The sequence below is a fragment of the Streptomyces violens genome, assembly GCF_000717745.1.
Classification (GTDB): Bacteria; Actinomycetota; Actinomycetes; order Streptomycetales; family Streptomycetaceae; genus Streptomyces; species Streptomyces violens.
Genome location: NZ_JOBH01000002.1, coordinates 627,789 through 684,748, shown reverse-complemented (window position 1 = coordinate 684,748; position 56,960 = coordinate 627,789). Strand labels below are relative to the sequence as shown.

Below are 56,960 nucleotides of genomic sequence, written 5' to 3'. Positions count from 1 at the left end.
TGGTGACGACGCCGACCTTCTGCCCGGAGAGCAGCGGGTATCCGTCGGCGGCGAGCCGGTCGAAGCCGGTCTGTACCCGGCGGCCGGCGGATGGCGGGGGAGCCGCCGACGCCGTGCCCGGGGCACCGGCGATCGCGCCGGTCATCGCGCCGGTGACCGTCAACAGGGTCCGTCTGGACAGGGCCATGCGCACACCTCCGTGAGCGGGGTTCGTGTGCTGTGACGCTAACGCGCGCGAGGCCCCGCGGGAACGCACCGCACAGGGTGCGTCGGGCCCTTCCCTTCGCACATACCGACTGGTTAGTCTGCCGTTCGGTCGTGATGCCGGTCGAGCCGAGGGAGACACACGTGGAAGCCGTGCGGGACAAGACCGTGGTGGTCACCGGGGCGGGCGGCGGCATCGGCGCCGCGCTCGCGGCCCGCTTCACCGCAGAGGGCGCGCGGGTCGTCGTCAACGACCTGGACAAGGAGAAGGCCGAGCGCACCGCCGCCGAGCTGGGCGCGATCGCGGTCCCCGGTGACGCCTCGGCGATCGTCCCGGCCGCCCGGGAGGCACTCGGCGGCCGCATCGACATCTTCTGCGCCAACGCGGGCGTGGGCACCGGCGGCGGCCCCGAGGCCCCCGACAGCGACTGGGACTTCGCCTGGGACGTCAACGTCATGGCCCACGTACGGGCCGCGCGCGAGCTGATACCGGAGTGGCTGGAGCGCGGCAGCGGCCGCTTCGTCGCCACCGTCTCCGCCGCCGGCCTGCTCACCATGATCGGCTCCGCGCCGTACAGCGTGACCAAGCACGCCGCGTACTCCTTCGCCGAATGGCTCTCCGTCACCTACCGGCACCGCGGCATCGACGTGCACGCCATCTGCCCCCAGGGCGTACGGACCGACATGCTCAGCAACACCGGGTCCGCCGGCGACCTCGTCCTCACCTCCGGAGCCATCGAGCCCGCCGCGGTCGCCGACGCGCTCTTCGACGCCATCACCGAGAACCGCTTCCTGGTCCTGCCGCACCCGGAGGTCGCCGGTTACTACGCGGCCCGCGCCGCCGACCCCGACCGCTGGCTCGGCGGCATGAACCACCTCCAGCGCAAGCTCGACGCCGCCACGGACGCCGGCGCCTGAGCGACGCGGGACGACCACCCGTACGGCGCGGCGGGGACGACCGCGCCGTACGGCACCGGAACCGAGCACCGACACCACCGGGACGAAGAAGAGAGAAGGGCCGCACGCCGATGACGTCGTACCAGGACATGCCGTGGCTGTCGCAGCTGAACGAGGCACAGCGCGCCCCCGTGCACCCGCACCCCTCCACCCTGCACGCCTTCAAGGAAGCGGTCCGCCGGGTCCCCGACCGGGCCGTGCTGGCCTACTTCGACGGCCGGCTGTCCTACGCCGAGACCGACGCGCTCTCCGACGGCCTGGCCGCCTACCTGTGCGACCGCGGCTTCCGGCACGGGGACCGCGCCGCGATCATGCTCCAGAACACCCCGCACTTCGTGATCGCCCTCTTCGGCGTCTGGAAGGCGGGCGGCGTCGTCGTCCCCGTCAACCCCATGTACAAGTCCGGCGAGATGACCCACGTCCTCACCGACGCCGAGGTCACCGCCGTGATCTGCGCCGACCACACCTGGGACGGCTTCCTGCGCGAGACCGCGGCCGCCGCCCCCTCCGTACGCATCGCCCTGACCGCCTGCGAACGGGACCTGCAGACCAGAGACGACGCCCGCGTCCTGCGCGGCGAGCGCCTCGGCCCGCGCGAGGGCGCCGACGACCTGCTGGCCACCGCCCGCGCGCACGAGGGGCGCGGCCCCGCCGCCGACGTCCCCGAACTCACCGCCGACGACATCGCCCTGATCAGCTACACCTCGGGCACCAGCGGCACACCCAAGGGCGCCACCAACACCCACGGCAACATCTCCTACAACGCCGAACGCCAGCGCACCGGCCTCGGACTCCCCGACGGCGCCACCTACTTCGCGCTCGCACCGCTCTTCCACATCACCGGCATGGTCTGCGAGCTGGCCTCCTGCGTCACCGGCGGCGGCACCCTGGCGCTCGCGTACCGCTTCGAGGCCGGCGTCGTCCTGGACGCCTTCCTGGAGCACCGCCCGGCCTTCACCGTCGGCCCCTCCACCGCCTTCATGGCGCTGATGGCCCACCCGGACGTCACCCGCGACCACTTCTCCTCCTTCGCCACCCTCTCCTCCGGCGGCGCGCCGCTGCCGCCCGCCCTGGTCGAGAAGTTCCGCGCGGAATTCGGCCCGTACATCCGCAACGGGTACGGCCTCACCGAGTGCACGGCCCCCTGCGCCAGCGTGCCGCCGCAGCTGGAGGCGCCCGTCGACAAGGCGTCCGGCACCCTCGCGGTCGGCGTACCGGGCCCCGACACGGTCGTCCGGATCATCGACGACCAGGGCCGGGACGTGCCCTTCGGCGAACAGGGCGAGATAGCCGTCCGCGGGCCCCAGGTCGTCCCCGGCTACTGGCGCCGCCCCGACGCCACCGCCGAGGCGATCCCCGACGGCGAGCTGCGCACCGGCGACATCGGCTTCATGGACGCCGACGGCTGGCTGTACGTCGTCGACCGCAAGAAGGACATGATCAACGCGTCCGGCTTCAAGGTCTGGCCGCGCGAGGTCGAGGACGTGCTGTACAGCCATCCAGCCGTCCGCGAGGCGGCCGTCGTCGGCGTCCCGGACTCCTACCGCGGTGAATCGGTCAAGGCCTATGTCAGCTTCCGCCCCGGCCAGTCCCCGGACCCCGCCGAGCTGGCCGCCTACTGCAAGGAGCGGCTGGCCGCGTACAAATATCCCCGGGAGGTGGAGGTCCTGCCCGAACTGCCGAAGACGACGAGTGGCAAGATCCTCCGACGGGAGCTGCGCAACCGCGGCTAGCCTCCGGTGAACGAGCACGTCAGTACGGAGAAGGACAGGTGAGGGCGATGGCCGGCACGACGGACGGGAGCACGAAGCCCGTGGCACAGCGGCTGCTGGCCACCGCCACCCGGCTCTTCGCCGAGCAGGGGTACGACCGGACCTCGGTCCAGGAGATCGTCGAGGCGGCGGGCGTCACCAAGGGTGCGCTGTACCACTACTTCGGTTCCAAGGACGATCTGCTGCACGAGGTCTACGGGCGGGTGCTCCGCCTCCAGCAGGAGCGGCTGGACCGGTTCGCGGGCGCCGACGCGCCGGTGGAGCAGCGGCTGCGGGACGCCGCCGCGGACGTCGTGGTGACGACGATCGAGAACCTCGACGACACGAAGATCTTCTTCCGCTCCATGCACCAGCTCTCCCCGGAGAAGGACAAGCAGGTACGCGCCGAGCGCCGCCGCTACCACGAGCGCTTCCGCGCCCTGATCGAAGAGGGCCAGCGCGCCGGCGTCTTCACCACCGAGGTCCCCGCCGACCTGATCGTCGACTACCACTTCGGCTCGGTCCACCACCTGGGTACGTGGTACCGCGAGGGCGGCCCGCTGACGCCGCGCGAGGTCGCGGACCATCTGGCGGATCTGCTGCTGCGGGCGCTGCGGCCGTAGGTGCGGCCGATTCGTATGACTGCGGCGCCGGCCCCGATTGCGCAGACCCCCAGCCCCCCACCTCGGGGGTTACCCAGGGTGAGGGGCTGTGAAAGCTCGGGTCGCTCAGCTCGTTTGGGTCACAGGTACTTCTTGATCTCCCGCCGTGCCAGCGACCGCTGGTGGACCTCGTCCGGGCCGTCCGCCAGGCGGAGCGTCCGCGCGCCGGCCCACAGTTCGGCGAGGGGGAAGTCCTGGCTGACGCCGCCCGCGCCGTGCAGCTGGACCGCCTGGTCGATGATGTCCACGACCGTGCGCGGGGTCGCGATCTTGATGGACTGGATCTCCGTGTGCGCGCCCTTGTTGCCGACCGTGTCCATCAGCCACGCGGTCTTCAGGACGAGCAGCCGCAGCTGCTCGACGGCGACCCGCGCGTCCGCGATCCACTCCTGGACGACGCCCTGCTGCGCCAGCGGCTTGCCGAAGGCGGTACGTGCCACCGCCCGCTTGCACATCAGCTCGATCGCCCGCTCGGCCATGCCGATCAGCCGCATGCAGTGGTGGATCCGGCCGGGGCCGAGGCGGGCCTGGGCGATGCCGAAGCCGCCGCCCTCCTCGCCGATGAGGTTCGAGACCGGGACGCGTACGTTCTCGAAGAGCACCTCGGCGTGGCCGCCGTGGGAGTGGTCCTCGTACCCGTAGACCTGCATCGCGCGCTTGACCGTCAGGCCAGGGGTGTCGCGCGGCACGAGGACCATCGACTGCTGGCGGCGGATGTCCTCGCCGTCCGGGTCGGTCTTGCCCATCACGATGAAGATCTGGCACAGCGGGTTCATCGCGCCGGAGATGTACCACTTGCGGCCGTTGATGACGTAGTCGTCGCCGTCCCGCTCGATGCGCGTCTCGATGTTGGTGGCGTCGGACGAGGCGACCTCGGGCTCGGTCATCGCGAACGCGGAGCGGATCTCGCCGGCCAGCAGCGGCTGCAGCCACTGCTTCTGCTGCTGCTCGTTGCCGAACTGGGCGAGTACTTCCATGTTGCCGGTGTCCGGCGCCGCACAGTTCAGCGCGGTCGACGCGAGCTGCGGGCTGCGGCCGGTGATCTCGGCGAGGGGCGCGTACTGGAGGTTGGTGAGCCCGGCACCGTGCTCGGCGTCGGGCAGGAACAGGTTCCACAGCCCCCGCTTGCGGGCCTCCGCCTTCAGCTCCTCCACGATCGCCGGGGTGTCCCAGGGCGAGGCGAGCGCGGCCCGCTGCTCGCGCGCGACCGGCTCGGCGGGGTAGACGTGCTCGTCCATGAACGCGAGCAGTTTCTCGCGCAGCTCCTGCGTGCGGGCGTCGAATGCGAAGTCCATGAGCGTGCTCAGCCTTCCTTCACGGGGGACAGGGTGGAAAGGGTGCGGCGGCCGTTCTCGATGAAGCGCGGCACGACCTCGCCGATCCGGTCGAAGCCGGCGCCGACGGTCTGCCCGAGCGTGTAGCGGTAGTGGATGCCTTCGAGGATCACCGCGAGCTTGAAGTACGCGAACGCGGTGTACCAGGCGACCTGCGAGACGTCGCGTCCGGACCCGGCCGCGTACCGCTCGATCAGTTCGCCCGGTTCGGGGTGTCCGGGGGCGCTGCGCGTCGTGGTGACGGGCGAGTCGGGGGACTCCTCCTGCTCGCTGTACATGGCCAGCAGGCCCAGGTCGGTGAGCGGGTCGCCGAGCGTGGACATCTCCCAGTCCAGTACCGCGGCGATCCGGTCGTCCGCGCCGACCAGGACGTTGTCCAGGCGGTAGTCGCCGTGCACGACCGCGGGCGCGGGGGAGTCGGGCAGCTTCCTGCCCAGCGCCTCGTGGAGTTCGTCGATGCCGGGCAGGTCGCGGTTCCGGGACGCGGCGAGCTGCTTGCCCCAGCGGCGCAGCTGCCGCTCCAGGAAGCCGTCGGGCCGCCCGAAGTCACCCAGGCCCACCGAGTCCGGGTCGACGGCGTGCAGGTCGACGAGGGTGTCGACGAGGCGGAGCACGATGTCGCGGGTGCGCTCGGGGCCGAGCGGCCGCAGCTGCTCGGCCGTACGGTACGGAGTGCCGTCCACCAGCTCCATCACGTAGAACGGCGCCCCGATGACCTCCTCGTCCTGGCAGAGCGCGAGCGTTTCCGGCACCGGTACCCGGGTATCGTGCAGCGCGCTGATGACACGGTGCTCGCGGGCCATGTCGTGTGCGGTGGCCAGGACATGGCCGAGCGGCGGGCGGCGGACGACCCAGCGCCCCGTGCCGTCGGTGACGCGGTAGGTGAGGTTGGACCGGCCGCCCTGGACCAGCTCGGCGCTCAGCGGGCCCGCCACCAGTCCCGGGCACTCCCGGTCCAGATGGGCGCGGAGCCGCCCCAGGTCGAGGCCGGGCGGGTTGTCCTTGCTCATCGTGCGCCTCCGTGTGCTGACCGGTGGAGTGGGACCGTCCACGATCATGCCGACTAGTCGGTATGGCGTCCAGAGGGCGGAGTGAACCGGTTGGCGAGGAGGCGTGTTCCGCGCGTCACACAAGGGGGGCCGACCAGGCGGAAAAGGGGGTGCGGTGACGGACCGTGACGGGAGATCCTCTGGCACATGACCGAACTGCGCGCGCTCGCCCCGGACGGCGTCCCGATCTCCGCTCTCGACGACGGGGGCGACGGACCCACCGTGCTCGTCGTCCACCCGGGTGGCCGGGGCCCCTCCTCCTGGGACGAGGTCGCCCGCCTCCTCACCGACCACTTCCGGGTCGTCCGCATCCGGCGCCGGATCTACGAGCCCGGCGTGCGTATCGGCCGTACGCACTCGATGGCGGTCGAGGCGGCCGACGTGCTGGCGGTCGCCGGGCTGCTGCGGGAGGACGGGCCCGTACTGCTCGTCGGCCACTCCTCGGGCGCCGTCGCGGCGTTGGAGACCGCGCTGGCCGATCCGGCCCCGTTCGCGGGCGTGTTCGTGTACGACCCGCCGATACCCACCCGGTCGTTCCTCGTGGGCGAGGCGGGTCCGCGCGCCCGCGCCGCGCTGGACGCCGGCGATCCGACCGACGCGATACGCATCCACTCCCGTGCGATCACGGGCCTGCCCGACGACGCGATCGAGCAGATGCTGACGGACCCCCGCGTGCAGACGCTCATCGCCACGCACGCGGAGGCGCAGATCGTCGAGGACGAGATCATCGACGCGCTCGGCCTCGGGGTGGACCGCTACCGCGCCCTCCCCCTGCCGGTGACCCTCGTCCAGGGCGAGCTCAGCTTCCCGCATCTGCACGAGCGGGTGGCCGACCTGGCGGCCGTCCTGCCGGACTCCCGCGTGGTGACGCTCGCGGGCCAGGGCCACGGCGCGAACTCCGCCGCGCCGGAGGCACTGGCCGCGGCGATCCGCGAGACGGCGAAGGGGGCCTTCGGCTTCTGAGGGGCGCCTGGAGGGTTCGCCGCGGCCGCCCGGGACCGTGCTTACAGCACGATCGCCGCGCCCAGCCCCACCAGAATCAGCGTGCAGGCCGTCGTCAGCAGAGCCGTGCGGGCGGTCATCGTGCGCGGCGGGCCCGCCGACGGGGGTGCGGCCAGGGTGCGCATACGGGTGTGGGCCGCGGTGAGGAAGGCCAGACCGGCGAGGACCAGGAGGGCGACGAGGACGACCTCCGTACCGGTGGGCTCGAGGGTGAGCAGCACCTGGCGCCAGGCCAGTACGACGGCCACCGCGCAGGACAGCGTCGTGCGCCGCCACGCCATCCGGGTCCGCTCGGGCTGCAGCCCCGGGTCCCGGACGGGGGTCGACCCCTCTTCCGTACCGGCCATCGTCAGCCTCCCGTAGCGGCGATCGTCAGCCCCGTACCGGCCGGCATCAGCGGCTCCAGCCCAGCAGGACCACCACCGCGATGGCCACCGCCAGGAGGCCGACGCCCGCGCCCAGCAGGGACGGGAAGCGGGTGGCCGGCAGGTCCTCGCCGTGGCGCATCGCGCGCTCGCAGCGCACCCAGTGGCTGACCGAGCGCAGGGCGCACAGCGCGCCGCCCGCGAGCAGCGCCACGGTGAAGACCGTGCGCACTGTCTGGTGCAGCGACGGCAGGAACTGGTCGACCGCGAAGCCGCCGCCGATCAGCGCGAACGCCGTGCGCAGCCAGGCCAGGAACGTGCGTTCGTTGGCGAGCGAGAAGCGGTAGTCGGGGGTGGATCCCTCGTTGCGGATCCGCGCGGGCGCGAACCACAGGCGCAGGTCGGCGGCGAGCGCCCGCAGCCGGTCCGTGAAGATCATGTTTCGCACCTTATCCGGCGGCCGGCCGCCCGGCCGCCTCCCAGTCCCGCAGCCGCCGGAACGCCTCCAGGCCGTCCGGCACCCACTCCCACTCCGGCAGCCGGGCCGCCAGCTCCTCCTCCGTCAGGAACGCGTGCCAGGCGACCTCCTCCGCCTGCGGATCGACCGGCAGCGTGCAGCGCACCTCGTACACCGCCGACCACCAGGTGTGCTCCGGCGACTCGTACAGGAACCTGAACAGCGGTACGGGGCGGGGGAGTCCGCTGACGCCCAGCTCCTCCTCGGCCTCGCGCAGCGCCGCGTCGTCGTAGGACTCGCCCGCGCCGACCACCCCGCCCACGAACAGGTCGTAGTGCGCGGGGAAGATCAGCTTCTGCGCCGTGCGGCGGTGCACGAAGATCCGGTCCTGCTCGTCGCGGACCAGGATGAAGGTGGAGCGGTGCCGCAGCCGACGGGCGTACGCCTCGCCGCGCGGGGCCTGCCCCACGACCCGGTCGTGCTCGTCGACGATGTCGAGGATCTCGTCCGCGTTGCGCGGCTGCGGAGAAGCCGGCTGCTCCGGCTGCTGATCGGTCATGGGGTCATGCAATCAGACGCCCCGTCCCGCCCTCACGTACAGGTCACTGCCCCATGACGTACTTGACCGTCGGCCCCGTGGTCCAGCCGCCGTCCACCGCCAGTTCCGCGCCGGTCACGTAGGACGCGGCGTCGGAGAGCAGGTACACCACCGCGCTCGCGATCTCGTGCGGCTCGCCGACCCGGCCCATCGGGGTGTTGGGGTAGTTGCCCTCGCCCTTCTGGATGCCGACGCCGGCCGTCATCGGGGTGTAGGTCATGCCCGGGTGTACGGAGTTGACGCGGATGCGGTCCGTACCCAGCTCCACGGCGGCCACCTTGGAGAGGCCGCGCACGCCCCACTTCGATGCGCCGTAGCCGCCGGTCATGGCCAGGCCCATCAGGCCGGCCGCCGAGGAGATGTTGACGATGGAGCCCGCGCCGCGCTCCCGCATCAGGGGGATGACGGTCTTCATGCCGATGAAGACGCCGGTGAGGTTGACGTCGAGCACCTTGCGGAAGGAGTCGACCGAGAGGGTCTCCAGCGACTGGCCGGTGGCTATGCCCGCGTTGTTGACCAGCCCGTCGAGGCCGCCGAACTCCGCGACCGCGAAGTCCGCCACGCGCTGCCAGTCCTCCTCGGACGTCACGTCGTGGGTGCGGAAGCGGGCCCGGTCGCCCAGCGCCGCCGCGGTCGCCTCGCCGTCCTCCGTCAGGACGTCGGTGAGCACGACGTTCGCGCCGGCGTCGACGGCCTGCTTCGCCGCCTCGGCGCCCAGCCCGCGCGCGCCGCCGGTGATGAGAACGGTCCTGCCGGTCAGATCGGTCATCGTGCGCTCCTGTGTCGGGGAGCGGGGCGTCCCCGCTCCGGTGCGGGGGCGCGCAGCAGCGCCACCGTGGTCGTGACGAGGTCGGCGAGAAAGACGGCCTCCGTGGTGAGCGGGCGCGTGCCGTCGAGGTACTGCCGGGCCCGGTCGGAGAGCGCCGCGCCGATCAGTGTCAGCGCGAGGTCCGTGCGCTCCAGCCGGATCGCCTCGGGCAGCCCGTCGGCCGTCAGGGAAGTTTCGATCCGTTCGATGAGCTGCCAGTAGGCGGTGCCCGCGAGCGTCGGGTGCGGCGTCCGGGTACGGATGCCGCTCTCGTGGCTGAGCTGTGCGGAGATCCGCAGGCAGCGCAGTCCCCGTATGTCGGTCAGCTGCGTCGCCTCGGCCGTGACGAGCGCCTCGATCAGCTCCTCGAGGGACGGCTCGGGCAGCGCTTCGAGGAGGGGCACGAGCGCCGCTTCCGTTCGGGCCAGCCGGCCGGCCATCACCGCGTCCAGCAGGCCCGCGCGGGACCCGAAGTGGTACTGCACCGCCGACGGGTTGCCCTGGCCGGCCAGCCGCACGATGTCGCGAGTCTGGGCGCCGTCGACGCCCTGCGCCGCGAAGATCTCCTCCGCGGCGCGGATCAGCTTCTCCCGGGTCTCCGACCCCGACGTCCTCGCCATGGCGCCATATTAATGCTGGCCATTATTAAAAGCCATGCTGCTTCGTGGCTGATGCGTCACCGGTCTTTCGTGATCTTCCGAACGGGCCGTGCTGGTGGGGGCGTTGGTGGCATCTCTGGGTGCCGGACGGGGGTTGACGGGAACCACAGGTGCCGCTTTGCTGTCTGTGATCACCCCGTGTCGATCCGTTCATCGAACCTGCACATACCTGCCCCTGTGGGGGGCGCCGGAGGGAAGCCGGAGGGAAGAGCGCCGTGGAGAGACCCCTGGTATGACTCCACCGCCCCCACCCCCACCTCTGGGGCGCGCCCGCCGCAAGGCCCCCGCCGGAGTCCGTCCCGCGCTCGACGACGCCGAGCTCGCCGCGAGCCTCGACGCGCTCGCACAGGGCCGCTGGACCGCTGTCCGGGCCCTGCTCGCCGCGACCGGCGCCGACTGGGACCGCCGCGGCCACCGCCTGCTCGTCCTCGGCGCCGCCAGGACGGGCGCCGTCTGGGCCCGCGAGTGGCAGCTCGCCGAGCCCGACAGCGCCGACGCCGCCGCCTTCGTCGCGGCCGCCGCGGTCCACCGTGCCCTGCGCGGCAAGGAGTCCGCCGAGGCCGCCCGCGATCGCTGCCTGGCCGCCGCCGGGATGGCGCCCGCCGACCCCACCCCCTGGCTCGCGCAGCTCCTCCTGGCGCGCGCCACCGGCACCCCCGATGAACGCGAGCACGCCTTCGACCAGGTTCGCGCCCGGCATCCGGGCCACCACCACGCCCACCACCTGATGGCCGCCTGTCTCGCCGAACACCAGCCGGGCGACGCCGACGACCCGCTGCACCAGGTGTACGACTTCGCCGCCTGGGCCGCCGAGCAGGCCCCCGCCGACTCCCCGCTGGCCGTCCTGCCCGTCGTCGCCCACACCGAGCGCTACCGCGTGCTGGCCGCCGCGGGGCTGGAGCCCGCCGACCCCGCGGCGTCCGGGCACTGGGCCACCCGCCGCGCCCGCCAGGCCATGAAGGCCGCCTTCGACTGGTGGCTGGAGTGGGCGGGCGCCCACGAGGGTGCCCACGCGGGCCGTACCGGGGGCGCCACCGGCCACCCGCGCGGCATGGTCGACCTGAACTTCCTCGCCCACGCCAAGTACTGCGAAGGGCGGCTGGCCGAGGCCGCCGCCCTCTTCCACCGCATCGGCCCGCACGTCACCGCCGAGCCCTGGGGTTACCCCGACCGTGACCCGGCGCGCGCCTTCCGGGCCGCCCGCGACCTGGCCCTGCGCGCCACCTGATCCCGCCCGTCCCCGAAAGGACCGTTCCGCCATGCCCACCGGCAGTACGCACGAGATCAGCACCTTCAAGGGGCAGGATCGCGCCCTGCGCGCCGGCCGCATCGGCACCCCCGGCCTCCTGCTGTCCGTACTGGCCGCCAGCGCCCCGCTGATGGCCGTGGCCGGCGTCATGGTGACCACGTACCAGGTCATGGGCATCGTCGGACAGCCGCTGCTGTTCGTCATCCTCGGCGTGGTGATGGCGCTGTTCAGCGTGGGATACGCCGAGATGAGCCGGCACGTGCACAACGCCGGTGCCTTCTATGCGTACATCGCCAGGGGCCTGGGCGGTACCGCGGGCACCGCCGCGTCCTTCGTGGCGCTCGCCGCCTACAGCGCCCTCCAGGTCGGCATCTACGGCATCTTCGGCTTCGAATTCGCCGCCCTGCTCGGCGCGTTCTTCGGCGTCACCGTCGTGTGGTGGGTCCCCGCGGTCCTGGCCGTCCTGCTCGTCGGCGCCCTCGGCGCACTGAAGATCGACCTCAACGCGAAGGTGCTGGGCGTCCTGCTTCTCATAGAGGTCGCCCTCATTGTGGTCTTCGACCTCGCCTTCGCCGCCCAGCCCGGACCGCAGGGCCTCTCGCTGCACGCCTTCGACCCCACGACCCTCGGGGGCGCAGGCCTCGGTACGGCCCTGTGCTTCGCCGTCGCCGGCTTCCTCGGCTTCGAACAGGCCCCGGTGTACGCGGAGGAGACCAGCCGCCCTGGCACCGTCGTGGCCCGCGTGATGTTCCTCGCCGTCGGCTTCTCCGCGGTCTTCTTCGCCCTCAGCTCCTGGCTGATCGGCGTGGCCACCGGCCCGGACCACGTCGTCGCCACCGCGGGCAAGGAGGGCCCCGGCCTGATCTTCGCGCTCGCCGAGCCCCGCCTCGGCGGCCTCTTCACCGACGTCCTGCACGTCTTCTTCGTGACCGGCATCTTCGCCTCGATGCTCAGCTTCCACAACGTCGTGGCCCGCTACGCCTTCGCCATGGGCCGCGAGGGCCTGCTGCCCGCCGCCCTCGGCCGCACCTCGAAGGCCAGCGGCGCGCCGGCCCTCGGGTCGTTCCTGCAGACCGTCGTCTCGCTGCTCGTCGTCGTGGCGTTCGCCGTCACCGACCGCGCGCCCACGGGCGACCCCACCACCCCGGTACTGAGGCTCTTCACCTGGGGCGGCAACCTCGGCGCCCTCGGGGTCATCGCCCTGATGGCCACCGCATGCGCCGCGGTCATCGCCTTCTTCGTACGCCGCGGCGCCGGCCGCGCCCAGGCCGGGCGGCTCACCGCCGCCGCCGTCGCCGGGCTCGCCCTGCTGGTCGTCCTGGTCTACGCGGTCAAGGACTTCGGCGTCCTGGTCGGCGCCGGAACGGGCTCCGCGCTGAGCTGGCTGCTGCCGGCCCTCATCGGCCTCGCGGCGGTCGTGGGACTCGTGTACGGACGCGTACTGCGCGCCACCCGCCCCGCGGTGCACGCCCGGATCGGGCTGGGCAACGAGGCGTTCCAACTGGAGAAGGCGGCCGCCGACGGGGCGCCGGGCACGGAGCCGGGGCGCGGCCTCGTCAGCCCTCCAGGGACGCGCTGACGCGGCGGGAGACCTTAATGGCGTACAGGTCCAGGATGCCGGGCGGCTCGGCGAGGCCGGGGCCGCCCGCCCGTATCCACGCGGCGATGTCCGCCAGCGCCTCGTCGTCGTTGACCAGGCCCAGCCATACGGGGCGGCCGCCCGCCGCGCGCCCCTCGGGGGACGGCTGGACCACGACCACGTTCGCCTGGTCGCAGACGTCCAGGCACTCCGAAGCGCGCACCGGGGCAGCGCCGTCCAGGGCCGCGCGCAGCCGCGGGATCTGGCCCGCGTGGTCGACGCCGGGAATCTTGCCCGCGTCACCGCAGCAGCAGCCGCGGCACACCGTGACACGGCAGGAGGCGGCCTGGGCGGCGGGGCGGCGGGAACGCTTGTTGATCACCCGTCCATCGTACGGGGCGCCGGTGCCGCTCCGTAGGGCCCACGGGTGTGGCCCTCAACTCGCGGTGACAACAGGGCCTTTGGGGTAGGACCGCTGGCATGACTGACACTGATACGCACACCGGCTCCGGCGCTGCCCCCTCTGGTGCGGCGACGCAGATACCCGGCCCCAAGGGGCTGCCGCTCCTCGGGTCGATGTTCGAACTGCAGCAGGACTCCCTGGGGGCGTTCCTGCGGGCCCGCCGCGACCACGGTGACGTGGTGCGGGTGTCGGCGGGGCCGCCCGGCCTGCGGACGGTCCTGCACGGCGTCTTCTCCGCCGAGGGCGCGCAGCAGGTGCTCGCCACGGAGTCGGCGAACTTCCGCAAGGACAACCCGTTCTACGAAGAGGTCCGGGCCGCCTTCGGCAACGGCCTGCTGACCAGCCAGGACGCCGACTATCTGCGGCAGCGGCGGCTGGTGCAGCCGCTCTTCACCAAGCGCAGGGTGGACGGGTACGCCGACGCGATCGCCCAGGAGGGCGGCGCGGTCGTTGAACGATGGGGCGAGCAGCCGACCGTCGACCTCGTCGGCGAGATGAGCCGGCTCGCGCTGCGCACGGTCGCGCGCATCCTCTTCGGGGCCGACGTGGAGGCCGCCGTAGAGGTCATCCACCGCTCCTTCCCCGTGATCAACTCCTACGCCCTGAGCCGTGCGTACGCCCCGGTGAACGTGCCGCGCGAGTGGCCGACTCCCGGTAACCGCCGCGCGATGGCCGCGATCGCGGAGGTGTACGCGGTCTGCGACCGGATCATCGCCGAGCGCCGCGCGGCCCCCGAGGGCCCGGTCGGCGACGACCTGCTCACCCTTCTCGCGCAGGCCGGCAGCGAGGAGGACGGCAGCCTGGACGCGACCGAGATCCGCGACCAGGTACTGGTCTTCCTCCTCGCGGGGCACGAGACCACCGCGACGTCCATGGCCTTCACACTGCACCTGCTGTCGCGCCACCCGGAGGAGCAGGCGCGCGCCCGGCAGGAGGCCGACGAGGTACTGGGCGACAGCGCGCCCACCGCCGCTGACCTGGAGCGGCTGCCGTATCTGACGCGGGTGCTCAAGGAGGGCATGCGGCTCTACCCGGCCGCTCCGGTGATCGGCCGCCGGGCCGTCGCGGACACGGAGATCGGCGGCTACCGCATCCGGGCGGGCTCGGACGTCGTGGTCGCCCCCTGGGTGACGCACCGCAACCCGGACCTGTGGGAGGACCCGGAGCGCTTCGACCCCGAGCGGTTCACGCCGGAGCGGGAGGCCGCGCGGCACCGGTACGCGTGGTTCCCGTTCGGCGGCGGTCCGCGGGCCTGCATCGGCCAGCACTTCTCGATGCTGGAGTCGGTACTGGCGCTGGCGACGCTGCTGCGGGGATACGAGCTGGAGGCGGCGGACGACGCCGAGGTACCGGTCGCCGCGGGCATCACCCTGCAGGCCAAGGGCCCGGCGCGGGTCCGGCTGCGGCCGCGCCGAAAGCCTCTCGCGTAAACGCAACGAAAATAGTGTTTGCGTTTTCGCCGCGGTCGGCGTAGCGTCTTTCCCGGCCCCATTGCCGTCGATTGGAGAAGGCCGTTGCTCGTCTGAGGTCCTGAGACACCGCGCTGGTCCAGCGCATCGTGACCCGACCTCGGCGTGCCATCGTGCCCACGACGGCCGTCCGGCCGCCCGCGTACACCTCCGTGTGCGCGAGATGTGTACGGCAGTTCCGTACGCATCCTCGGCGGCCGGCACCTTCACGGTCCCCCGCACCAGCGGTGTCTCCCTGTGCTGCTCCAACAGCCCACCCCCTTGCCTTCAGGAGACCCGTATGTCTACGTCCTCACACTCCGGCCCCGCCGCCTCCGTCGTCTGCACCGGCCTGACCTTCGCCTGGCCCGACGGCACGACCGTCCTGGGCGACTTCCAGCTCACCATCGGCCCCGGCCGCACGGGCCTCATCGGCCTCAACGGCGCAGGAAAATCAACCCTGTTGAAGCTCATCGCCGGCGAGCTGACGCCGGCCGCAGGCAGCATCAAGGCCACCGGCGACATCGGCTACCTCCCGCAGAACCTCACGCTGGACACCACTCTCCCGGTCGACGAAGTACTGGGCATCGCCCGCACCCGTGCGGCGCTGCACGCCATCGAGGGCGGCGACGCGAGCGAGGCCCACTTCACCGCCGTCGGCGACGACTGGGACGTCGAGGAGCGCGCCCGCGCCACCCTCGACCAGCTCGGCCTGCACGGCATCGAGCTGGACCGCACCCTGGGCGAGGTGTCCGGCGGCGAGTCCGTCCTCCTGCGGCTGGCCGCACTGCTGCTGCGCCGCCCGGACGTGCTCCTCCTGGACGAGCCGACGAACAACCTCGACCGCCGGGCCCGCGCCCGGCTGCACGAAGCGGTCGAGCGCTGGTCCGGCGTGCTGGTCGTGGTCAGCCACGACCGGGAGCTGCTGGAGCTGGTCGACCAGATCGCCGACTTCCGGGCCGGCGAGGTCCACTGGTACGGCGGCAACTTCAGCGCGTACGAAGCGGCCCTCGCCGTCGAGCAGGAGGCGGCCGAGCGCATGGTGCGGGTCGCCGAGGCGGACGTCCAGCGCCAGCGCCGCGAGCTGACCGACGCCCACGTCAAACTGGCCCGCCGGGTGCGTTACGGCAACAAGATGTCCGCCAACAAGCGCGAGCCGAAGATCATCATGAACGAGCGCAAGCGCCAGGCCCAGGTCTCGGCAGGCAAGCATCGGATCATGCACACCGAGAAGCTCAAGGAGGCAAAGGAACGGCTCAGCGAAGCGGCCGAGGCGGTCCGCGACGACGACGCGATCCGCATCGACCTGCCGTACACCGCCGTGCCGCCGGGCCGCGGCGTGCTCACGCTCCAGGGCCTGACGACCCGCTGCGGCACCCGCGTCGACCTGGAGCTGCGCGGCCCCGAGCGGCTCGCCCTCACGGGACCCAACGGCTCCGGCAAGACGACACTGCTCCGTACGGTCACCGGGGAGCTCGCCCCGGCGGCGGGCGAGGCGACGGTCCACGTACCGCACCGCTTCCTGCCCCAGCGCCTGGACGTGCTCGACGACCGGCTGACCGTCGCGGAGAACGTCGCCCGCTTCGCCCCGCAGGCCACCCCCAACCACGTACGGGCCCAGCTGGCCCGCTTCCTCTTCAAGGGCGCCCGCGCCGACCAGCCGGCCGCCACCCTCTCCGGCGGGGAACGCTTCCGGGCGACCCTCGCCGCCCTCATGCTCGCCGAGCCGGCGCCGCAGCTCCTGCTCCTCGACGAGCCCACCAACAACCTCGACCTGGCGTCCGTGCGCCAGCTGGTCACCGCCCTCGACGCATACGAAGGAGCCCTGATCGTGGTGAGCCACGACGAACGATTCCTGGCAGAGGCGGGCATCACCCGCACGCTGGACCTGGGCAGCCCGCCCCAGGACCCGGCCATACCCGCGGAGTAGCGGCTTCAGAAGTGGTGGAGCAGCTCCGTGAACGCGGAGAGCCGCAGCACCCTCTCGTCCGCCGGGTCCAGCTCGCTGTGCTCCAGCACCCACGTGTTGTCGTTCGGGATGAACACCGCGTTCATCCCGGCGGCACGCGCGGGGAGGATGTCCGACTTGGGGGAGTTGCCGACCATCCAGGCCGACTCCGGCGTCAGCGCGTACTCCCGCGCCAGATTCCGGTAGGTGCCGACGTCCTTCTCCGCGACGATGTGCACCCCGCGGAAGTGATGCGCCAGCGCGGAGTTGTCCACCTTCCGCCGCTGCTCCTCCGCGTCGCCCTTGGTCAGCAGCAGCAACTCGTGCCGCCCCGCCAGCTCGGCGAGGGTGGCGGCGACCCCGGGGATCAGCTCCACGGTGCTGCCGTTGAAGGACGCCGCCCAGGCCGCGATCCGCGCCAGCTCCGCCGCGGTGGCGTCCCGGCCGTGCAGCTGGGCAAGGCACTCGCTCAGGCTGCGCAGGAACACCTTGCTGCCGTAGCCGTGCACCTCGGCGTTGGCCGCCTCGACGGCGTCCAGTGCCGCACGCACACCGTCCCGCCCGAGCCGCAGCCCGACCTCGGGGTCTGTCATCCAGTCCAGGAATTCGTCGATGATCCGCTCGAAGATGACGTTGTTCTCCCAGAGCGTGTCATCCGCGTCAAAGATCAGTACCTTCTCCGTGCCGCCCAACGCCGTTCCTCCCGCGCACAAGCCGTCCGTCATCCGTCCGACCGCGCGCAGTAGTGAGCGCACCCGGCCCGGCGCACGGGGATTTCGGCGGGGCGGTGCACGCCGCCGCATACGGCGGAGGGCCGGCCGAGTATCGACTCGACCGGCCCTCACCGCACTGTGGTGTCCGAGGGGGGACTTGAACCCCCACGCCCGATAAAGGGCACTAGCACCTCAAGCTAGCGCGTCTGCCATTCCGCCACCCGGACAAGGTGTCTGTCGGGCGGGCCGCCTGGGCCGTTCCGACGTGGAAAACCATAGCAAACATTTGGGGGTGGTCGATCACGCGCTCGGCCGGGGCGCTCTGGAGCCCGTGCCGGCGCGGGCCTGTGACCAGCGTGTGTCGGGGGTATTGCGGCCTTGGGTGCGGGCCGGGGGAGAGGGAGGATGGCAGCAGACCCCGCCGCGGTGACCGCGCGTACAGGTGCGAGCCGCGGCCGTGAAGCATGAGGAGGCAGCGTGAGCGAGTCGAAGCCCGCACCGGACACGACGAGGCCGGTACCGGCCGTCACCGGCGAGGACGAGGTCGTCGATCTGTGCCGCGACCTGATCCGGATGGACACGAGCAACTACGGCGATCACTCGGGCCCGGGGGAGCGCGTGGCCGCCGAGTACGTCGCGGAGAAGCTCGCCGAGGTCGGGCTGGAGCCGCAGATCTTCGAGTCGCACAAGGGGCGCGCCTCCACCGTGGCCCGTATCCAGGGCGAGGACCCCTCGCGCCCCGCGCTGCTGATCCACGGGCACACGGACGTCGTGCCGGCCAATGCCGCGGACTGGACGCACCACCCGTTCTCGGGAGAGATCGTGGACGGGTGCGTGTGGGGCCGCGGCGCCGTCGACATGAAGGACATGGACGCGATGACGCTGGCGGTCGTCCGCGACCGGCTGCGTACGGGCCGTAAGCCCCCGCGGGACATCGTGCTGGCGTTCCTCGCGGACGAGGAGGCCGGCGGTGTGTACGGAGCGGGCCACCTCGTCCGGGAGCACCCGGAGCTGTTCGAGGGCGTCACGGAGGCGATCAGCGAGGTCGGCGGCTTCTCGTTCACCGTCAACGAGAACCTGCGGCTCTACCTCGTCGAGACGGCCCAGAAAGGCATGGACTGGATGAAGCTGACCGTGGACGGCACGGCCGGCCACGGTTCGATGATCCACAAGGACAACGCGATCACCGAGCTGTCCGAGGCGGTCGCGCGGCTGGGGCGGTACGAGTTCCCGGTGCGGGTGACCAAGACGCTGCGGCACTTCCTCGACGAGCTCTCGGACGCGCTGGGCACCGAGCTCGACCCGGAGAACATGGACGAGACGCTCGCCAAGCTCGGCGGCATCGCCAAGCTCATCGGCGCCTCGCTGCGGAACACCGCCAATCCGACGCAGCTGGGGGCGGGGTACAAGGTCAACGTCATCCCCGGGCAGGCCACCGCGCACGTCGACGGGCGCTTCCTGCCGGGGTACGAGGAGGAGTTCCACGCCGACCTGGACCGGATTCTCGGGCCGCGGGTCAGGCGCGAGCCCATCCACGCGGACAAGGCGCTGGAGACCACCTTCGACGGCGCCCTCGTGGACGCCATGCAGACCGCGCTGCGGGCCGAGGACCCGATCGCGAAGGCCGTGCCGTACATGCTCTCCGCGGGTACGGACGCGAAGCACTTCGACAACCTCGGCATCCGCGGCTTCGGGTTCGCGCCGCTGAAGCTGCCGCCGGAGCTGGACTTCGCGGGGATGTTCCACGGCGTGGACGAGCGGGTGCCGGTGGATGCCCTCAAGTTCGGTACGCGGGTGCTCGACCGGTTCATCGAGCTGAGCTGAGGCCGCGCGGCGACCAGGGGCGAGGCCGCCGCGGCGACCGGAGCCGAGGTCGCGTGGGGCGGCGCCGTCGCCCCCCGCGCGTCAACCCGGGTCAGCCTTTCGTGAGCACTTAACTGAAAAGAGTGAATGAAACCATAGGCTCGTAGCTTCAATACATCTTCCTCGTTACATGGAGTGCGGCCCGAAGTTTGCGGCCGCATTGCCTACAAGGAGGAAAAATGATCAAGAAGGTCGTCGCTGCTGCGGCTGCTGCTGGTGGTCTGATGCTCGCGGGTGCGGGTCTGGCCGTCGCCGACTCGGGTGCGCAGGGTGCTGCCCTCAATTCGCCCGGTGTCCTTTCCGGCAACACCGTTCAGGTGCCGGTCCACGTTCCGGTGAACGCCTGCGGCAACACGATCTCCGTGATCGGGCTGCTGAACCCCGCCTTCGGCAACACCTGCGTCAACGACTGACGTTGAGCATCACCCCGATGAGGGCGTGATCCCGCTCGGCCCCGCAGCGCGTGCCATGCGCTCCGGGGCCGACGGGCTTTCGACGGACGGGCACCCACGACCGTCCGTCCCGGCGGACAAGAACCCACGCTTCGTCCGCCCTTCGAAAAGCAAAAAGGGGAAGGGACGACCTATGCGTAAGGTCGCGAGAAAAAGCCTGATCACCGTGGTGGCCGCGAGTGGTGCGCTCGCCGTTTCCGGCGGTTACGCACACGCGGATTCGGGCACGAGCGGCGCGGCCGCTCATTCACCGGGGGTGCTGTCGGGGAATACGGTCCAGGTCCCGGTCCACGTCCCGGTCAATGCGTGCGGGAACACCGTCAATGTCGTCGGCCTGCTCAATCCGGCCGCGGGGAACAGCTGTGGGAACGGCTCCGGCGGCGGAGCGCACGGCTCCGGCCCGAGCGCCGAGGCGAAGGGCGGTACCCACGACTCCCCGGGCGTCGGCTCGGGGAACAGCGTGCAGGTGTCCGTGGACATCCCGATCAACGCCTGCGGTAACAGCGCGAACGTCGTGGGCGCCCTCAACCCCGCCACGGGTGCCGAATGCGGCGACGACGCGTCCTCGACGCCGCCGTCCCGCCCCGGCGAGCCCAAGCCCCCGGGCGGTCCGGAGTCGCCGGGCGGTCCGGAGTCGCCGGGCCCGTCCCAGCCGCCGGGCGACGACACGCCCCCGTCGCACGAGCCGGGCGATTCGGGCGGACCGGGATCGACGCAGCCTGGCGGCGACGAGGGCCCGGACCTGCACCCGCAGACCCCGCCGCGCTCGCACGAGGAGATCGTCACCACGCCCGCGGCCGACGCCCCGCCCGCCGCGGACGAACAGCTGGCGCAGACGGGCACGGGCCCGGTGGGGGTGCTCCTGCCGGCCGGCGCTGCCCTGCTCGGCGCGGGCGTCCTCGTGTACCGCAAGGCCCGTACGGCGGGAGGGGCGCGGGGTTAGCCGGGGTAGCCGCGAGGGGTGCCGCCGACGGGTGCCGCCGAGGAGCGATTATCGGCCGCCGCGCGTGCGGAATCGGCCGTTCTCGGTGGGACGGCAGGCGGATCATTCCCGGACCGGGTAATTCCGCGAAGCGGCACAAAACCGGAGGAAAGCCTGCGCTTTACGGTGCTGCCCCGCCCTCGGTGTTCCGGGGCGGGGCGGCATTCACGCCCCGTCCGACCCGGCGGTCGGGGCGTCACCGGACCCCGTACGGGCCCGTGTCACCAGGTCGCGCGAATCTGGCGGATGATCCGGCGGCGCAGCCGCACCTTGCGGCTGCCGTCGGGATTCAGGCGGAGGCGGTCCAACTCCCAGTGTCCGTACTCGGCGTGGTCTGTCAGCAAGCGTGTGGCGGCCTTGCGGGAGACCCCCCGCGGCACATACACATCGCAGAATTCATATTCCGGCATCGCATCTATTGTGCGGGACCGGCCCGGGTACGGATAGCGTCTGCACTATGTCTGATGCTGCGCAGCCCTCCGCTGCCGAGGTACGTGCCGCCGCCGAGGCGGTCAAAGCCGCGCTGGACCGTCACCTCGACGCGGTGGAACGCCGCTCGGGTGAGGACGATGCCGCCGTTTACGCCGCGTTCGACGAGCTGGCCGCGGCGGCCGAGGCGTACGACGAGCTGCTCTACGAAACCTACGACGAGGTCACGCCGTTCGAGATCCCCGGCAGCGACGGGCTGCCCGCGTACGCGGGGCCCGAGGAGCCGAGCGCGCTCAGCGTGCTGATCCGCCGGGACTACACCGTCGTGGAGCCGCAGCGGCTGCTGTCGCAGGCGCAGCGCATCGCCGATCTCGACCCCGGCTCGGCCACGGAACCGGGCGCCGCGCAGAGCCCGTCCAGGCCCGGCGGGAACGCGGCGGCCGCCGTGGTCGGCAGCAGCGTGCACGCGGCGCTCGGCGTGCTCTTCGGGGAGTACGAGCCGGACGAAATCGCCTCCCGGCACAAGGAGTTCGGCCTGGAGGAAGGCGACTCCACGCTGTGGGTGGCGGCCGCGGAGGAACCGCCGGAGCCGGGCGAATGGCTCGCCGCCCCCTTCGAGCAGGCCGACCCGCAGCACGTCGTCTGCCGCTTCGACGTCAGCTCCGTCTTCGACGAAGAGCTGGACTTCGAGGACGAGTCCGATGAGGACGTCGAGGACGTGGCGGACGACGAGGACGTTGAGGACGACGAAGACGTGGTCGTGGTCGTGGCCTCGGACGAGGACGAGGACGTGGACGCGGAGGGGGACGAGGGCGCGAACGGGACCCGGCGGGGCAACGGGAGCGGCCGGGGCGGGGCCGCGGCCGATCCCGAGCTGGAGGTCATGGACCGGGAGCGCTGAGGGCCGGGGGCCGGGCCGCCCCGGGCCGGGGCTCGGGGCGGCAGCCCTGCGCGCCCCGGAGCCCCGCCGCGGCGGCCGGGCTCCGGGGCGGCGGGCTCAGGAGGCGTCCGCCTGCCACTGGGCCTGCTGCAGATTGAGGAGGGTGCGCAGGCGGGTCGTGCGGTCCTTGGCCGGGATTTCGGCGACCGCGCGGAGGAGCGCCTGGTCGGCGCCCTGGACCACGGACAGATGGCGCTCGCCGCGGCCGAAGGCGGTGTAGACCCAGGAGCGGGTCAGCCCCGGGGCCGCGTCGCCCGGCACCACGACCACGGCCGCCGGCCAGCGCATTCCCGCGGCCTGGTGGGCGGTGAGCGCCCAGCCGTGCCGCAGCGCCCCGCCCGCCACCTCGTCACGGGGCACGACGACGGGGGCGCCGCCGCAGTCCAGATGCAGCCCGTCCGCGTCCGCGCCGGTGACCTGGCCCGGCACCGTACGGCCGGGAGCCGGGCTGTATGCCACCCGGTCGCCGGGGTCGAAGCCGCCGAACTTGCCCGGGCCGGGATTCAGCCGCTCCTTGAGCACGGCGTTGAGCGCGCGGGTGCCCGCGGCGCCGCCGTGCCCCACGGTGATGACCTGCGTTTCCGCCGTCGGTACGCCGATCGCGCGCGGTACCGAATCGGCGACCAGCTGGACCGTACGGTGCACCGCCTCGCCGGCGTCCCGCACCGGAACCATCACGACCTCCTTCTCCGGCGCCTCGACCTCCGACAGCTCGCCGATGCCGATGCCGGAGACCAGCTCGCCGATGGGGCCGAAGTCGGGGGTACGGGAGGCGACCTGCGGGCAGCAGCGGGCGGCGAGCAGGTCGGCGAAGAGCCGGCCGGGGCCGGCGGACCACAGCACACCGGGGTCGCCGCTGAGGACGAGGCGGGTGCCGTCGGCCAGCGACTCGATGAGCAGCGCGGCGGTCTCCAGGTCCAGCTGCGGCGCGTCGAGCACGACGAGCAGGTCGAGGGCGAGCGAGCCGTCCGCGTCCCGGCCGGGGCCTTCGCGGCCGGCCAGCAGGCCGCCGAGCGTGACGGCGGCGGGCTGCCCGGCGGCTGCCGCGGGGGCGGGCGCTGCCGGTACGCCGGAGGCGTCGTACTGCGCGGTGGCCTCGGCGACGAGGTCGGCGAGCCGGCGGCGGCCGTCCGCGGTGTGGGTGGCGCCGACGGCCCGCAGGCCGAGTGCGCGGGTCGCGGCGATCAGCGCGGCGGGCTCGGCGCGGGCGGCCTCGCCGCCGGTGTGCGCGACCAGGCCGCTGTGCGCGGCGGCCCTGATGAGCTCGCCTGCGGAGGACGAGGGCGCGGCCGCGGCGACGGCCTCCCAGCGTGCGGCCGAGACCCGCGGCGGGCGCGGGGCGATGTCGGCTGTGCCGGGAGCGGGGGCGTCCGTGGGGGCGGTGTCCGGGGCGGTGGCGTCCGTGTCGGTACCGGCTTCCGCTGCCAGGTCCACGTCCACCTCGGCGTCCACCTCCTCGGTCCCCTCCGGGCCCGCCTCCGTGGGCGCTTCGGCGTCGGCGGACGCGGACGTGGACGCATTCGCTTCCGCTTCCGCGTCCGTCTCCGGGACCGGCTCGAAGGTGTTGAGCAGGCGGGAGAGGCCGTCCGCGACGCTCTCCTCGGCCATCGCGAAGCGGTCGAGGCCGAACAGGAGCCGGACGGGCCGCTCCTCGTCGTCCTCGGCGTCCGCCGGGCGCGGCGGTGCCGATGGATCGTCCAGGGCGTCCTGGAACACCAGCACCTCGCCCTCGGCGATCGCCGTCTGCAGGGCCTCGTCCGGGTCGGGAACGGCCCGCGCTGCCAGCGCGGCGCGCAGGGCGCTCGCTTCCAGCGCTGAGTGGCCCGCCAGCGCGGCCTGCTCCAGCAGCCAGCCGATCAGGGCCTGGCCACGGCGCTCGTCGCCCGGGCCGCACTCGGGGCCGAGCAGGGCGCGGGCGAAGGTGTCGGCCTGCTCCGGCCGCACGCCCGCGACGGCCAGCAGCCGCCAGGGGTCCTCGCGCAGCGTCTCGCCGGCCTGCTCGCCGAGCGCCCGTACGGCCTTATCGGCCAGCGCCTCGGGAGCGCCGCCCGCCGCGAGGACCTGGCGCGCCCCGTCGATCCCGGGGGCGAGGGACCCGCTCAGCGCCGCCCGCGCCCCGGCGCCGTGCGGGCCGGGCCCCTGCGTCCCGGGCCCCTGTGGGCCGCCCGGCCGTGCCGCCCCCTGCTGGCCGCCGCCAGAAGCAGCATCGGGGCCGTACGCGCCACCCGTCGGCCCGCCGTCCGCACGTGCCGGCCCGCTGGCGCCCGGCACAGCCCCCGGTCCGGCAGCCGAAGCCGCAGCCGTACCGGGCCCCTGCCCGGCCGGCGGCGTGCCACCGCTCGCCACGGGACGCCCCCCGGGCGCGGCACCGGCTCCACCGCCCGGGCCAGCCGGAGCTCCGGATGCCCCCGAGGCACCCGGAGCCGCCGCCCTGCCCGCCGCGTCCCGCCCCGTCGGAGCCGGGCCGCGCGGTGCCTCGTTGAAGAAGGACGCCGCCGACCGCTCGCCGCTCTCCACGGCCCGCACGGCGGCCGCCAGCGCGGCGGCCGAGGCCTTGCTCCCGGCCGCACCGCCGGCGCCCGCACCAGCTGCACCGCCGGCGGACGCGGGGCCCGCGTCATCGCCCTCGGGCCGCGGGCCGCCAGCGCCCGCCGGGGCCGGTGGCTCCGGGGCCTCGGCAGGGGCGGGGGCGCCGGTGGGGTGGTCGGTGTTCACAGGGTGCTCCAGTCGTGGTCGGGGTAGCGGTGCACGGGCGCGGAGACGTCGTCCAGTGCACGCCGGATCTCGTCAGGAAGACTAAGGGTCTCCACTGACAATGCCGCTCTGAGCTGCTGCGCCGTGCGTGCGCCGACGATCGGTGCGGTCACGCCGGGGCGGTCCCGGAGCCAGCACAGCGCGACCTGGAGCGGGGTGACGGCGAGGCCGTCCGCCGCCGTGGCGACCGCGTCGACGATCCGGCCGGCGGCGTCGTCGAGATACGGCGCCACGAAGGGCGCGAGGTGTTCGGACGCGCCACGCGAGTCGGGCGGCGTGGCGTGCCGGTACTTGCCCGTGAGGACGCCGCGGCCGAGCGGGGAGGAGGGCAGCAGCCCCAGCCCGAGGTCCAGCGCGGCCGGCAGCACCTCGCGCTCGACGCCGCGCTGAAGGAGGGAGTACTCCATCTGCGCGCTCGCCAGCCGGGCGCGCACGGCCGGCGCCGCCAGCTGCCAGGTGGCGGCCTTGGCGAGCTGCCAGCCGGAGAAGTTCGCGACGCCGACATAGCGCGCGCGGCCGCTGCTGACGGCGGTGTCGAGGGCCTGGAGCGTCTCCTCCAGCGGCGTGTCCGGGTCGAAGGCGTGCACCTGCCAGAGGTCGACGTAGTCGGTGCCGAGGCGCTCCAGGGAGTCGTCGAGCGCGGCGAGGAGATGGCGGCGCGAGCCGTCGACCCTGCGGTCCGCCTCCAGGACGCTGCCGGCCTTGGTCGCGATGACCAGGTCGCGGCGGGGCACCATGCCCTCCACGAGGCGGCCCAAGAGATACTCGGCGCCGCCGTCGGCATAGACGTCGGCGGTGTCGACGAGGGTGCCGCCCGCCTCCCAGAACGTCTTGAGCTGGTCGGCGGCGTCACGGTCGTCCGTGTCGCGCGCCCACGTCAGCGTGCCCAGGCCGAGACGGGACACGCGCAGGCCGGTGCGGCCGAGGTGCCTTTGCTCCATGAACCCTGAGATTACTGGCCCGTCCGGGACTTGCGGGGACCTGTGGACAACCCGCACCGCGGCGGCGGCCGGTGCACGTCTTACGCACGGCACAGAGCCCGCGTTACAGTCCCCGAGCAGCATCATTACCGATGAGTAATTCGAGTGAGGGAGCCGCATGAAGCTCGGGATCAACCTCGGCTACTGGGGTGCCGGCATGGACGGGGACAACCTCGCCGTGGCACAGGAGGCCGACCGGCTCGGGTACGCGGTCTGCTGGGCGGCGGAGGCGTACGGCTCCGACGGGCCGACCGTGCTCTCCTGGGTCGCCGCGCAGACGGAGCGGATCGACGTCGGGTCGGCGATCTTCCAGATCCCGGCGCGTACGCCCGCCATGACGGCCATGACCGCCGCGACGCTGGACTCGCTCTCCAACGGCCGCTTCCGGCTCGGGCTCGGCGTCTCGGGGCCGCAGGTCTCCGAAGGCTGGTACGGCGTGAAGTTCGACAAGCCGCTGGCGCGCACCCGGGAGTACGTGGAGATCGTACGGAAGGCGATGTCCCGGGAGCGGCTGACCTACGAGGGACGGCACTGGACGCTGCCGCTGCCCGGCGGGCCGGGCAAGCCGATCAAGCTCACGGTGCACCCGAAGCGCGAGCGCGTCCCGCTCTACATCGCGGCGATCGGCCCGAAGAACCTGGAGCAGACGGGCGAGATCGCCGACGGCGCGCTGCTGATCTTCCCGGCCGCCGAGCACCTTCAGGACACGGCGATCTCGCACCTCCGGGCGGGGCGCGAGAAGGCCGGGCTCACGATGGAGGGCTTCGACGTCTGCCCGACGCTGCCCATCGCCGTCGGCGAGGACAAGGATGTGCAGGCGCTCGCCGACACCTTCCGCCCGTACACCGCGCTCTACGTGGGCGGCATGGGCAGCCGCAAGCAGAACTTCTACAACCAGCTGGCGCGGCGGATGGGCTACGAGCAGGCGGCCACGGAGATCCAGGAGAAGTACCTGGCCGGGGAGAAGGACGCGGCGGCGGCCGCCGTCCCGCACGAGCTCATCGACTCCACCACCCTGCTCGGCTCGGTGGAGCGGATCGCGGAGCGGATGCAGGCGTATGCGGCGGCCGGCGTGACCACGCTGACGCTGTCGCCCGCGGGCTTCACGCTGGAGGAGCGGATCGCCGCGCTGCGGGCCGGCACGGAGGCGCTGGAGCGGGCCGGGCTGGCCTGAGAACCCGTCGGAGGCAGGGGAACGGCCCTGGGGGCGGGAGGCGGCCCCAGGGCCGGAGGGCTGCGGCCGTGGTGGGGGCTCGGGGGTCTTCCCCGCCACGGCCGTCACACAGCACAACGCGCCGACGCCTGCGGTGGTTACGCCCCGTGCACCGCCCTGTGGTCCATCGTTCGGGCGAGTTCAGCGGCCTCCGTGTTGCCGGGGACGGCACAGCGCACTTGACTTTTCCTTTGCGGGTGTCCTGTTCGAGGTGGCGTCCTGGAGGTCCGTCGATGCTCACGGCGAAGAGTCTGTTCCAAGAAATCCTGGACCACGACGAGTCCTTCCGGCTGTTCTGTTCCATCGCCGCGAGCGGCGAGTCGCAGGGCGGCTGGGAGAACGGGCGGATCGCCGCGCTGGTCCCCGAGAGCCAGCGCACGATGGCCCCGAAGGTCGCCCGGCACGGCGCGGACGAGGAGAAGCACGGCCGGATCTTCAACGCCCTGCTGCGCCGCCGCGGGCTGCAGGCCGTCGCGGTCCCCGCGGCCGCCGACTACACGATGCTCCTGGAGCGCCGCGGCATCGGGCTCGCACACGAGAAGCTGCAGCGCGACGAGCCGCTGACGGAGGCCGACATCGTCGCCTACCTGGCGCACAGCCGGGTCACCGAGCAGCGGGCCGCCGAGCAGATGGCGATGCTCAAGAAGTACTTCGGCGACCATCCGGAGGTGGGCAAGGCGGTCCGGATGATCGCCAGGGACGAGGACAACCACCTCGCGTACTGCCACGAGGAGCTGCTGCGGCTGTCCGGTGCCGGGCACGGCGAGGAGATCCGGCGGATCCTGCGGGAGAGCGTGCGGGCCGAGATCGCCGTCTACCGGGACGTCAGCCTGGCCGTGATGGAGCGGATGGGGCACATCCTGCGCTGGCCCCGCGCGAAGCGGGCGCTGCTCACGGCCGGCATCCACGCCGTGTACGCGTACGAGCGGGCGCACGGCTGGCGGCGCATGGTCGGCCTGCGGATGCCCGAGAAGCTGGACGCGCTGGGCGGTCCCGCCCCGTCGGCCCCGGAATTCGCCTGACCCGCCCCTACAGCCACTCGCGCCGTTTGAAGAGGCGGTACAGCCCCACTTCGAGGGCGGCCATGACCAGCAGGCACGCCGGATAGCCGAAGGTCCACTTCAGCTCGGGCATGTGCTCGAAGTTCATGCCGTAGATGCCCGCGATCATGGTCGGTACGGCGGCGAGCGCGGCCCACGCCGAGATCTTGCGCATGTCGTCGTTCTGCCGCACGCCCATCTGCGCCAGGTGCGCCGAGAGGATGTCCGACAGCAGCCGGTCCATGCCCTCCACGGACTCGTTGGCCCGCGTGAGGTGGTCGTCCACGTCGCGGAAGAAGGGCCGCGCCTGGTCGTGCACGAACGGTACGCCCGGGTTCTGCAGACGTGCCATCGGCTCGGCCAACGGCCCCGTGGCGCGCCGGAATTCCAGTACCTCACGCTTGAAGGCGTAGATGGTCTGCGCGGTGCTCCGGGTGCTTCCGCCGCCCTTGGTGTCCGGGCCGACCGGCGCGAAGACGGCGGCCTCCAACTCCTCCAGGTCGAGCTGGAGTTCCGCGGCCACGTCGATGTAGTGGTCGACCACCGCGTCGCTGACCGCGTACAGGACCGACGTCGGGCCCTTCTCCAGGACCTCGGGTTCGTGTTCCAGACGCGCGCGTACGGAGGCCAGCGGGCTGCCTTCGCCGTGCCGCACGGTGACGACGAAGGAGTCCCCTATGAAGAGCATCAGCTCGCCCGAACTGATGCTGCCGTCGGAGTCGTCGTACAGGATCGGCTTCAGCACCATGAACAGCGAGTCGTCGTACACCTCCAGCTTCGGCCGCTGATGGGCCTTGAGTGCGTCCTCCACGGCCAGCGGGTGGAGCCCGAACTCCTCGCTGACCTGCTCGAACTCCTCCTCGGTCGGCTCGTGCATGCCGAGCCACAGAAAGGAGTGCCCCTCCGCTCGGGCTTCGTCGAGCGCGGTGGAGTATCCCGCCGGCTTCTCGATCCGCCGGCCGTTCCGGTAGATGGCACAATCCACGATCACACGGGGCATTCTCGCTGCCGGGCGCCGCTCCTGCCAGAGCGGCCACCGGGGCGGCCCGCCCTCCGCTCGCCCCACAGGCCCCGTGCTCCGCTCGCCCCGTAGAACGTAGGGTGGCTGCCATGCCCACGCTGCTCCTCGTACGGCACGGCCGCTCCACCGCCAACAATTCCGGCGTCCTCGCGGGGCGCACGCCCGGCGTCGCCCTGGACGAGCGCGGCGCCGCACAGGCCGCCGCGCTGCCCGGCCGGCTCGCCGCCGTGCCCCTCGTCGCCGCCGTGGCCAGCCCCCTCCAGCGCTGCCAGGAGACGCTGCGCCCGTTGCTGGCGGCCCGCCCGGGGCTGCCGCTGCACACGGAGGACGGCATCAACGAGTGCGACTACGGCGACTGGTCGGGGCGCAAGCTCGCCGAGCTGGCCGACGAGCCGCTGATGCAGACCGTCCAGCAGCACCCGTCCGCAGCCGGTTTCCCCGGCGGCGAGACCATGCGCACCATGCAGAATCGTGCCGTCGACGCGGTCCGCGCCTGGAACGCGCGCATCGAGGACGAGCACGGCCCCGAGGCGGTGTACCTGATGTGCTCGCACGGGGACATCATCAAGTCCCTCGTCGCGGACGCCCTCGGCATGCATCTGGATCTCTTCCAGCGGGTGTCCGTCGAGCCCTGCTCGGTGACGGCCGTCCGCTACACGCCGCTGCGCCCGTACCTGATCCGGCTCGGCGACACCGGCGACCTCGGCTCGCTGGCGCCCAAGGAGGAAGGTTCCGGCGCGGTCCCGGAGCGCGACGCGGCGATCGGCGGTGGCGCGGGAGCATCGTGATCAGCAGGCGCAGTAGGGTGGTGCGACGGCGCTGCCCACCACGCCACTCCTGTGATCCGTACCCCGTGACCACAGACCCCCGCAGTCGAGCAATCGGAGCAGGACCTTGTCCCGTCAGGTGTTCTTCTACGACGCGCCGGATCGCTTCGTGGCCGGCACGGTCGGGCTGCCTGGCCGTCGCAGCTTCTACCTCCAGGCCACGGCGGCCGGGCGCACCACCAGCGTCGCGCTGGAGAAGACGCAGGTCGCCGCACTCGCCGAGCGCATGGACGAGCTGCTGGACGAGGTGGTGCGCCGCAGCGGCGGCAACGCCCCGGTCCCGGCCGTCGCCCCGTCGGAGATCTCCGACACCGCGCCGCTGGAGAGCCCGGTGGAGGAGGAGTTCCGCGTCGGCACCATGGCGCTGGCCTGGGACGGCGACGAGGAACGCATGATCGTCGAGGCCCAGGCGCTGGTCGAGCTGGACGCCGACAACGACGAGGACCTCGCCGAGGCCGAGGAGCGCCTTCTCCAGGACGACGAGAACGGCCCCCCGATGCTGCGCGTCCGGCTGACCGGCACCATGGCGCGCGCCTTCGCCAAGCGCGCCCTGGAGGTCGTGAACGCCGGCCGTCCGCCGTGCCCGCTGTGCAGCCTGCCGCTCGACCCGGAGGGACACGTATGTCCGCGCCAGAACGGATACCGGCGAGACGCCTGACGCCCGCCGAGCTGGAGGAGCATCTCCGGCACGGCGAGCTCACCGTGCGCGGCCGGGTCCGCGAGGCGTCCAACGCCGTCCTGTACTGCACCGTCGAGCACGACGGCTGGTCCGGCGCCTGCGTGTACAAGCCGGTCGCGGGGGAGCGCCCGCTGTGGGACTTCCCCGACGGCACGCTCGCCGAGCGCGAGGTCGCCGCGTACGAGATCTCCCGGGCGACCGGCTGGGATCTCGTCCCGCCCACCGTGCTGCGCGACGGCCCGTACGGGCGCGGCATGGTCCAGGAGTGGATAGCCGCGTCCGACGAGGACGACAGCCCCGAGCTGCTGGCCCTGATCGAGGACGAGGAGCCGGGGCCCGGCTGGAAGGCCGTCGGCTTCGCCGAGGTCGGCGAGGGGCGTACCGCGCTCCTCGTGCACGCCGACGATCCGCGGCTGCGCCGGCTCGCCGTCCTGGACGCGGTGATCAACAACGGCGACCGCAAGGGCGGCCATCTCCTGCCGACCGCCGACGGTCGCGTGTACGCCATCGACCACGGCGTCACCTTCCACGCGGAGGACCGGCTGCGCACCCTCCTGTGGGGCTGGGCGGGCGACCCGCTGACCGAGGAGGCGCTAGCAGTGCTGAAGCGGCTGGCCGAGGAGACCGCCGAGGGAGAGCCGCTCGCCGCCCGACTGGCCGAATGTCTCACCGAGGAGGAGATCGCCGCACTGCGCGAGCGGATCGCCACCATGCTGAGCTCCGGCACACATCCGCAGCCCAGCGGGGAATGGCCGCCGATTCCCTGGCCGCCGGTGTGACAAGGCTCAACAGGCCGGCCCGGGGATGCACGGCCTGGTCGAAGATGCAAGAGGGCCTTTCCGGCCAAGACCCACACTCCGGTTCGTATCCGGAACCTGCGTCCGGTTAGGCTCAAGGCATGCATGCATGGCCCGCTTCTGAGGTCCCCGCCCTGCCCGGCCAGGGCCGCGACCTGAGGATCCACGACACCGCGACCGGCGGACGGGTGACCCTCGCCCCCGGTCCCGTCGCCCGTATCTACGTCTGCGGCATCACGCCGTACGACGCGACCCACATGGGGCACGCGGCGACCTACAACGCGTTCGACCTCGTTCAGCGCGTGTGGCTCGACACGAAGCGACAGGTCCACTACGTGCAGAACGTCACCGACGTCGACGATCCGCTGCTGGAGCGGGCCGTGGCCACGGGCGACGACTGGACCGCGCTCGCCGAGCGGGAGACCGCCCTCTTCCGCGAGGACATGACCGCCCTGCGGATGCTGCCCCCGCAGCACTACATCGGCGCCGTCGAGGCCATACCGGGCATCGTGCCGCTGGTGGAGCGCCTCCGCGACGCGGGCGCCGCGTACGAGCTCGACGGTGACGTGTACTTCTCCGTCGAGTCCGACCCGCACTTCGGCGGGGTCTCCCACCTCGACGCCGAGGCGATGCGGCTGCTGTCCGCCGAGCGCGGCGGCGACCCGGAGCGCCCGGGCAAGAAGAACCCGCTGGACCCGATGCTGTGGATGGCGGCCCGCGAGGGCGAGCCCAGCTGGGACGGCGGCTCGCTCGGCCGGGGCCGCCCCGGCTGGCACATCGAGTGCGTCGCCATCGCCCTGGACCACCTGGGCATGGGCTTCGACGTGCAGGGCGGCGGGTCCGACCTGGCCTTCCCGCACCACGAGATGGGCGCCTCGCACGCCCAGGCGCTGACCGGTGAGCACCCCTTCGCCAAGGCGTACGTGCACGCCGGGATGGTCGCCCTGCACGGCGAGAAGATGTCCAAGTCCAAGGGCAACCTCGTCTTCGTCTCCAAGGTGCGCCAGGACGGCACCGACCCGGCCGCCATCCGGCTCGCCCTGCTGGCCCACCACTACCGCGCCGACTGGGAGTGGACCGACCAGGTCCTGCAGGACGCGGTGGACCGGCTCGCCCGCTGGCGCGCCGCGGTCTCCCGCCCCGACGGCCCGTCCGCCGACGCGCTCGTCGAGGAGGTCCGCGAGGCGCTCGCCGACGACCTGGACTCGCCGGCCGCGCTCGCCGCTGTCGACCGCTGGGCCGAGCGGCAGCAGGCCGGCGGCGGTACGGACGAGGGCGCGCCGGGCCTGGTCTCCCGGACCGTGGACGCGCTGCTCGGCGTGGCGCTGTGACGCACTGACCGGACATACGTAACGGGGCGCTTCCTCCGAGGAGGAAGCGCCCCGCTTGTTTCTCACACCTGGGTGACCGTCAGCCGGTCACCCGGGTGCTCACCCGGTCCGGTCGTTCAGACCTTGCGGATCTGGATGCTGCGCAGGATGCTCGGGGACTGGCTGTCCCAGACACCGATGACCTGGAAACCGCTGCGGAACGCCTCGGAGACCTGGTCGAAGGTGGTGTCGTTGGGGTTGTTGAGCACGCGGAACTGGTTCTCGATCTGCAGGAAGATCTGGCGGGGCTGACCCGGGATCGGCTGCGGAATGGCGACGAAGGCGGTCGCCCGGCCGGCCCGCAGGACCTGCTGCTGGACCTGCTGCTGGACCTGCTGCACGGCCTGCTGCGTCACCTGGTGCAGGTGCTGCAGCACCTGGTGCTCCTGCTGCTGCTCCTGCTGCTGCATCTGGCCGCCGCCCTGCTGCCCGAACTGCTGCAGCAGCTGCTGGAACGGCTGCTGCTGGCCGAGCTGCTGGAGCTGCTCCAGCATGCCGCCCTGCTGCTGCGGCTGCTGCATCTGCCCGTAGGGCTGCTGGCCGTACTGCTGCTGCGGCTGCTGCTGCGGCTGCTGCTGGCCGTAGGGCTGCTGCTGGCCCATGCCCTGCTGGCCGAACGGGGACGTGCTCGGGCCCTGCTGGCCGAGCTGACCGAGCTGGCCGAGGGGGTTCATCTGAGTGGTCATAAGGGTGCTACCTTCCCTGACTTGTTGGTGTGCTTCAGCCGGTGACGACCAGCTCGTCAGCCTGTGATGACCAGACCCACGACCTCGTCGTCGGAGTACCACACACGTACGTCGGGCCGTCCCCCCGCGAAGGCGGAGTGCACCGCCTGGCGCACCTCGGGCGCCGGCCGGTTCAGGTTGCGCCACGCACCGGCCACGAAGAGCCGGAGCCGCGGGGGGAGTTCTCGGGGGTAGGGGAGCAGTTCGTCCCAGTACCGCTCGGCCTGGCCGGAGCCGACCGAGGAGGGCACCAGATGCGTCACTGCCGCCCTGATGTCGGGCCGGTTGCCGATCCGCTGGGAGGCCGGCCGGCCGGGCGCGTCCTGCTGCGGCGACCCGGTGGTCCGCAGCACCTCACGCGCCTGCTCGGGATTCATCGGGTCCGCCCCCGCGGCCTTGAGCATGCCCTGCAGCGACGCCAGCGCGCCGACCACGATGGGAGAGGCCGATGAGGTTCCCGAGAAGCTGTCCGTGTACCAGGCGATCTCCTCGGTACCGCCCTGCAGGTCGCCGGGCCGGTCCCAGAAGCCACCGGTCGTGGTGACCTCGCGGCCCCAGCCCTGGGCGTCCAGCCGCATGCCGTAGTTGGAGAACCCCAGCCGCGACCGGTCCGGGCCGTGATCACGGCCGTGGGTGCCGGGCGGCGGGGCGCCCGCGCCGACCAGGATCGCCCCGGACGACTGGTTGGAGGGGTTGAAGGGGTTGCGCCACCACTGCGGGAAGCGGTCGGGACGGCGCTCGTACAGCGCGTCGTCCAGGCTCTCCGCACCGTTGCCGGCCGCCTCCACCACGACGACGCCCTTCGCGGTCGCCCAGCGGATCGCCGCGAAGTCGTCCGGCCACCACTCCAGCGCGATGTAGCCGCGCTGGTCGTCGCGGTGCTCGTAGTCGAACCGGGGCCCCGGCCGGTGGAGTTCGATCAGCAGGATGTCGCCGCGCGAGAGCCGCTCGGCCGCCGCGTGGATCGCCGCCGCCGAACCGATGCCCTGGATGGAGGCGGCGGCGGTCACCGCGCCGGGCGCGAGACCCACCACGCCCCGGTCGTTCCGGTCGCCCCCGATGACACCGAGGACGGCCGTGCCGTGGTTGCGCCAGGCCAGATCCTGGATCGGATTGCCGACCACGATGCCGGCCAGCCGCTCCGCCAGGTCCTCGTGGCCCAGCTGCCAGGCGCCCTCGACGTCGACGATGGTCACGCCCTCGCCGTCACCGCCCTGCCGCTGCCACGCCCATACGGCGTTCACGCCCTCGGGCGCGGCGCCCAGGTGACCCTGGCGGCCCGTGAAGTCGGGCGTCGCGGGCGCACCCTCCTTCCGCCCCTGGTCCTCCGGGCCACGCGCCGCCGAAGTGGCGGGCACGGCACCGGGCTTGAGGTACGCCGTCTCGATCTCCGGGAGAGCGGAGAGCCGGGCGGTCAGCTCCACCGCGCGGGTGTCACCGCCCCGTACCCGGTAGAAGAGCGAGAGGTCCGGGAGCCCGCCGGTGCCCGCCGACGGCTCCTGCGGCATGGCAGCGCGTATCCGCTCCTCGCTGCCGAACAGCGGCTCCAGAGAGAGCTGCTGGTCACTGAGGAACATCTCCAGCGCGGAGATGTCCGCTCCGGAGGCCGACCGTACGCCGCCGGCGCCGGCGCGGAGACCGGGCTCGGCCCGCGCGACGACGATCAGCTCCGGTTCGGCTCCTTGGTAGGTGAATCCCGCTCCGTCGGGTCCGGGGCCCGCCATGCCGGGGCCCGTACCGGGAGGTGCCTGGTCGGTCATCGCTGGGACCGCTCCCTTCGGGGTGCTGCGCCGTGCCCTGCCGCTCCGTGCCCTGCGCCCGGCACCGCCCACGCCGCGCAACGGCGAATGTGTACCGGATGTTGCGGCGCGGTGTCGCCGGGGCTTCGGTGCGTCACCCTGCTACCTCCGCTCGCCCCCGTCCACCCCGTCGGTACCCCCTACGTTTGGAATCCGGTCGAATGGGAACCGTGGGCAAATCGACCGGAAAGCGATGACGTGCTGTCAAGCAGGTCAAACACTACGGAGGCGTACGCGGTGCGGTGAGGCGGAAGTGCCCGCACGCCACCCGTCGCGCGGCGGGAACGACGAAGCGGGGCGGTGCCGCAGCACCGCCCCGCTCCGTTTCGGTCAGTCCTCCGAGGAATCGCCGTCCGGGGAGTCCGGCTCGTCCTCCCGCTTGCCCTCCGGCTCGTCCTCCTGCTGCTTCGCGGGGCCGTCCTCCGGGCCGCGGGCCGGCCCCTGGCCGCTGCCCTCCGCCTTCGGCGGCTTGGGCGGGCGGGTCCGGCCGCTGGGGGAGTCGCGCAGGTAGGAGCCGTCGCGGCCGTCGGCGAGCCCGCCGTCCGTCGCGAGACCCGGGCCGGCCTGCGGGTCCCGTCGCCGCAGATAGCGCTCGAATTCCCGCGCGATCGCCTCGCCCGACGCCTCCGGCAGCTCGGCGGTGTCCCGGGCCTCCTCCAGCGACTGGACGTACTCGGCGACCTCGCTGTCCTCCGCCGCCAGCTGGTCCACGCCCAGCTGCCACGCCCGTGCGTCCTCGCTCAGCTCGCCGAGCGGGATGCGCAGGTCCAGCAGGTCCTCCAGGCGGTTGAGCAGGGCCAGCGTCGCCTTGGGGTTGGGCGGCTGCGAGACGTAGTGCGGCACGGCCGCCCACAGGCTCACCGCGGGCACCCCGGCGTGCGTGCACGCCTCCTGGAGGATGCCGACGATGCCCGTGGGGCCTTCGTACTTGCTCTCCTCCAGGTCCAGCGTGCGCGCCAGGTCCGCGTCGGAGGTGACGCCGCTGACCGGGACGGGGCGGGTGTGCGGGGTGTCGCCGAGCAGCGCGCCCAGTACCACCAGCATCTCCACGCCCAGCTCGTGCGCGAAGCCCAGGATCTCGTTGCAGAAGGACCGCCAGCGCATGCTGGGCTCGATGCCGCGGACCAGCACCAGGTCACGGGGCTTGTCGCCGCCGACCCGGACGACGGACAGCCGGGTCGTGGGCCAGGTGATCTTGCGGACGCCGCCCTCCAGGAAGACGGTGGGCCGGTTCACCTGGAAGTCGTAGTAGTCCTCGGCGTCCAGCGCGGCGAAGACCTCGCCCTTCCACTCCCGGTCCAGGTGCGCGACCGCGGCGGAGGCGGCGTCGCCGGCGTCGTTCCAGCCTTCGAACGCGGCCACCATGACCGGATCGATCAGCTCGGGCACCCCCTCCAGCTCGATCACCCAGCGCCTCCTTCCGGCCGGTCGGCCCCTCGTCGGCGGCCGCCGGTTGCAGTTCCCGTTCCGTGCGCTCCCAGCCTACGGCGTCCGTGGTACCCGAACGCAGCCCCTCTGCACTAACGAGTCCTCATTCATCCGATCTGTCCCTGTCAACTCCCGGGCGCGACCTGGGGAATGGCGGAGTAGCGGGGTCCATACATCGGAGTGCGATACAGATCGGATGTCCCTCCGTGCCACTGCCCGGCAAGGCCACGCGGCGGGTCCGGCGGCGTCGCCCGGCCGCCCGGCACGACGTCCGGTTTCCGCGGCTTACGGACCGCCCACACCGCGGCCCGCCGGCCCCACCGGGCCGCGGCCGTCACAGTGACGCCCGCAGCCACTGCTCCACGCTGGCGATGTGGACCGTGGCCCAGGCGCGCGCGGCCTCCGCGTCCCGGGCCCGCAGCGCGCCGAGGATGGCGCGGTGCTCGGTGAGGGTGCGGGCCACCGCGTCCTTCTGGGTCAGCCCGCGCCAGATGCGGGCCCGCGTGGTCGGCCCGGAGAGGCCGTCCAGCAGCGAGCAGAGCACGGAGTTGCCGGACGCGGCCACGATGGAGCGGTGGAACTCCAGGTCGCACGCGACCAGGTCCTCCACCGAAGGAGCGGTGCCGAGCGCGTCCAGCTGCGCGTCCAGCGCGTCCAGTTGCGCGGGCGTGATCCGGGCCGTGGCCATGGCGGTGGCGGCCGGCTCCAGGATGCGGCGGACGGCCAGGAACTCCAGGACGGTGTCGTCGCGGTGGAAGTCCACCACGAAGCTCATCGCCTCCAGCAGCAGCTGCGGGTCCAGGCTCGTGACGTACGTACCGTCGCCCTGGCGCACGTCCAGGATGCGGATCAGGGCGAGCGCGCGGACCGCCTCGCGCAGGGAGTTGCGGGACAGGCCCAGCTCGGCGGCGAGTTCGCTCTCCTTGGGCAGCCGGTCACCGGGGCGCAGCGCGCCGGAGACGATCATGCCCTTGATCTTCTCGATGGCCTCGTCCGTGACCGCCATGGCCGACCTCCCCGCTCGGAACGCCTGAAAGCCCGAAAACCACCCACAGACATCGGATGTCTGGGGTGCGGCCATTATGGCGCGCGAACGCCGAGGGGCGGGACTCCGGTACCCCGGAATCCCGCCCCTTTACCGGCCGGCGGGGGCCGCCGGCCGCCGGACTCAGCTCTTGCGTGCCGACAGTACGTCCTCGACCTTCGCGCGGACGTCGTCCGTGGCCAGGCCGCGGATCGTCAGCGTCGTACGGCGGCGCAGCACGTCGTCCGCGGTCTCGGCCCACTCGTGGTCCCGCGCGTACACCACCTGCGCCCAGATCTCCGGTGCGTCGGGGTGGATGCGCTCGGCCAGCGCCGGGTCCTCGTTCGCCAGCCGGGCGATGTCGAAGGACAGCGAGCCGTAGTGGGTGGCCAGGTGGCGGGCGGTGTCGGCGGACATCCGCGGGCCCGGCGTACCGCCGTCGACCAGCAGCCGGTGCGCGACCGCCTGCGGGTTGGCGATGCCCGGCAGCGGCAGCTTCTTCGGCAGCTCCGAGATGGGCTCCAGCTCCTCACCGAGCGGGTGCCCGGGCAGCGCCGCGAGCTTGTTCATGACCGTACGTCCGATGTGCCGGAACGTCGTCCACTTGCCTCCGGCCACCGACAGCATGCCGCCGCTGCCCTCGGTCACGACCGTCTCGCGCTTGGCCTTGGAGGTGTCGCCGGGGCCGCCCGGCAGCACCCGCAGGCCCGCGAAGGAGTACGTGATCAGGTCGCGGTCCAGCTGCTGGTCCCGGACGGAGAACGCGGCCTCGTCCAGGATCTGCTTGATGTCCTTCTCGGTGACCGACACGTCCGCCGGGTCGCCCTCGTACTCCTCGTCGGTGGTGCCCAGCAGCAGCTGGTCCTCCCACGGCAGCGCGAAGGTGATGCGGTACTTGTCGATCGGGGTCGCCAGCGCGGCCTTCCAGGGGGAGGTGCGCTTGAGGACCAGGTGCGCGCCCTTGGAGAGGCGGATGGAGGGGGCCGCGTTCGCGTCCTCCATCTTGCGCAGGTGGTCCACCCACGGGCCGGTGGCGTTGAGCACCAGCCGGGCGTTGACGCCGAACTCGGTGCCGTCGGTGCGGTCCTTCAGGTCCGCGCCGGTGACCCGGCCCTGCGTGAAGCGCAGCCCGGTGACCTCGGCGTGGTTCAGTACGGTCGCGCCCGCCGCGACGGCCGCGCGGACCGTCATCAGCGCCATCCGCGCGTCGTTCATCTGGTCGTCGCCGTACACGGCCACGGCCTTGAGGTTCTCCGTACGCAGCTCCGGCACGTCACGCTGGGCCTTGGCCGGGCTGATCACGTGGCCGACGCCGTCGCCGAACGCGGAGAGCGCGGAGTAGGCGAAGACGCCCGCGCCGAGCTTGGCCGCGCCGTGCGGACCGCCCTTGTAGACCGGCAGGTAGAAGGTCAGCGGGTTCGACAGGTGCGGGGCGACCTGGCGGGAGACGGCGCGACGCTCGAAGTGGTTCTCCGCCACCAGCTTCACCGCACCGGTCTGCAGGTAGCGCAGACCGCCGTGGAGCAGCTTGGAGGAGGCGGAGGAGGTGGCGCCGGCGAAGTCGCCGGCGTCCACCAGCGCAACCCGCAGCCCCGACTGCGCGGCGTGCCAGGCGGTGGAGATGCCCAGGATGCCGCCGCCGATCACCAGGAGGTCGTACGTCGCCTTGTCGAGCCGCTCCCGGGTCTCGGCGCGGCTCGGGTGCGAACCGTCGGCCGGGTGCGTCCCGAGTGCCGGGACGCTCTGCAGGGTGCTCATGTCTTACTCCTCGTCCTCGATCCAGCCCATGGTCCGCTCGACGGCCTTGAGCCAGCTCTTGTACTCGCGGTCACGGGTGGCCGCGTCCATGCGGGGGGTCCATTCGGCGGCCCGCCGCCAGTTGGCGCGCAGTTCGTCGGTGCCGGACCAGAAGCCCACGGCCAGGCCGGCCGCGTAGGCAGCGCCGAGGCAGGTGGTCTCGGCGACCATCGGGCGCACCACGGGCGCGTCCAGGAAGTCCGAGATCGTCTGCATCAGCAGGTTGTTGGAGGTCATGCCGCCGTCGACCTTCAGTGCGGTCAGCTCGACGCCGGAGTCCTTGGTCATGGCGTCGGTGATCTCGCGGGTCTGCCAGGCGGTGGCCTCAAGAACGGCGCGGGCGATGTGCGCCTTGGTGACGTAGCGGGTCAGGCCCGCGATGACACCGCGCGCATCCGAGCGCCAGTAGGGGGCGAACAGGCCGGAGAAGGCCGGTACGAAGTAGGCGCCGCCGTTGTCCTCGACCGTGGAGGCCAGGGTCTCGATCTCGGCGGCGGAGTTGATCAGGCCCATCTGGTCGCGCATCCACTGCACCAGGGAGCCGGTGACGGCGATGGAGCCTTCCAGGGCGTAGACCGGGGTCTCGTTGCCGATGCGGTAGCCGACGGTGGTCAGCAGGCCGTTGTAGGAGTTGACCGGCTCGCTGCCGGTGTTCATCAGCATGAAGGTGCCGGTGCCGTACGTGGACTTGGCCTCGCCGCTGGCGAAGCAGGTCTGGCCGAAGAGGGCCGCCTGCTGGTCGCCGAGCGCGGAGGCGACCGGGACGCCGGCCAGCACGCCGGACGCGGTCTCGCCGTACACCTCGGCGGAGGACTTGATCTCCGGCAGGACCTCGGCGGGGATGCCCATGGAGCTGAGGATCTTGGGCTCCCACTGGAGGGTGCGCAGGTTCATCAGCATCGTGCGGGAGGCGTTGGTGACGTCGGTGACGTGCTTGCCGCCGTTGACGCCGCCGGTGAGGTTCCAGATGACCCAGGAGTCCATGGTGCCGAAGAGGATGTCGCCGGCCTCGGCGCGCTCGCGCAGGCCCTCGACGTTGTCCAGCAGCCAGCGGATCTTCGGCCCAGCGAAGTACGAGGCGAGGGGGAGGCCGGTCTCGCGGCGGAAGCGGTCCTGGCCGACGTTGCGGCCCAGCTCCCGGCAGAGCGCGTCGGTGCGGGTGTCCTGCCAGACGATGGCGTTGTGGACCGGCTCACCCGTGTTCTTGTCCCAGAGCAGCGTGGTCTCGCGCTGGTTGGTGATGCCGATGGCCTTGACGTCGGCGGAGGTGATGCCCGCCTTCTCGATCGCGCCGGCCACGACCTGCTGGACGTTCGCCCAGATCTCGGTGGCGTCGTGTTCGACCCAGCCGGGCTTGGGGAAGATCTGCTCGTGTTCCTTCTGGTCGACCGAGACGATGCGGCCGTCCCGGTCGAAGACGATGCAGCGGCTGGAGGTCGTGCCCTGGTCGATGGCCGCGATGAACGGGCCGGTGGTGTGGGTGTCGCTCATGGTGTGTGCTCCAGGAGGTGCGGTGGGGGAGTGCGGCTCTTGCGGCGGCTTCGGCTTCGGCTGTGGCGGCTCAGGCGAACGCGAGCTGGTAGATACCGCCCGCGATCGCGCCGCCGATCAGCGGCCCGGCGACGGGGATCCAGGCGTAACCCCAGTCCGAACCGCCCTTGTTGGGCAGCGGCAGCAGCGCGTGCACGATGCGCGGGCCGAGGTCGCGGACCGGGTTGATGGCGTAACCGGTCGGGCCGCCCAGCGAGAGGCCGATGCCGACGACCACGAAGGCGACCAGAAGGCTGCCGATCGGGCCGACGCCCTTGCCGTCGTCGCTCAGGCCCAGGGTCAGGATCGCCAGCACGAGCACGATGGTGGCGATGATCTCGGTGACGAGGTTCTGCCACGCGTTCCGGATCTCCGGGCCGGTCGAGAAGATGCCGAGCACGGGTCCGGCCTTGGGGGCCTGGGCCTGGTCGACGAGACCTTCCTCACCCTTCGGGGGAGTGATGACCTCGGGGTCCGTGAGGTGGGCCCGGAACTGGCCGTAGTAGACGAGCCACACGCAGACCGCGCCGATCATCGCGCCGAGCAGCTCACCGGCGAAGTAGACCGGCACCTGGCTCCACTCGATGCCGCCCTGGATTGCCAGGCCGACCGTGACGGCGGGGTTCAGGTGCGCGCCGGACTTGGCGGCGATGTACGCGCCGGTGAGGACGGCGAACCCCCAGCCGAAGGCGATGGCCACCCAGCCGGCCTCGTACGCCTTCGAGCGCTTGAAAGTGACGGCGGCGCACACGCCACCGCCCAGCAGGATCAGCACAGCGGTACCGATGGTCTCGCTGATGAAGATGTCGGAGCTGGACACCCGCGACTCCTTTGTCCTTCGTCCAGATGGACACCGAGATGCGCCGTACCCCGGGTCCCTCCGGTGGTGCGAGCCCTCGGTGAGGGCGTTGTCGGCGATCCGGCAGTGCCCACCATACGACAATCGTCGTATCGCGTTCGACAATGCCGACCGACGAACGGCAGTTTTGTTTACGCCCAGTAGCCCGTCAAGGGTTCTGTGAGGGAAAACCTAAGCGGAAAGAGCGGACAAAACGGTTAGAAGCGCTGGGCGCCAAGATCCCTGGAGACGGCCCGTGCGCAGTCCCGCACCGCGGCGACGATCTCCGGGCGCAGCTCCCCGTCCCGCCGCACCCGCTCCACGGCGCCGGTGATGCCCACCGCGCCCACCGGCATCCGCCGCCGGTCGTGGATGGGCGCGGCCACCGACGCCACGCCCTCCCAGGTCTCCTCCACGTCCGCGGCCCAGCCCCGGGCGCGGGTGAGATCCAGCACGCCCTCGAAGTCCTCCAGGTCCGTGAGCGTGTGCGCGGTGAACGCCTCCCGGGCGCTCTCCACCGCCTCGCTGTGCGCCACCGGGTCGTACGCGGAGAGGACCTTGCCCAGCGCCGTACTGTGCAGCGGCTGCATGGCCCCCACCTCCAGCACCTGCCGGCTGTCGTCGGGCCGGAAGACGTGGTGGACGATCAGTACGCCCTGCTGGTGCAGCACGCCCAGGTAGGCGCTCTCGCCGGTGGAGCGGGCCAGGTCGTCGGCCCATACGAGGGCGCGCGCCCGCAGCTCGTGCACGTCCAGGTAGCTGTTGCCCAGCCGCAGCAGCTCCGCGCCGAGCTGGTACCGGCCCGAGGCCGCGTCCTGCTCCACGAAGCCCTCCTGCTGGAGGGTGCGCAGGATGCCGTGGGCCGTGCCCTTCGCCAGGTCCAGCGACGAGGCGATGTCGGACAGCCCCAGGCGCCGTTCGCCGCCGGCCAGCAGCCGCAGCATGGCCGCGGCGCGCTCCAGCGACTGAATGGTCCGTGCCATGGAGCAACCTCCGGGAAGAGCGGTTCGACAATGCCAAACGATATCGGTCGATGCCGACCCCGACAGAGTGGGCCGCGCACAGCACCATGATCACGCCCACCGGGCCGTACGAGTGCCGCGCCGTCCCACGCCGTGGGACAGCCGTCGCCGCAAGGTTCCCGCCAGCTACCCTGGCCCGGTGCCCCTTCGTACCGGAAGGCGCAAAGCCGACAGCCGTCGCAACCACGGGAGCAGCTCCATGGCCTCGCATACGCCCACGACCACCCCCGCAGCCCGCATCGACGCCTTCCGCGAGGCCCTCGCCTCGCGCGTCGTGGTCGCCGACGGAGCCATGGGCACCATGCTCCAGGCCCAGGACCCCACCCTGGACGACTTCCAGCAGCTCGAGGGCTGCAACGAGATCCTCAACATCACCCGCCCGGACATCGTCCGCTCCGTGCACGCGGAGTACTTCGAGGTGGGCGTCGACTGCGTCGAGACCAACACCTTCGGCGCGAACCACGCGGCGCTCGGCGAGTACGACATCCCCGAGCGGGTCTACGAGCTGTCCGAGTCCGGCGCCCGCATCGCCCGCGAGGTCGCGGACGAGTTCACCGAGAAGACCGGGCAGCAGCGCTGGGTGCTGGGCTCCATGGGCCCCGGCACCAAGCTGCCCACCCTCGGCCACGCCCCGTACCGCACCCTGCGCGACGCCTACCAGCAGAACGCCGAGGGCATGATCGCCGGCGGCGCCGACGCGCTCCTGGTGGAGACCACCCAGGACCTGCTGCAGACCAAGGCCGCCATCCTCGGCGCCCGCCGCGCCCTGGAGGTCACCGGCACCAACCTGCCGGTCATCTGCTCCGTGACCGTCGAGACCACCGGCACCATGCTGCTGGGCTCCGAGATCGGCGCCGCGCTCACGGCCCTGGAGCCGCTGGGCATCGACATGATCGGCCTGAACTGCGCGACCGGCCCGGCCGAGATGAGCGAGCACCTGCGCTACCTCGCCCGCCACTCCCAGGTGCCGATCTCCTGCATGCCCAACGCCGGCCTGCCGGTCCTGGGCAAGGACGGCGCCCACTACCCGCTCACCCCGGGCGAGCTGGCCGACGCGCAGGAGACCTTCGTCGGCGAGTACGGCCTGTCCCTGGTGGGCGGCTGCTGCGGTACGACGCCCGAGCACCTGCGCCAGGTCGTGGAGCGGGTGCGCGGCGCCGCCCCGACCGAGCGGCAGCCCCGCCCGGAGCCGGGTGCGGCCTCGCTGTACCAGACCGTCCCCTTCCGCCAGGACACCTCGTACCTGGCCATCGGCGAGCGGACGAACGCCAACGGCTCGAAGAAGTTCCGCGAGGCCATGCTGGAAGGCCGCTGGGACGACTGCGTGGAGATGGCCCGGGACCAGATCCGCGAGGGCGCGCACATGCTCGACCTGTGCGTGGACTACGTGGGCCGGGACGGCGTCGCCGACATGCAGGAGCTGGCCGGCCGCTTCGCCACCGCCTCGACCCTGCCGATCGTGCTGGACTCCACCGAGGTGCCCGTCATCGAGGCCGGCCTGGAGAAGCTGGGCGGCCGCGCGGTCATCAACTCGGTGAACTACGAGGACGGCGACGGCCCCGAGTCCCGCTTCGCCAAGGTCACCGCGCTGGCGAAGGAGCACGGCGCCGCGCTGATCGCGCTGACCATCGATGAGGAGGGCCAGGCCCGTACGCCCGAGCACAAGGTGGCCGTGGCCGAGCGGATCATCGCCGACCTCACCGGCAACTGGGGCATCCGCGAGTCCGACATCCTCATCGACACCCTGACCTTCACCATCTGCACCGGTCAGGAGGAGTCCCGCAAGGACGGCATCGCCACGATCGAGGCGATCCGGGAGCTGAAGCGCCGCCACCCGGACGTGCAGACCACGCTGGGCCTCTCCAACATCTCCTTCGGCCTCAATCCGGCCGCGCGCATCGTCCTGAACTCGGTGTTCCTCGACGAGTGCGTCAAGGCGGGCCTGGACTCGGCGATCGTGCACGCGTCCAAGATCCTGCCGATCGCGCGCTTCGACGAGGAGCAGGTCAAGGTCGCCCTGGACCTGATCTACGACCGCCGCAGCGAGGGCTACGACCCGCTGCAGAAGCTGATGGAGCTCTTCGAGGGCGCCACCGCCAAGTCGCTGAAGGCCGGCGCGGCCGAGGAGCTGGCGGCCCTGCCGCTGGAGGAGCGCCTGCAGCGCCGCATCATCGACGGCGAGAAGAACGGCCTGGAGGCGGACCTGGACGCGGCGCTCGCCGAGCGCCCGGCCCTGGACATCGTCAACGACACCCTGCTGGCGGGCATGAAGGTGGTCGGCGAGCTGTTCGGCTCCGGCCAGATGCAGCTGCCGTTCGTGCTCCAGTCCGCCGAGGTCATGAAGACCGCGGTGGCCTACCTGGAGCCGCACATGGAGAAGGTCGAGGGCGACGAGGGCAAGGGCACCATCGTGCTGGCCACCGTCCGCGGCGACGTCCACGACATCGGCAAGAACCTCGTCGACATCATCCTCTCCAACAACGGCTACAACGTCGTCAACCTCGGCATCAAGCAGCCGGTCTCCGCGATCCTGGAAGCCGCCGAGGAGCACAAGGCCGACGTCATCGGCATGTCCGGCCTGCTGGTCAAGTCCACGGTGATCATGAAGGAGAACCTGGAGGAGCTGAACCAGCGCAAGATGGCGGCCGACTTCCCCGTCATCCTCGGCGGCGCCGCGCTCACCCGCGCGTACGTCGAGCAGGACCTCCACGAGATCTACGAGGGCGAGGTCCGCTACGCCCGCGACGCGTTCGAGGGCCTGCGCCTGATGGACGCTCTGATCGCGGTCAAGCGCGGCGTGCCCGGCGCGACCCTGCCCGAGCTCAAGCAGCGCCGCGTCCCCAAGCGGGACACCGCCGTGCTGGAGGTCGAGGAGCCCGAGGGCTCGGTCCGCTCCGACGTGGCCACCGACAATCCCGTCCCGACCCCGCCGTTCTGGGGCACCCGCGTCGTGAAGGGCATTCAGCTCGCCGACTACGCCTCCTGGCTGGACGAAGGTGCGCTGTTCAAGGGCCAGTGGGGCCTGAAGCAGGCCCGTACGGGTGACGGCCCGACGTACGAGGAGCTGGTGGAGACCGAGGGCCGGCCGCGGCTGCGCGGCTGGCTGGACAAGCTGCAGACCGGGAACCTCCTCGAAGCGGCCGTGGTCCACGGGTACTTCCCCTGCCACTCCAAGGGCGACGACCTCATCCTGCTGAACGAGGACGGCACCGAGCGCACCCGCTTCACCTTCCCCCGCCAGCGGCGCGGCCGCCGGCTCTGCCTCGCGGACTTCTTCCGCCCGGAGGAGTCCGGCGAGACGGACGTGGTCGGCCTCCAGGTCGTCACCGTCGGCTCGAAGATCGGCGAGGAGACCGCGAAGCTGTTCGCGGCCGACTCCTACCGCGACTACCTGGAGCTGCACGGCCTCTCCGTCCAGCTCGCCGAGGCCCTCGCCGAGTACTGGCACGCCCGGGTCCGCGCCGAACTGGGCTTCCAGGGCGAGGACCCCGCCGAGATGGAGGACATGTTCGCGCTGAAGTACCGCGGCGCGCGCTTCTCCCTCGGGTACGGCGCCTGCCCGGACCTGGAGGACCGCGCGAAGATCGCGGACCTGCTGCAGCCGGAGCGGATCGGCGTCCAGCTCTCCGAGGAGTTCCAGCTCCACCCCGAGCAGTCCACGGACGCCATCGTCATCCACCACCCGGAGGCGAAGTACTTCAACGCGCGGTAGGGCGCTCTTTGCCGCGGCCGGGGCCCGAAGCCGGGCTTCCGGTCGCGGACGAGAGCGTACGGACCGGCACAGTCGTACACTTATCGGTCCGGTAGCGGCCGGTCGTCTTCCCCGCAGGGGAGGCGGCCGGCCCTTTTGTCCCTCCGGGGACCCCTGCAACGGAGGTGTACGGATGACCAGCAGCATCCCCGCCGTCGGCACTCGAACGGCCGAAGGCTCCACCCTCCAGGCCGTCTTTCTCGATCTGGACGGCACCCTCGTCGACACCGAAGGCTTCTGGTGGGAGGTGGAGGCCGAGGTCTTCGCCGACCTGGGGTACGTACTGGACGAAGCGCACCGCCAAGTGGTGGTCGGCGGGCCGATGACCCGCAGCGCCTCGTACCTGATCCAGGCCACCGGCGCGACGATCGCGCTCGCGGAGCTGACCACGCTGCTCAACGCCCGTTTCACCGCCCGGATCGCGGGGGGAGTGCCGCTGATGCCGGGCGCCCGCAGGCTGCTGGCCGAGCTGGCGGCCCATCAGGTGCCCACCGCGCTGGTCTCCGCCTCGCACCGCGACATCATCGACCGCATGCTGGACTCGCTGGGTGCCGAGCACTTCCATCTCACCCTCGCCGGCGACGACCTGGCGCGCACCAAGCCGCACCCGGACCCGTATCTGACCGCCGCCGCCCGGCTCGGCGTGGAACCGGCGCGCTGCGCGGTCGTGGAGGACACCGTGACGGGCGTGACGGCGGCCGAGGCGGCCGGCTGCCGGGTGGTCGCCGTGCCGTCGGTGCTGCCGATCGAGCCGGCCCCGACGCGGACGGTCGTACCGTCGCTGGAAGAGGTCGATCTGCCTTTTCTGCGGGCCCTCATCACGGAAAAACGATGACCGTGCACTGAGCGTTGTGGTGAGAAAGGCCGAACGGGGTCGGAAGGGACGCTGAGGAGTGGTCCGCTCATTTTCCGTGACGAATACCGGTGCTGAATTCTCATGTCACCGGTTGCATTGGAATCCGTGACGTTTATCACGCGCCGGGCCATCGACAAGTGGGGTGAAGGGTGCTCCATGGGGGTGGTGAGGGGGGTTGGGCGGGGTTAAGTGTCCGCATTGGTCAATCGACGTACGAATCGTTCCAGTGTCCGGATATCGGTCACCCCATGAGCGTTATCTGGGCGTGATATGCGCTCAACTCTGCTGTGTCACGGACCCGCAGACCGTTCCTACTAATGTCGACGCGAGCAACACCTCTGCGCTGATAAGGAACCTGCCGACGATGAATCGCACGACCTTGGTGCTGCCGGTCCTGGCCGGTCTGCTCGCTCCCGCACTGGCAGCCTGCGGAAGCGGCGACAGTGCGGACGGGGACGGTAGAGCGATCGTCGTGGGGACCACCGACACCATCGAGGCGTCCAAGGCGGCCCCGGCCCCCTTCGACCCCGTGCAGACCTACGACGTCGGCGCCTGGAACGTGCTGCGCGGCACCTTCCAGACCCTGATGCGGCTGCCCCGTACCGGTAACGCACCGGTCCCCGAGGCGGCCCGCTCGTGCGGCTTCCGCGACACCCAGAACGAGCAGTACCGCTGCACCCTGCGGGACGGCCTGGAGTTCAGCAACGGCGACCCCCTCACCGCCACCGACGTGAAGTTCTCCGTCGAGCGGATGCTGCGCATCAACTACGCCAACGGCCCGGTGTCCCTCATGGACAACGTCGACACCGTCGAGACGGCCGGGAAGCACGAGGTGGTCTTCCACCTCAAGAAGCCCGACGCCACCTTCCCGCAGAAGCTCGCCACCCCCGCCGCCGCGATCGTCGACCACAAGGTCTACCCCCGCAACGCCCTCTACAAGGGCTTCGACCTGGTCGGCTCCGGCCCGTACCAGCTCGAGGCCGAGCACAGCGGCAACCGCGTCACCAAGGCCGTCTTCACCCGCAACCCCGGCTACAAGGGGAGCATCGAGCCGCAGAACGACAAGGTCGAGATGCGGTTCTTCCCCGACTCCGAGGCCATGGAGAAGGCGCTGCGCAAGGGCGACATCGACCTGATGAACCGCAGCCTGTCGCCGCATCAGGTGCAGGGCCTGGAGAACGCCCGGAGCTCCCATGTCTCCCTCACGGAGATGCCCGGCCAGGAGATCCGCTACCTTGCCTTCAACACCGAAGCGCCCGCCGTCCGCAACAAGGCGGTACGTCAGGCCATCGCGCAGATGGTGGACCGTTCGGCACTGGTCCGCGACGTGTACGCGCACACCGGCGACCCGCTGTACTCCCTGGTGCCGACCGGCCTCACCGGCCACATCAATTCCTTCTTCAGCAAGTACGGCAACCCCGACCCCGCCGAGGCCAAGCGCATCCTGGAGCGCGCGGGCATCAACGCCCCCGTGAAGCTGACCCTCGCCTACACGAAGAACCACTACGGTTCGATCACCGAGGACGAGTTCAAGGAGCTGCAGAAGCAGTTGAACAAGGACGGCGTCTTCGACGTGACCCTCAAGGGCGTGGACAGCTGGCAGACCTTCCGCGAGGACTCCGCCAAGGGCGAGTACCCGGCCTGGGGCATGGGCTGGTACGCCGACATCCCGGACGCCGACAACTACCTCGCGCCCTTCATAGGAAAGGGCAACTTCCTCGGCTCCCCCTACCGGAACCACCGGATCGAGGACCAGCTGATCCCGGCCACGCGTCAGCAGACCGACCGCAACGCCGCCGCCGGCAGCTTCAAGCAGGCGCAGAACATCGTGGCCGACGACGTTCCGGTCCTTCCCCTGTGGCAGGGCAAGCAGTACGTCGCCGCGCGTGACGACATCACCGGCGTGGAGTGGGCGCTCAACTCCTCCTCCGCGCTGCAGATCTGGGAACTGGGCCGCGGCGTCGCCGACTGACGCCCGAGCAACGGCCGGCCGGCGCCCGCACCACGGGCACCGGCCGGCCGGCCCGCAGAGCGGGTTCCCCGCTCATCGGCCGACGGCCTCGTCGGCAGGCAACCGCGACACCAACTGTGAGGAACGCGCACGTGAGGAAACGTGACCAGCTGCTCGCCGCCCCCTTGTGTGCGGGGCTGGCCGCAGCCCTGCTGGCAGGCTGCGGCTCGGGCGACGACGAGGGTGCCGGGGTCGGTGAACCCGTGGTCATGGGCATGACGGACAAGATCCAGTCGATCGACCCGGCGTCCGGCTACGACCCCGGCTCCTGGCTGCTGTTCAACAACGTCTTCCAGTCCCTGATCAGCTTCCCCAAGGGCGGCACCACCCCCCAGCCGGAAGCCGCCAAGAGCTGCACCTTCACCGACACCAGCAGCAAGGTCTACCGCTGCAAGCTGAAGGACGGCCTGAAGTTCAGCAACGGGGACGCCCTCACGTCCAAGGACGTGAAGTTCTCCTTCGACCGCACCCTGCGGATCAACGACAAGAACGGCCCCGCCGTCATGCTCGCCGGGCTCGACAAGATCGACACGCCCGACGAGAAGACCGTCGTCTTCCACCTCAAGACGCCCGACGCGACCTTCCCCATGAAGATCGCTTCCGGCGCCGGCTCCATCGTCGACAGCAAGGAATACCCGGCCGACAAGCTCCGCACCGACGGCAAGGCGGTCGGCTCCGGCGTCTACAAGCTCGGCAGCTACGACGACAAGCAGGCCGTCTTCTCCGTCAACGGCTCCTACAAGGGCCCCGCCAAGGTCAAGAACTCCGGCATGACCATGAAGTTCTTCGACTCCCAGACGGAACTGAAGCACGCCGTCCAGGACGGGAAGATCGACCTGGCCTACCGCGGCCTCGCCAACAAGGACATCGCCGACCTGGACCACGCCGTCGACAGCGGCCGCACCCAGGTCGTCGAGGGCGACAGCGCCGAGGTCATGCACCTGGTCTTCAACACGAAGGACCCGGTCGTCGGCAAGCTCGGCGTCCGCAAGGCCATGGCGTACACCATCGACCGCGCCTCCCTGGTCCGCGACGTCTACCAGCGCACCGTCGAGCCGCTCTTCTCCATCGTCCCGGCCGGCATCACCGGCCACACCACGGCCTTCTTCGACACCTACGGCTCCCGCCCGCAGCGCGACAAGGCCGAGGCGGCGCTGCGCTCCGCCGGCGTCCAGGGCAAGGCGAAGGTCACCCTCTGGTCCACCCCGACCCGCTACGGCCCCGACACCGACGCGGCGCTCCAGGAACTCGCCCAGCAGCTCAACGCCAGCGGCCTCTTCGACGCCAAGGTCAAGAGCGTGCCGTTCGAGGACTACGAGAAGGGCGTCGCCGCCGGCAAGTACGGCGTGTACGTCAAGGGCTGGGTCCCGGACTACCCGGACCCCGACAACTTCACCCAGCCCTTCTTCGGCAAGGGCAACGTCCTGAACAACGGCTTCGACTCGTCGCGCATCACCGGCAGCCTGCTGCCGAGGACCGCCGCCGAGCCCGACCGCGGCGCCACCAAGAAGGACTACCGCGAGGTGCAGCAGATCGTCGCCGACGAACTGCCCCTGCTCCCGCTGTGGCAGGGCAAGCAGTACGCCGTCGCCCGGGACACCGTCTCCGGCCTGGAGTGGACGCTGGACTCCTCGACGGTCTTCCGCTTCTGGGAGATCAGCAAGAGCGCGGAGGAGTAAACGGCCTCCGGCCTCAACGGCACGGGGAAGGCCCGGCGCGAGTGATCGCGCCGGGCCTTCCCCGTTCTTCCGTGGCGCCCCGGCGCCTACTGCGCGCCGGGGCGCACCAGTCCGCTCTCGTACGCGTACACCGCGGCCTGCACCCGGTCCCGCAGGCCCAGCTTCGTCAGCACATGGCCCACATGCGTCTTCACCGTCGTCTCGCTCACGAACAGGTCCGCCGCGATCTCCGCGTTCGACAGGCCCCGCGCGACCAGCTTCAGCACCTCCACCTCGCGCTCGGTGAGCGTGCCGAGCGCGTCCGGCACCGGCTCCTCGCCCGACGGCAGATGCGTCGCGTACTTGTCCAGCAGCCGGCGCGTGATGCTCGGCGCGAGCATCGCCTCACCCGCCGCCACGACGCGGATCGCCTGCACCAGCTCGTTCGCCGGGGCGTCCTTGAGCAGGAAGCCGCTGGCGCCGGCCCGCAGCGCCTCCACGACGTACTCGTCCAGATCGAACGTCGTCAGCACCAGGACCTTCGCCGGGCCGTCCTTCGCCGGGCCCGTGATCCGGCGGGTCGCCTCCACCCCGTCCATCCGCGGCATACGGATGTCCATCAGCACCACATCGGGCTGCAGCGCCCGCACCTGATCCAGCGCCTGCATGCCGTCACCGGCCTCGCCGACGACCGCGAGGTCCTGCTCGGCCTCCAGGATCATCCGGAAGCCGGTACGCAGCAGCGGCTGGTCGTCGACCAGCAGGACGCGGATAGTCACGAACTCTCCTTCGATTGGCCTGCTGCCCCATTCTGCCCTGCCGCGTCCGGTCCGGAGGGCGGTCCGGGGATCACCGGCAGCGCCCGCTCCGCGGCCTCCGGGCCCGGCAGCACCGGCTCCGCGGCCTCCGCGCCCGGCACCAGCGGATACGGCGGGGGAGTGCCTCCGAACTCCGGACACACCGCACGGTGATCGCACCAGTTGCACAGCTTCGACGGGCGCGGCCGCCAGTCGCCCGAGTCCGTCGCCTTCTGGATCGCGTCCCACAGCGCCAGCAGCTTGCGCTCCACGCCCCGCAGATCCGCCTCGGAGGGGTCGTACGTCAACACGTCACCGCTGCCCAGATACACCAGCTGCAGCCGGCGCGGCACCAGCCCGCGCAGCCGCCAGAGCACCAGCGCGTAGAACTTCATCTGGAACAGCGCGCCCTCGCTGTACTCCGGGCGGGGCGCCTTGCCCGTCTTGTAGTCGACCAGCCGCACCTCGCCCGTCGGCGCCACGTCCACCCGGTCGATGAAGCCGCGCAGCCGCAGCCCCGACTCCAGCACCGTCTCCACGTACAGCTCGCGGTCGGCCGGCTCCAGGCGCGTCGGGTCCTCCAGCGTGAACCACCGCTCCACCAGCGCCTCGGCGTCCGCCAGCCAGCGCGCCAGCCGCTTGCCCTCCGGATCGTCCGCGAACAGCTCCGCCAGCTCCGGCCGCTTCTCCAACAGCTTCTTCCACTCGCCCGGCACCATGGACCGCGCGCTCGGCGCCGTGCGCTCCGCCGCCGGCGCGTCGAAGAGCCGCTCCAGGACCGCGTGCACCACCGTGCCCCGGGTGGCCGCCTCGCTGGGCTTCTCCGGCAGCTTGTCGATCACCCGGAAGCGGTACAGCAGCGGGCACTGCAGGAAATCGCTCGCGCGGGAGGGCGACAGCGCCACCGGGCGCGCCGGAGCAGGCGCGGCCCGTACGGCCTTCTCGGTGCTCGTGTCCATAGCCCTAGACCCTACGGCCCGCCACTGACAACCCTCCGCATACCATCGACGGCGGACCGCTTCGCCCTGCATGATCGTGGTATCGGACCGGACAGGCCGGTCAGGAGCGAAGGCCGTACACCGACGAGGGGACGCCGTGGACGAGAGCGGGAAGCCGCAGGGCCCGCAGGACGCCCAGGAGTCCGCCACCGCACCGGACACCGCCCAGGAGGCGGGGCCGGAGGCCGGCAAGGGCCTGCCCGAACGGGCGCCGGACGAGCCGAGCGGCACCCCGCGCGCCCCGGAAGCACCACGGGAGGACGCCGACACGCCCGGTACCGGTAGCGGTACTGGTACGGCGTCCGAGAAGCCGCGGCGCGGCGCCACGCCCGGCTCCGTCGACGGCGCCGCCAACGGACGCCGCGGCATCGGCGGCGGCATCCTCATGGGCAAGCCCTTCGGCGTGCCCGTGTACGTCGCCCCCAGCTGGTTCCTCGTCGCGGCCCTCATCACCTGGGTCTTCGGCGGCCAGCTGGAACGCGTACTGCCCGAGCTCGGCGGCGCCCGGTACCTCGTCTCCCTCTTCTTCGCCGTCGCCTTCTACGCCTCCGTCCTGGTGCACGAGCTGGCGCACACCGTCGCCGCGCTCCGCTTCAAGCTCCCCGTGCGCCGTATCCAGCTCCAGTTCTTCGGCGGCGTCTCGGAGATCGAGAAGGAGTCCGAGACCCCCGGCCGCGAGTTCGTCCTCGCCTTCGTGGGCCCGCTGCTCTCCCTCGTGCTCGCCGGTGTCTTCTACGGCGCGATGTACCTCGTCGAGCCCGGCACCGTCCCCGGCGTCCTGATCGCCGGCCTGATGATCTCCAACCTCATCGTCGCGATCTTCAACCTGCTGCCCGGGCTCCCGCTCGACGGCGGCCGGATGCTCCGCGCCGTCGTCTGGGCCATTACGGGCAAGCCGATGACCGGCACCGTCGCCGCCGCCTGGGTCGGCCGCGCGCTCGCCGTCGCCGTCCTCATCGGACTGCCGCTGCTCACCCACACCGGGGCGCTGGGCAACGAACGCCCCGACATCGGGGGCGTCGACTCCCTCACCGACGCCCTGCTCGCCGCGATCCTCGCCGCGATCATCTGGACCGGCGCCGGCAACAGCCTGCGCATGGCCCGGCTCCGCGCACACCTCCCGGACCTCCGCGCCCGTGCGCTCACCCGGCGCGCCGTCCCCGTGGAGTCGCACACGCCGCTCTCCGAGGCGCTGCGCCGGGCCAACGACGCGGGCGCCCGCGCCCTGGTCGTCGTCGACGGCCACGGCACCCCCACCGCCGTCGTCCGCGAGGCCGCCATCGTCGGCATCCCCGAACACCGCCGCCCCTGGGTCGCGGTCAGCGGCCTCGCCCAGGACCTCAAGGAGGGCATGCGCGTCCCGGCCGAGCTGGCCGGCGAGGACCTCCTGGACCACCTCCGCGCCACCCCCGCGACCGAGTACCTCGTGGTGGAGGACACCGGCGAGATCTACGGCGTCCTCTCCACCGCCGACGTCGAAAAGGCCTTCGTATCAGCAATGGCCCGCCCGTCCTGACCGCCCCGGGATTCCCGCCGTTCCCTCCTGGGTAACCCCCAGCCGGGGGCCCGCGCCTGTTCGACCGCCCCCGTAGCGCAGCGCCGACTGCCTGCCCTGGTACGGAGCGCTCCCCACGCCCGGTAGGCTGGTCACATGTCCGAACCGACCGGTGCCGCCCGCCGTCGCGGGCCCTTCAAGGTCGGGGACCAGGTCCAGCTCACCGATCCCAAGGGTCGCCACTACACGTTCACGCTCGAAGCGGGGAAGAGCTTCCACACCCACAAGGGAGCCTTCCCCCACGACGAGCTGATCGGCGCTCCCGAGGGCAGTGTTGTCCGTACCACCGGGAACGTCGCCTACCTCGCGCTGCGCCCCCTGCTCCCCGACTACGTCCTGTCCATGCCCCGCGGTGCCGCCGTGGTCTACCCCAAGGACGCGGGGCAGATCCTGGCGATGGCCGACATCTTCCCCGGCGCCCGCGTCGTCGAGGCGGGAGTGGGATCCGGGTCGCTCAGCAGCTTCCTGCTGCGCGCCATCGGCGACCAGGGCATGCTGCACAGCTACGAGCGGCGCGCCGACTTCGCCGAGATCGCCACCCAGAACGTCGAGCGGTACTTCGGGGGCCCGCACCCCGCCTGGACGCTTACCGTCGGTGACCTCCAGGACAACCTCTCCGACACCGACGTCGACCGCGTCATCCTGGACATGCTCGCCCCCTGGGAGTGCCTGGACGCCGTATCCAAGGCGCTCGTCCCCGGCGGCATCCTGTGCGCGTACGTCGCCACGACCACGCAGCTGGCCCGCACCGTCGAGGCCATCCGCGACCACGGCACCTTCAACGAGCCGTCGGCCTGGGAGACCATGGTCCGCACCTGGCACGTCGAGGGCCTGGCCGTCCGGCCCGACCACCGCATGATCGGCCACACCGGCTTCCTGCTCACCGCCCGCCGCCTCGCGGACGGCGTCGAGCCGCCGCTGCGCCGCCGCCGGCCCGCCAAGGGCGCGTACGGCGAGGACTACACCGGCCCCGGTGGCCAGTCCGCGCCCGCCGAGGAGCAGCAGGTGCACAAGAGCCCGGCCCAGAAGCTCCGCGAGAAGAAGGAACGCGAGCAGCGGGAGCAGGCCGCCCAGGACGCCGCCGAGAGCTGACGCGCTCGCAGCCGTACGAACCGAACCGCACGGCGCCGCCGGTGAGTTCCCGCTCGGGAACCCCGGCGGCGCCGTCGTGTTTCGGGATATAGCCGTGTTTCCGGATATGTGGGAACTACCGGCGGGGGCCCCGCGTTGCCAGGGCAAGGACCGAGTTCCTCAAGTTTTCTTCTTGGTCCGGACTTGTTGGTTCCGTGACGCGGCGTCGTGTGGAACGATGCCGGGCAACCCCCACCGCCACAGCTCTTCCCAGGAGTTATTCCGCGTGCAGTCCATGGCAGGCCCGGACCTTCCGCACACCGGCACGACCCCCATGCAGTGGCTCGCCACCGCGACCGCCGTCGCGGGTGTGGTGGCCCTGGCCTCCTTCGTCCAGCCCACCGGCGCCACGGCCTCCGCCGCCTCCGCCGCGACCTCGGCCGCCGGCCGCCCCGCCCCCGCGGCCACCGCGCCGGACGCGGGCGCCGCCCATTACCCCCTCGACTGCGGACCGAACAAGGTCGATGTGGCGGACAAGCTCTCCGGCGATCTCGACGGCGACGGCGGCCCCGAGACCGTCGCCGTGGTCCGCTGCCACGCCGAGATGGGCACCCCGCCCAGCGGTGTGTACGTCCTCGCCGCACCGTCCGTGAAAGGCGCCGCGCCGCGCGTCGTGGCCACCCTCGTCGACCCCGCCGACAAGCTGAGCGTGCGGGATCTCACCCTGACCGGCCGCGCGCTGAGCGCCACGCTCTCGGGCTACTCCAGCACGGATGTGCCGCGCTGCTGCCCCGATGTCCACAAGGCCGCCAAGTGGCAATGGCAGAACGGCAAGTTCGTCGAGAGCGAACTTTCCGCCGCGGAGGACGCGGAGGACGGGCTTCCGGCCGCCCGGGGAGTGTGAACGGGGCGTGTGAACGGAACTTTTTGCCGCGCCGCTGCGTGACCGCGGCATCACTGCGTGACTGCCGCATCACCGCGCGTCCGGCCGTCTGGTTCCGGCCGGACGCGCTCCGTTGCTCTCTGTCGCCGGGCTGCCGTCCGGTGCCCCGTGACCGGTCACCCGGCACCCCGTTACCGGGCGTCCGGCTACTCCGCGTCCGGCCCGTACACCTCGGCCTTGTCCGACACGCGGCGCACGTGAATGCAGTCGCCGGGGCACTCCTTCGCGGAGTCCCGCACGTCGTTGAGCAGCGGCAACGGGACCGGCGTGGTGGCGCCCTTGTCCTGCAGCAGCTCGTCGTCGGCGCTCTTCACGTACGCCAGCCCGTCGATGTCGAGCTCGAAGACCTCCGGCGCGTACTGCGCGCAGATGCCGTCCCCGGTGCAGAGGTCCTGGTCGATCCAGACCTCGAGCTCGGTGGCTTCTTCCTGGGCGCTCATCTCGCCTGCCGTTCCTGCGTACGTTTAACCGATGTTGTCTAAGTAGTGCCAGCACTGACGGGTGTTGACCGTGTCGACGATACAACCGGTCGCTTTCCGATGTTGTCGGGTGGGTATCACCCCA

The 56,960-nt window shown here is 71.9% G+C and carries 51 protein-coding genes and 1 tRNA gene (1 of these 52 only partly in view); 26 read left to right on the top strand and 26 right to left on the bottom strand.

Features of this window, described 5'->3' with window-relative positions; translation table 11 throughout:
• Positions 1-187 carry the 5' end (the start) of an exo-beta-N-acetylmuramidase NamZ family protein gene (locus tag IF04_RS0106355; protein ID WP_030252172.1) on the bottom strand. It extends 1,079 nt beyond the left edge of the window, so the window shows 187 of its 1,266 coding nt (coding positions 1-187); its start codon is at positions 185-187; its stop codon lies off the left edge, out of view.
• Positions 188-348: 161 nt separating this feature from the next.
• Between IF04_RS0106355 and IF04_RS0106350 the strand changes: the two genes are divergently transcribed.
• The 3 genes from IF04_RS0106350 (at position 349) to IF04_RS0106340 (ending at position 3,535) form a co-directional block, all read left to right on the top strand.
• Complete coding sequence (locus IF04_RS0106350; protein WP_245654290.1) at positions 349-1,122, top strand: SDR family oxidoreductase; 774 nt, start codon at positions 349-351, stop codon at positions 1,120-1,122.
• A gap of 110 nt (positions 1,123-1,232) precedes the next feature.
• Positions 1,233-2,894: an AMP-binding protein gene (locus IF04_RS0106345; RefSeq protein WP_030252168.1), complete on the top strand. Its 1,662-nt coding sequence runs from the start codon at positions 1,233-1,235 to the stop codon at positions 2,892-2,894.
• Between the two features lie 47 nt (positions 2,895-2,941).
• Entirely contained in the window at positions 2,942-3,535 is a 594-nt protein-coding gene (locus IF04_RS0106340) for a TetR/AcrR family transcriptional regulator (protein ID WP_030252165.1), read from the top strand.
• 119 nt (positions 3,536-3,654) lie between these two features.
• On the opposite strand, the gene IF04_RS0106335 is transcribed toward IF04_RS0106340, so the two are convergent.
• The gene (locus IF04_RS0106335; RefSeq protein WP_030252162.1) at positions 3,655-4,869 is read right to left on the bottom strand and encodes an acyl-CoA dehydrogenase family protein; all 1,215 of its coding nucleotides are present in this window, start codon (positions 4,867-4,869) and stop codon (positions 3,655-3,657) included.
• A gap of 8 nt (positions 4,870-4,877) precedes the next feature.
• A complete protein-coding gene (locus tag IF04_RS0106330; protein ID WP_030252159.1) occupies positions 4,878-5,918 on the bottom strand; it encodes a phosphotransferase family protein in 1,041 nt (346 codons plus the stop codon).
• A 186-nt stretch (positions 5,919-6,104) separates the two neighbouring features.
• Between IF04_RS0106330 and IF04_RS0106325 the strand changes: the two genes are divergently transcribed.
• Positions 6,105-6,920 carry an alpha/beta fold hydrolase gene (locus tag IF04_RS0106325; protein WP_051830737.1) on the top strand — a complete coding sequence of 272 codons (816 nt, stop codon included), beginning with the start codon at positions 6,105-6,107 and terminating at the stop codon, positions 6,918-6,920.
• A gap of 41 nt (positions 6,921-6,961) precedes the next feature.
• Here IF04_RS0106325 and IF04_RS0106320 read toward each other — a convergent pair whose 3' ends face one another.
• From IF04_RS0106320 to IF04_RS0106300, 5 genes are read right to left on the bottom strand one after another with little or no spacing between them, the layout of a single operon-like run.
• A complete protein-coding gene (locus tag IF04_RS0106320) occupies positions 6,962-7,306 on the bottom strand; it encodes a DUF202 domain-containing protein (RefSeq protein WP_030252154.1) in 345 nt (114 codons plus the stop codon).
• 46 nt (positions 7,307-7,352) lie between these two features.
• Positions 7,353-7,763 carry a YidH family protein gene (locus IF04_RS0106315; protein WP_051830735.1) on the bottom strand — a complete coding sequence of 137 codons (411 nt, stop codon included), beginning with the start codon at positions 7,761-7,763 and terminating at the stop codon, positions 7,353-7,355.
• 10 nt (positions 7,764-7,773) lie between these two features.
• A complete protein-coding gene (locus tag IF04_RS0106310; RefSeq protein WP_030252149.1) occupies positions 7,774-8,340 on the bottom strand; it encodes an NUDIX hydrolase in 567 nt (188 codons plus the stop codon).
• Positions 8,341-8,383: 43 nt separating this feature from the next.
• On the bottom strand, positions 8,384-9,148 hold the full coding sequence (locus IF04_RS0106305) for a glucose 1-dehydrogenase (RefSeq protein ID WP_030252147.1): 765 nt from the start codon (positions 9,146-9,148) through the stop codon (positions 8,384-8,386).
• Entirely contained in the window at positions 9,145-9,807 is a 663-nt protein-coding gene (locus IF04_RS0106300; protein WP_030252144.1) for a TetR/AcrR family transcriptional regulator, read from the bottom strand. The genes IF04_RS0106305 and IF04_RS0106300 overlap by 4 nt, the downstream gene beginning before the upstream one ends.
• A gap of 271 nt (positions 9,808-10,078) precedes the next feature.
• Here IF04_RS0106300 and IF04_RS0106295 point away from each other — a divergent pair, with 271 nt between their 5' ends.
• On the top strand, positions 10,079-11,074 hold the full coding sequence (locus tag IF04_RS0106295) for a hypothetical protein (RefSeq protein WP_030252142.1): 996 nt from the start codon (positions 10,079-10,081) through the stop codon (positions 11,072-11,074).
• Positions 11,075-11,105: 31 nt separating this feature from the next.
• Positions 11,106-12,674, top strand: a complete 1,569-nt coding sequence (locus IF04_RS0106290; protein WP_051830733.1) for an APC family permease — start codon at positions 11,106-11,108, stop codon at positions 12,672-12,674.
• On the opposite strand, the gene IF04_RS0106285 is transcribed toward IF04_RS0106290, so the two are convergent.
• Positions 12,652-13,053 carry a hypothetical protein gene (locus IF04_RS0106285; RefSeq protein ID WP_030252137.1) on the bottom strand — a complete coding sequence of 134 codons (402 nt, stop codon included), beginning with the start codon at positions 13,051-13,053 and terminating at the stop codon, positions 12,652-12,654. The genes IF04_RS0106290 and IF04_RS0106285 overlap by 23 nt on opposite strands.
• Before the next feature lie 101 nt (positions 13,054-13,154).
• Here IF04_RS0106285 and IF04_RS0106280 point away from each other — a divergent pair, with 101 nt between their 5' ends.
• Entirely contained in the window at positions 13,155-14,567 is a 1,413-nt protein-coding gene (locus tag IF04_RS0106280) for a cytochrome P450 (protein WP_037958334.1), read from the top strand.
• Positions 14,568-14,886: 319 nt separating this feature from the next.
• Positions 14,887-16,515, top strand: a complete 1,629-nt coding sequence (locus tag IF04_RS0106275) for an ABC-F family ATP-binding cassette domain-containing protein (RefSeq protein WP_030252131.1) — start codon at positions 14,887-14,889, stop codon at positions 16,513-16,515.
• 5 nt (positions 16,516-16,520) lie between these two features.
• Here the strand turns inward: IF04_RS0106275 and IF04_RS0106270 are convergent, their stop codons facing one another.
• Both IF04_RS0106270 and IF04_RS0106265 read right to left on the bottom strand, forming a co-directional pair.
• Positions 16,521-17,258, bottom strand: a complete 738-nt coding sequence (locus tag IF04_RS0106270; RefSeq protein ID WP_051830731.1) for an HAD family hydrolase — start codon at positions 17,256-17,258, stop codon at positions 16,521-16,523.
• A 127-nt stretch (positions 17,259-17,385) separates the two neighbouring features.
• A tRNA-Leu gene (locus tag IF04_RS0106265) sits at positions 17,386-17,473 on the bottom strand.
• A gap of 250 nt (positions 17,474-17,723) precedes the next feature.
• Here IF04_RS0106265 and IF04_RS0106260 point away from each other — a divergent pair.
• The 3 genes from IF04_RS0106260 to IF04_RS0106250 all read left to right on the top strand — a co-directional run bounded on the left by IF04_RS0106260 (position 17,724) and on the right by IF04_RS0106250 (position 20,504).
• On the top strand, positions 17,724-19,070 hold the full coding sequence (locus tag IF04_RS0106260) for a M20/M25/M40 family metallo-hydrolase (RefSeq protein WP_030252128.1): 1,347 nt from the start codon (positions 17,724-17,726) through the stop codon (positions 19,068-19,070).
• A gap of 218 nt (positions 19,071-19,288) precedes the next feature.
• The gene (chpH, locus tag IF04_RS0106255; RefSeq protein WP_030252125.1) at positions 19,289-19,522 is read left to right on the top strand and encodes a chaplin ChpH; all 234 of its coding nucleotides are present in this window, start codon (positions 19,289-19,291) and stop codon (positions 19,520-19,522) included.
• Between the two features lie 172 nt (positions 19,523-19,694).
• Positions 19,695-20,504 carry a chaplin gene (locus tag IF04_RS0106250; RefSeq protein WP_030252123.1) on the top strand — a complete coding sequence of 270 codons (810 nt, stop codon included), beginning with the start codon at positions 19,695-19,697 and terminating at the stop codon, positions 20,502-20,504.
• Positions 20,505-20,764: 260 nt separating this feature from the next.
• On the opposite strand, the gene IF04_RS0106245 is transcribed toward IF04_RS0106250, so the two are convergent.
• Positions 20,765-20,953, bottom strand: coding sequence for a DUF5703 family protein (locus IF04_RS0106245; RefSeq protein WP_030252120.1), 189 nt, complete (start codon positions 20,951-20,953; stop codon positions 20,765-20,767).
• A 47-nt stretch (positions 20,954-21,000) separates the two neighbouring features.
• Between IF04_RS0106245 and IF04_RS0106240 the strand changes: the two genes are divergently transcribed.
• A complete protein-coding gene (locus tag IF04_RS0106240) occupies positions 21,001-21,873 on the top strand; it encodes a hypothetical protein (RefSeq protein WP_106975544.1) in 873 nt (290 codons plus the stop codon).
• 96 nt (positions 21,874-21,969) lie between these two features.
• Here the strand turns inward: IF04_RS0106240 and IF04_RS35525 are convergent, their stop codons facing one another.
• On the bottom strand, positions 21,970-24,639 hold the full coding sequence (locus IF04_RS35525) for a helix-hairpin-helix domain-containing protein (RefSeq protein WP_211259771.1): 2,670 nt from the start codon (positions 24,637-24,639) through the stop codon (positions 21,970-21,972).
• Positions 24,624-25,607, bottom strand: a complete 984-nt coding sequence (locus IF04_RS0106230; protein WP_030252113.1) for an aldo/keto reductase — start codon at positions 25,605-25,607, stop codon at positions 24,624-24,626. Before IF04_RS0106230 ends, IF04_RS35525 begins: the two co-directional genes overlap by 16 nt.
• 157 nt (positions 25,608-25,764) lie before the next feature.
• Between IF04_RS0106230 and IF04_RS0106225 the strand changes: the two genes are divergently transcribed.
• Positions 25,765-26,820 carry an LLM class F420-dependent oxidoreductase gene (locus IF04_RS0106225; protein WP_030252109.1) on the top strand — a complete coding sequence of 352 codons (1,056 nt, stop codon included), beginning with the start codon at positions 25,765-25,767 and terminating at the stop codon, positions 26,818-26,820.
• Between the two features lie 272 nt (positions 26,821-27,092).
• Positions 27,093-27,881, top strand: a complete 789-nt coding sequence (locus IF04_RS0106220; RefSeq protein WP_030252106.1) for a hypothetical protein — start codon at positions 27,093-27,095, stop codon at positions 27,879-27,881.
• Positions 27,882-27,888: 7 nt separating this feature from the next.
• Here IF04_RS0106220 and corA read toward each other — a convergent pair whose 3' ends face one another.
• Complete coding sequence (corA, locus tag IF04_RS0106215) at positions 27,889-28,899, bottom strand: magnesium/cobalt transporter CorA (RefSeq protein ID WP_030252102.1); 1,011 nt, start codon at positions 28,897-28,899, stop codon at positions 27,889-27,891.
• 110 nt (positions 28,900-29,009) lie between these two features.
• On the opposite strand from corA, the gene IF04_RS0106210 reads away from it, so the two are divergent.
• The 4 genes from IF04_RS0106210 (at position 29,010) to mshC (ending at position 32,554) form a co-directional block, all read left to right on the top strand.
• On the top strand, positions 29,010-29,708 hold the full coding sequence (locus tag IF04_RS0106210; protein ID WP_030252099.1) for a histidine phosphatase family protein: 699 nt from the start codon (positions 29,010-29,012) through the stop codon (positions 29,706-29,708).
• Between the two features lie 106 nt (positions 29,709-29,814).
• Positions 29,815-30,405 (top strand): DUF3090 domain-containing protein, encoded by a 591-nt coding sequence (locus IF04_RS0106205; RefSeq protein ID WP_030252096.1) that lies wholly within the window; start codon positions 29,815-29,817, stop codon positions 30,403-30,405.
• Positions 30,369-31,205, top strand: a complete 837-nt coding sequence (locus IF04_RS0106200; RefSeq protein WP_030252094.1) for an SCO1664 family protein — start codon at positions 30,369-30,371, stop codon at positions 31,203-31,205. The genes IF04_RS0106205 and IF04_RS0106200 overlap by 37 nt, the downstream gene beginning before the upstream one ends.
• Before the next feature lie 119 nt (positions 31,206-31,324).
• Complete coding sequence (mshC, locus tag IF04_RS0106195; protein ID WP_030252092.1) at positions 31,325-32,554, top strand: cysteine--1-D-myo-inosityl 2-amino-2-deoxy-alpha-D-glucopyranoside ligase; 1,230 nt, start codon at positions 31,325-31,327, stop codon at positions 32,552-32,554.
• Between the two features lie 116 nt (positions 32,555-32,670).
• On the opposite strand, the gene IF04_RS39525 is transcribed toward mshC, so the two are convergent.
• The gene (locus IF04_RS39525; RefSeq protein ID WP_245654289.1) at positions 32,671-32,970 is read right to left on the bottom strand and encodes a hypothetical protein; all 300 of its coding nucleotides are present in this window, start codon (positions 32,968-32,970) and stop codon (positions 32,671-32,673) included.
• On the opposite strand from IF04_RS39525, the gene IF04_RS39520 reads away from it, so the two are divergent.
• Positions 32,959-33,324 carry a hypothetical protein gene (locus tag IF04_RS39520; RefSeq protein WP_245654288.1) on the top strand — a complete coding sequence of 122 codons (366 nt, stop codon included), beginning with the start codon at positions 32,959-32,961 and terminating at the stop codon, positions 33,322-33,324. The genes IF04_RS39525 and IF04_RS39520 overlap by 12 nt on opposite strands.
• Positions 33,325-33,335: 11 nt before the next feature.
• On the opposite strand, the gene IF04_RS0106185 is transcribed toward IF04_RS39520, so the two are convergent.
• The 7 genes from IF04_RS0106185 to IF04_RS0106155 form a co-directional block, all read right to left on the bottom strand.
• Positions 33,336-35,078, bottom strand: coding sequence for a S8 family peptidase (locus IF04_RS0106185; protein WP_030252087.1), 1,743 nt, complete (start codon positions 35,076-35,078; stop codon positions 33,336-33,338).
• 369 nt (positions 35,079-35,447) lie between these two features.
• Positions 35,448-36,524 (bottom strand): PAC2 family protein, encoded by a 1,077-nt coding sequence (locus IF04_RS0106180; RefSeq protein WP_078599889.1) that lies wholly within the window; start codon positions 36,522-36,524, stop codon positions 35,448-35,450.
• A gap of 355 nt (positions 36,525-36,879) precedes the next feature.
• A complete protein-coding gene (locus IF04_RS0106175) occupies positions 36,880-37,551 on the bottom strand; it encodes a FadR/GntR family transcriptional regulator (protein ID WP_030252081.1) in 672 nt (223 codons plus the stop codon).
• Positions 37,552-37,713: 162 nt separating this feature from the next.
• Positions 37,714-39,327 carry a glycerol-3-phosphate dehydrogenase/oxidase gene (locus tag IF04_RS0106170; protein ID WP_030252078.1) on the bottom strand — a complete coding sequence of 538 codons (1,614 nt, stop codon included), beginning with the start codon at positions 39,325-39,327 and terminating at the stop codon, positions 37,714-37,716.
• Between the two features lie 3 nt (positions 39,328-39,330).
• A complete protein-coding gene (gene glpK / locus IF04_RS0106165; RefSeq protein ID WP_030252076.1) occupies positions 39,331-40,857 on the bottom strand; it encodes a glycerol kinase GlpK in 1,527 nt (508 codons plus the stop codon).
• Between the two features lie 70 nt (positions 40,858-40,927).
• A complete protein-coding gene (locus IF04_RS0106160; RefSeq protein ID WP_030252073.1) occupies positions 40,928-41,716 on the bottom strand; it encodes an MIP/aquaporin family protein in 789 nt (262 codons plus the stop codon).
• A 236-nt stretch (positions 41,717-41,952) separates the two neighbouring features.
• Complete coding sequence (locus IF04_RS0106155) at positions 41,953-42,717, bottom strand: IclR family transcriptional regulator (protein WP_030252071.1); 765 nt, start codon at positions 42,715-42,717, stop codon at positions 41,953-41,955.
• A 238-nt stretch (positions 42,718-42,955) separates the two neighbouring features.
• Here IF04_RS0106155 and metH point away from each other — a divergent pair, with 238 nt between their 5' ends.
• From metH to IF04_RS0106135, 4 genes are all read left to right on the top strand, one after another.
• Positions 42,956-46,468, top strand: coding sequence for a methionine synthase (metH, locus tag IF04_RS0106150; protein ID WP_030252068.1), 3,513 nt, complete (start codon positions 42,956-42,958; stop codon positions 46,466-46,468).
• A 172-nt stretch (positions 46,469-46,640) separates the two neighbouring features.
• On the top strand, positions 46,641-47,342 hold the full coding sequence (locus IF04_RS0106145) for an HAD family hydrolase (protein WP_030252065.1): 702 nt from the start codon (positions 46,641-46,643) through the stop codon (positions 47,340-47,342).
• Between the two features lie 385 nt (positions 47,343-47,727).
• A complete protein-coding gene (locus tag IF04_RS0106140; protein ID WP_030252063.1) occupies positions 47,728-49,335 on the top strand; it encodes an ABC transporter substrate-binding protein in 1,608 nt (535 codons plus the stop codon).
• A 131-nt stretch (positions 49,336-49,466) separates the two neighbouring features.
• On the top strand, positions 49,467-51,053 hold the full coding sequence (locus IF04_RS0106135) for an ABC transporter substrate-binding protein (protein WP_030252061.1): 1,587 nt from the start codon (positions 49,467-49,469) through the stop codon (positions 51,051-51,053).
• A gap of 86 nt (positions 51,054-51,139) precedes the next feature.
• Here IF04_RS0106135 and IF04_RS0106130 read toward each other — a convergent pair whose 3' ends face one another.
• Entirely contained in the window at positions 51,140-51,811 is a 672-nt protein-coding gene (locus IF04_RS0106130; protein ID WP_030252059.1) for a response regulator, read from the bottom strand.
• The gene (locus IF04_RS0106125; protein ID WP_078599887.1) at positions 51,808-52,788 is read right to left on the bottom strand and encodes a RecB family exonuclease; all 981 of its coding nucleotides are present in this window, start codon (positions 52,786-52,788) and stop codon (positions 51,808-51,810) included. Before IF04_RS0106125 ends, IF04_RS0106130 begins: the two co-directional genes overlap by 4 nt.
• Positions 52,789-52,924: 136 nt before the next feature.
• Here IF04_RS0106125 and IF04_RS0106120 point away from each other — a divergent pair, with 136 nt between their 5' ends.
• From IF04_RS0106120 to IF04_RS0106110, 3 genes are all read left to right on the top strand, one after another.
• The gene (locus IF04_RS0106120; protein WP_063829436.1) at positions 52,925-54,343 is read left to right on the top strand and encodes a site-2 protease family protein; all 1,419 of its coding nucleotides are present in this window, start codon (positions 52,925-52,927) and stop codon (positions 54,341-54,343) included.
• 135 nt (positions 54,344-54,478) lie between these two features.
• Positions 54,479-55,474, top strand: coding sequence for a tRNA (adenine-N1)-methyltransferase (locus IF04_RS0106115; protein ID WP_030252049.1), 996 nt, complete (start codon positions 54,479-54,481; stop codon positions 55,472-55,474).
• Between the two features lie 265 nt (positions 55,475-55,739).
• The gene (locus IF04_RS0106110; RefSeq protein ID WP_030252047.1) at positions 55,740-56,357 is read left to right on the top strand and encodes a hypothetical protein; all 618 of its coding nucleotides are present in this window, start codon (positions 55,740-55,742) and stop codon (positions 56,355-56,357) included.
• A gap of 185 nt (positions 56,358-56,542) precedes the next feature.
• Here the strand turns inward: IF04_RS0106110 and IF04_RS0106105 are convergent, their stop codons facing one another.
• Complete coding sequence (locus IF04_RS0106105; RefSeq protein WP_030252045.1) at positions 56,543-56,836, bottom strand: ferredoxin; 294 nt, start codon at positions 56,834-56,836, stop codon at positions 56,543-56,545.
• Positions 56,837-56,960: the final 124 nt, after the last annotated feature.

Coding starts and splice junctions, on each gene's coding strand:
- IF04_RS0106275 (WP_030252131.1), top strand. CDS start 14,887: ATGTCTACGTCCTCACACTCCGGCCCCGCCGCCTCCGTCGTCTGCACC.
- metH (WP_030252068.1), top strand. CDS start 42,956: ATGGCCTCGCATACGCCCACGACCACCCCCGCAGCCCGCATCGACGCC.
- IF04_RS0106270 (WP_051830731.1), bottom strand. CDS start 17,258: ATGACGGACGGCTTGTGCGCGGGAGGAACGGCGTTGGGCGGCACGGAG.
- IF04_RS0106310 (WP_030252149.1), bottom strand. CDS start 8,340: ATGACCGATCAGCAGCCGGAGCAGCCGGCTTCTCCGCAGCCGCGCAAC.
- IF04_RS0106305 (WP_030252147.1), bottom strand. CDS start 9,148: ATGACCGATCTGACCGGCAGGACCGTTCTCATCACCGGCGGCGCGCGC.
- IF04_RS0106340 (WP_030252165.1), top strand. CDS start 2,942: ATGGCCGGCACGACGGACGGGAGCACGAAGCCCGTGGCACAGCGGCTG.
- IF04_RS0106295 (WP_030252142.1), top strand. CDS start 10,079: ATGACTCCACCGCCCCCACCCCCACCTCTGGGGCGCGCCCGCCGCAAG.
- IF04_RS0106345 (WP_030252168.1), top strand. CDS start 1,233: ATGACGTCGTACCAGGACATGCCGTGGCTGTCGCAGCTGAACGAGGCA.
- corA (WP_030252102.1), bottom strand. CDS start 28,899: ATGCCCCGTGTGATCGTGGATTGTGCCATCTACCGGAACGGCCGGCGG.
- IF04_RS0106330 (WP_030252159.1), bottom strand. CDS start 5,918: ATGAGCAAGGACAACCCGCCCGGCCTCGACCTGGGGCGGCTCCGCGCC.
- IF04_RS0106320 (WP_030252154.1), bottom strand. CDS start 7,306: ATGGCCGGTACGGAAGAGGGGTCGACCCCCGTCCGGGACCCGGGGCTG.
- glpK (WP_030252076.1), bottom strand. CDS start 40,857: ATGAGCGACACCCACACCACCGGCCCGTTCATCGCGGCCATCGACCAG.
- IF04_RS0106210 (WP_030252099.1), top strand. CDS start 29,010: ATGCCCACGCTGCTCCTCGTACGGCACGGCCGCTCCACCGCCAACAAT.
- IF04_RS0106105 (WP_030252045.1), bottom strand. CDS start 56,836: ATGAGCGCCCAGGAAGAAGCCACCGAGCTCGAGGTCTGGATCGACCAG.
- IF04_RS0106335 (WP_030252162.1), bottom strand. CDS start 4,869: ATGGACTTCGCATTCGACGCCCGCACGCAGGAGCTGCGCGAGAAACTG.
- IF04_RS0106300 (WP_030252144.1), bottom strand. CDS start 9,807: ATGGCGAGGACGTCGGGGTCGGAGACCCGGGAGAAGCTGATCCGCGCC.
- IF04_RS0106170 (WP_030252078.1), bottom strand. CDS start 39,327: ATGAGCACCCTGCAGAGCGTCCCGGCACTCGGGACGCACCCGGCCGAC.
- IF04_RS0106175 (WP_030252081.1), bottom strand. CDS start 37,551: ATGGCGGTCACGGACGAGGCCATCGAGAAGATCAAGGGCATGATCGTC.
- chpH (WP_030252125.1), top strand. CDS start 19,289: ATGATCAAGAAGGTCGTCGCTGCTGCGGCTGCTGCTGGTGGTCTGATG.
- IF04_RS0106155 (WP_030252071.1), bottom strand. CDS start 42,717: ATGGCACGGACCATTCAGTCGCTGGAGCGCGCCGCGGCCATGCTGCGG.
- IF04_RS0106140 (WP_030252063.1), top strand. CDS start 47,728: ATGAATCGCACGACCTTGGTGCTGCCGGTCCTGGCCGGTCTGCTCGCT.
- IF04_RS0106325 (WP_051830737.1), top strand. CDS start 6,105: ATGACCGAACTGCGCGCGCTCGCCCCGGACGGCGTCCCGATCTCCGCT.
- IF04_RS0106315 (WP_051830735.1), bottom strand. CDS start 7,763: ATGATCTTCACGGACCGGCTGCGGGCGCTCGCCGCCGACCTGCGCCTG.
- IF04_RS0106220 (WP_030252106.1), top strand. CDS start 27,093: ATGCTCACGGCGAAGAGTCTGTTCCAAGAAATCCTGGACCACGACGAG.
- IF04_RS0106230 (WP_030252113.1), bottom strand. CDS start 25,607: ATGGAGCAAAGGCACCTCGGCCGCACCGGCCTGCGCGTGTCCCGTCTC.
- IF04_RS0106280 (WP_037958334.1), top strand. CDS start 13,155: ATGACTGACACTGATACGCACACCGGCTCCGGCGCTGCCCCCTCTGGT.
- IF04_RS0106115 (WP_030252049.1), top strand. CDS start 54,479: ATGTCCGAACCGACCGGTGCCGCCCGCCGTCGCGGGCCCTTCAAGGTC.
- IF04_RS0106240 (WP_106975544.1), top strand. CDS start 21,001: ATGTCTGATGCTGCGCAGCCCTCCGCTGCCGAGGTACGTGCCGCCGCC.
- IF04_RS0106250 (WP_030252123.1), top strand. CDS start 19,695: ATGCGTAAGGTCGCGAGAAAAAGCCTGATCACCGTGGTGGCCGCGAGT.
- mshC (WP_030252092.1), top strand. CDS start 31,325: ATGCATGCATGGCCCGCTTCTGAGGTCCCCGCCCTGCCCGGCCAGGGC.
- IF04_RS0106225 (WP_030252109.1), top strand. CDS start 25,765: ATGAAGCTCGGGATCAACCTCGGCTACTGGGGTGCCGGCATGGACGGG.
- IF04_RS0106290 (WP_051830733.1), top strand. CDS start 11,106: ATGCCCACCGGCAGTACGCACGAGATCAGCACCTTCAAGGGGCAGGAT.
- IF04_RS0106245 (WP_030252120.1), bottom strand. CDS start 20,953: ATGCCGGAATATGAATTCTGCGATGTGTATGTGCCGCGGGGGGTCTCC.
- IF04_RS0106125 (WP_078599887.1), bottom strand. CDS start 52,788: ATGGACACGAGCACCGAGAAGGCCGTACGGGCCGCGCCTGCTCCGGCG.
- IF04_RS0106185 (WP_030252087.1), bottom strand. CDS start 35,078: ATGACCGACCAGGCACCTCCCGGTACGGGCCCCGGCATGGCGGGCCCC.
- IF04_RS0106200 (WP_030252094.1), top strand. CDS start 30,369: ATGTCCGCGCCAGAACGGATACCGGCGAGACGCCTGACGCCCGCCGAG.
- IF04_RS0106145 (WP_030252065.1), top strand. CDS start 46,641: ATGACCAGCAGCATCCCCGCCGTCGGCACTCGAACGGCCGAAGGCTCC.